At 34.2% G+C, this 57,671-nt stretch carries 45 protein-coding genes, 1 other RNA gene and 1 pseudogene (2 of these 47 only partly in view); 32 read left to right on the plus strand and 15 right to left on the minus strand.

What is annotated here, in order from left to right:
• The 4 genes from glyS to Bho11B_RS02770 all read right to left on the minus strand — a co-directional run.
• Nucleotides 1–956 carry the beginning of a glycine--tRNA ligase subunit beta gene (glyS, locus tag Bho11B_RS02755; protein ID WP_078673604.1) on the minus strand. It extends 1,273 nt beyond the left edge of the window, so only the first 956 of its 2,229 coding nucleotides appear in the window; its start codon is at nucleotides 954–956; its stop codon lies beyond the left edge, outside the window.
• On the minus strand, nucleotides 956–1,900 hold the full coding sequence (locus Bho11B_RS02760) for a glycine--tRNA ligase subunit alpha (protein ID WP_078673605.1): 945 nt from the start codon (nucleotides 1,898–1,900) through the stop codon (nucleotides 956–958). Before Bho11B_RS02760 ends, glyS begins: the two co-directional genes overlap by 1 nt.
• Nucleotides 1,901–1,944: 44 nt before the next feature.
• Entirely contained in the window at nucleotides 1,945–3,621 is a 1,677-nt protein-coding gene (locus Bho11B_RS02765) for a tetratricopeptide repeat protein (protein WP_078673606.1), read from the minus strand.
• Between the two features lie 99 nt (nucleotides 3,622–3,720).
• A complete protein-coding gene (locus tag Bho11B_RS02770; protein ID WP_078673607.1) occupies nucleotides 3,721–4,734 on the minus strand; it encodes a polyprenyl synthetase family protein in 1,014 nt (337 codons plus the stop codon).
• Nucleotides 4,735–4,947: 213 nt separating this feature from the next.
• Here Bho11B_RS02770 and Bho11B_RS02775 point away from each other — a divergent pair, with 213 nt between their 5' ends.
• The 8 genes from Bho11B_RS02775 to serS all read left to right on the plus strand — a co-directional run bounded on the left by Bho11B_RS02775 (nucleotide 4,948) and on the right by serS (nucleotide 13,094).
• A complete protein-coding gene (locus Bho11B_RS02775) occupies nucleotides 4,948–5,736 on the plus strand; it encodes a tRNA1(Val) (adenine(37)-N6)-methyltransferase (RefSeq protein WP_078673608.1) in 789 nt (262 codons plus the stop codon).
• A gap of 82 nt (nucleotides 5,737–5,818) precedes the next feature.
• Nucleotides 5,819–6,667 carry a S49 family peptidase gene (locus Bho11B_RS02780; protein WP_078673609.1) on the plus strand — a complete coding sequence of 283 codons (849 nt, stop codon included), beginning with the start codon at nucleotides 5,819–5,821 and terminating at the stop codon, nucleotides 6,665–6,667.
• Nucleotides 6,668–6,918: 251 nt separating this feature from the next.
• A complete protein-coding gene (locus Bho11B_RS02785) occupies nucleotides 6,919–7,827 on the plus strand; it encodes a 4-(cytidine 5'-diphospho)-2-C-methyl-D-erythritol kinase (RefSeq protein WP_035006237.1) in 909 nt (302 codons plus the stop codon).
• A 1,108-nt stretch (nucleotides 7,828–8,935) separates the two neighbouring features.
• The gene (gene nagZ, locus Bho11B_RS02790; protein ID WP_035006704.1) at nucleotides 8,936–9,967 is read left to right on the plus strand and encodes a beta-N-acetylhexosaminidase; all 1,032 of its coding nucleotides are present in this window, start codon (nucleotides 8,936–8,938) and stop codon (nucleotides 9,965–9,967) included.
• A 205-nt stretch (nucleotides 9,968–10,172) separates the two neighbouring features.
• Nucleotides 10,173–10,469: a twin-arginine translocase TatA/TatE family subunit gene (tatA, locus tag Bho11B_RS02795; RefSeq protein ID WP_035006701.1), complete on the plus strand. Its 297-nt coding sequence runs from the start codon at nucleotides 10,173–10,175 to the stop codon at nucleotides 10,467–10,469.
• Nucleotides 10,470–10,540: 71 nt separating this feature from the next.
• Nucleotides 10,541–10,984 (plus strand): Sec-independent protein translocase protein TatB, encoded by a 444-nt coding sequence (gene tatB, locus Bho11B_RS02800; RefSeq protein WP_035006236.1) that lies wholly within the window; start codon nucleotides 10,541–10,543, stop codon nucleotides 10,982–10,984.
• The gene (gene tatC / locus Bho11B_RS02805) at nucleotides 10,981–11,760 is read left to right on the plus strand and encodes a twin-arginine translocase subunit TatC (protein ID WP_035006235.1); all 780 of its coding nucleotides are present in this window, start codon (nucleotides 10,981–10,983) and stop codon (nucleotides 11,758–11,760) included. The genes tatB and tatC overlap by 4 nt, the downstream gene beginning before the upstream one ends.
• Nucleotides 11,761–11,816: 56 nt before the next feature.
• Nucleotides 11,817–13,094 carry a serine--tRNA ligase gene (gene serS / locus Bho11B_RS02810; protein WP_078673610.1) on the plus strand — a complete coding sequence of 426 codons (1,278 nt, stop codon included), beginning with the start codon at nucleotides 11,817–11,819 and terminating at the stop codon, nucleotides 13,092–13,094.
• A 336-nt stretch (nucleotides 13,095–13,430) separates the two neighbouring features.
• On the opposite strand, the gene Bho11B_RS02815 is transcribed toward serS, so the two are convergent.
• Together Bho11B_RS02815 and Bho11B_RS02820 are read right to left on the minus strand one after the other, a co-directional pair.
• Nucleotides 13,431–15,719 carry a BID domain-containing T4SS effector gene (locus Bho11B_RS02815; RefSeq protein ID WP_172802082.1) on the minus strand — a complete coding sequence of 763 codons (2,289 nt, stop codon included), beginning with the start codon at nucleotides 15,717–15,719 and terminating at the stop codon, nucleotides 13,431–13,433.
• Between the two features lie 583 nt (nucleotides 15,720–16,302).
• Nucleotides 16,303–17,979, minus strand: a complete 1,677-nt coding sequence (locus Bho11B_RS02820) for a BID domain-containing T4SS effector (protein ID WP_078673612.1) — start codon at nucleotides 17,977–17,979, stop codon at nucleotides 16,303–16,305.
• A 1,147-nt stretch (nucleotides 17,980–19,126) separates the two neighbouring features.
• On the opposite strand from Bho11B_RS02820, the gene Bho11B_RS02825 reads away from it, so the two are divergent.
• The 8 genes from Bho11B_RS02825 to Bho11B_RS02870 all read left to right on the plus strand — a co-directional run bounded on the left by Bho11B_RS02825 (nucleotide 19,127) and on the right by Bho11B_RS02870 (nucleotide 27,711).
• Complete coding sequence (locus tag Bho11B_RS02825) at nucleotides 19,127–19,786, plus strand: protein-L-isoaspartate(D-aspartate) O-methyltransferase (protein WP_035006227.1); 660 nt, start codon at nucleotides 19,127–19,129, stop codon at nucleotides 19,784–19,786.
• Nucleotides 19,787–19,950: 164 nt separating this feature from the next.
• Nucleotides 19,951–21,153 (plus strand): M23 family metallopeptidase, encoded by a 1,203-nt coding sequence (locus tag Bho11B_RS02830; protein WP_078673613.1) that lies wholly within the window; start codon nucleotides 19,951–19,953, stop codon nucleotides 21,151–21,153.
• Nucleotides 21,154–22,827: 1,674 nt separating this feature from the next.
• Nucleotides 22,828–23,286 (plus strand): preprotein translocase subunit YajC, encoded by a 459-nt coding sequence (yajC, locus tag Bho11B_RS02840; protein WP_078673614.1) that lies wholly within the window; start codon nucleotides 22,828–22,830, stop codon nucleotides 23,284–23,286.
• Nucleotides 23,287–23,596: 310 nt separating this feature from the next.
• On the plus strand, nucleotides 23,597–23,983 hold the full coding sequence (locus Bho11B_RS02845; RefSeq protein ID WP_035006221.1) for an Mth938-like domain-containing protein: 387 nt from the start codon (nucleotides 23,597–23,599) through the stop codon (nucleotides 23,981–23,983).
• A gap of 603 nt (nucleotides 23,984–24,586) precedes the next feature.
• Nucleotides 24,587–24,838, plus strand: a complete 252-nt coding sequence (locus Bho11B_RS02850) for a hypothetical protein (protein WP_078673615.1) — start codon at nucleotides 24,587–24,589, stop codon at nucleotides 24,836–24,838.
• The gene (locus Bho11B_RS02855) at nucleotides 24,804–25,034 is read left to right on the plus strand and encodes a hypothetical protein (protein WP_153300827.1); all 231 of its coding nucleotides are present in this window, start codon (nucleotides 24,804–24,806) and stop codon (nucleotides 25,032–25,034) included. The genes Bho11B_RS02850 and Bho11B_RS02855 overlap by 35 nt, the downstream gene beginning before the upstream one ends.
• Nucleotides 25,035–25,129: 95 nt before the next feature.
• The gene (locus Bho11B_RS02860; protein ID WP_078674141.1) at nucleotides 25,130–26,230 is read left to right on the plus strand and encodes a N4-gp56 family major capsid protein; all 1,101 of its coding nucleotides are present in this window, start codon (nucleotides 25,130–25,132) and stop codon (nucleotides 26,228–26,230) included.
• A 620-nt stretch (nucleotides 26,231–26,850) separates the two neighbouring features.
• Entirely contained in the window at nucleotides 26,851–27,711 is an 861-nt protein-coding gene (locus tag Bho11B_RS02870; protein WP_078673617.1) for a phytoene/squalene synthase family protein, read from the plus strand.
• Between the two features lie 244 nt (nucleotides 27,712–27,955).
• Here the strand turns inward: Bho11B_RS02870 and Bho11B_RS02875 are convergent, their stop codons facing one another.
• Genes Bho11B_RS02875 through Bho11B_RS02885 form a run of 3 tightly spaced genes read right to left on the minus strand, consistent with a single transcriptional unit; the run spans nucleotide 27,956 to nucleotide 30,727 of the window.
• Complete coding sequence (locus tag Bho11B_RS02875; protein ID WP_035006218.1) at nucleotides 27,956–28,927, minus strand: WD40 repeat domain-containing protein; 972 nt, start codon at nucleotides 28,925–28,927, stop codon at nucleotides 27,956–27,958.
• A 10-nt stretch (nucleotides 28,928–28,937) separates the two neighbouring features.
• Nucleotides 28,938–29,972: a GTP-binding protein gene (locus Bho11B_RS02880; RefSeq protein WP_078674083.1), complete on the minus strand. Its 1,035-nt coding sequence runs from the start codon at nucleotides 29,970–29,972 to the stop codon at nucleotides 28,938–28,940.
• Between the two features lie 11 nt (nucleotides 29,973–29,983).
• Nucleotides 29,984–30,727 carry a creatininase family protein gene (locus Bho11B_RS02885; RefSeq protein ID WP_035006216.1) on the minus strand — a complete coding sequence of 248 codons (744 nt, stop codon included), beginning with the start codon at nucleotides 30,725–30,727 and terminating at the stop codon, nucleotides 29,984–29,986.
• 2,038 nt (nucleotides 30,728–32,765) lie between these two features.
• Here Bho11B_RS02885 and Bho11B_RS02890 point away from each other — a divergent pair.
• Nucleotides 32,766–35,699, plus strand: coding sequence for an autotransporter outer membrane beta-barrel domain-containing protein (locus tag Bho11B_RS02890; RefSeq protein WP_078673618.1), 2,934 nt, complete (start codon nucleotides 32,766–32,768; stop codon nucleotides 35,697–35,699).
• 117 nt (nucleotides 35,700–35,816) lie between these two features.
• Here the strand turns inward: Bho11B_RS02890 and Bho11B_RS02895 are convergent.
• A pseudogene (locus Bho11B_RS02895) lies at nucleotides 35,817–35,975 on the minus strand (M24 family metallopeptidase C-terminal domain-containing protein); the annotation flags it as partial.
• Between the two features lie 134 nt (nucleotides 35,976–36,109).
• Here Bho11B_RS02895 and Bho11B_RS02900 point away from each other — a divergent pair.
• The 4 genes from Bho11B_RS02900 (at nucleotide 36,110) to Bho11B_RS02905 (ending at nucleotide 40,652) form a co-directional block, all read left to right on the plus strand.
• Nucleotides 36,110–39,070: an autotransporter outer membrane beta-barrel domain-containing protein gene (locus Bho11B_RS02900; protein ID WP_153300826.1), complete on the plus strand. Its 2,961-nt coding sequence runs from the start codon at nucleotides 36,110–36,112 to the stop codon at nucleotides 39,068–39,070.
• Between the two features lie 97 nt (nucleotides 39,071–39,167).
• Nucleotides 39,168–39,317: a hypothetical protein gene (locus Bho11B_RS06875; protein WP_153300825.1), complete on the plus strand. Its 150-nt coding sequence runs from the start codon at nucleotides 39,168–39,170 to the stop codon at nucleotides 39,315–39,317.
• Between the two features lie 153 nt (nucleotides 39,318–39,470).
• Nucleotides 39,471–39,626: a hypothetical protein gene (locus Bho11B_RS06880; RefSeq protein ID WP_153300824.1), complete on the plus strand. Its 156-nt coding sequence runs from the start codon at nucleotides 39,471–39,473 to the stop codon at nucleotides 39,624–39,626.
• Nucleotides 39,627–40,349: 723 nt separating this feature from the next.
• The gene (locus Bho11B_RS02905; protein ID WP_153300823.1) at nucleotides 40,350–40,652 is read left to right on the plus strand and encodes a PfkB family carbohydrate kinase; all 303 of its coding nucleotides are present in this window, start codon (nucleotides 40,350–40,352) and stop codon (nucleotides 40,650–40,652) included.
• A gap of 625 nt (nucleotides 40,653–41,277) precedes the next feature.
• Here Bho11B_RS02905 and Bho11B_RS02910 read toward each other — a convergent pair.
• A complete protein-coding gene (locus Bho11B_RS02910; RefSeq protein ID WP_078673619.1) occupies nucleotides 41,278–41,817 on the minus strand; it encodes a helix-turn-helix domain-containing protein in 540 nt (179 codons plus the stop codon).
• Between the two features lie 359 nt (nucleotides 41,818–42,176).
• Here Bho11B_RS02910 and Bho11B_RS02915 point away from each other — a divergent pair, with 359 nt between their 5' ends.
• Nucleotides 42,177–43,211, plus strand: a complete 1,035-nt coding sequence (locus Bho11B_RS02915) for a DUF475 domain-containing protein (RefSeq protein WP_078673620.1) — start codon at nucleotides 42,177–42,179, stop codon at nucleotides 43,209–43,211.
• Between the two features lie 67 nt (nucleotides 43,212–43,278).
• On the opposite strand, the gene pncA is transcribed toward Bho11B_RS02915, so the two are convergent.
• Both pncA and Bho11B_RS02925 read right to left on the minus strand, forming a co-directional pair.
• On the minus strand, nucleotides 43,279–43,887 hold the full coding sequence (gene pncA, locus Bho11B_RS02920) for a bifunctional nicotinamidase/pyrazinamidase (protein ID WP_078673621.1): 609 nt from the start codon (nucleotides 43,885–43,887) through the stop codon (nucleotides 43,279–43,281).
• A gap of 50 nt (nucleotides 43,888–43,937) precedes the next feature.
• Nucleotides 43,938–44,474, minus strand: a complete 537-nt coding sequence (locus Bho11B_RS02925; protein WP_078673622.1) for a hypothetical protein — start codon at nucleotides 44,472–44,474, stop codon at nucleotides 43,938–43,940.
• Between the two features lie 142 nt (nucleotides 44,475–44,616).
• Here Bho11B_RS02925 and ettA point away from each other — a divergent pair, with 142 nt between their 5' ends.
• Nucleotides 44,617–46,266 (plus strand): energy-dependent translational throttle protein EttA, encoded by a 1,650-nt coding sequence (gene ettA / locus Bho11B_RS02930; protein ID WP_078673623.1) that lies wholly within the window; start codon nucleotides 44,617–44,619, stop codon nucleotides 46,264–46,266.
• Here the strand turns inward: ettA and Bho11B_RS02935 are convergent.
• Nucleotides 46,256–46,612 carry a DUF2293 domain-containing protein gene (locus tag Bho11B_RS02935; protein ID WP_078673624.1) on the minus strand — a complete coding sequence of 119 codons (357 nt, stop codon included), beginning with the start codon at nucleotides 46,610–46,612 and terminating at the stop codon, nucleotides 46,256–46,258. The two genes, ettA and Bho11B_RS02935, sit on opposite strands and share 11 nt — an antisense overlap.
• A gap of 1,208 nt (nucleotides 46,613–47,820) precedes the next feature.
• Nucleotides 47,821–48,168 carry a hypothetical protein gene (locus Bho11B_RS02945; RefSeq protein WP_051668841.1) on the minus strand — a complete coding sequence of 116 codons (348 nt, stop codon included), beginning with the start codon at nucleotides 48,166–48,168 and terminating at the stop codon, nucleotides 47,821–47,823.
• A 571-nt stretch (nucleotides 48,169–48,739) separates the two neighbouring features.
• On the opposite strand from Bho11B_RS02945, the gene Bho11B_RS02950 reads away from it, so the two are divergent.
• The 9 genes from Bho11B_RS02950 to murD all read left to right on the plus strand — a co-directional run.
• Entirely contained in the window at nucleotides 48,740–49,258 is a 519-nt protein-coding gene (locus tag Bho11B_RS02950) for a lytic transglycosylase domain-containing protein (RefSeq protein WP_078673626.1), read from the plus strand.
• A 96-nt stretch (nucleotides 49,259–49,354) separates the two neighbouring features.
• Nucleotides 49,355–49,743, plus strand: an RNA gene (rnpB, locus tag Bho11B_RS02955) — RNase P RNA component class A.
• Nucleotides 49,744–49,956: 213 nt separating this feature from the next.
• Nucleotides 49,957–50,997, plus strand: coding sequence for a 16S rRNA (cytosine(1402)-N(4))-methyltransferase RsmH (gene rsmH, locus Bho11B_RS02960; RefSeq protein ID WP_078674086.1), 1,041 nt, complete (start codon nucleotides 49,957–49,959; stop codon nucleotides 50,995–50,997).
• Nucleotides 50,994–51,401 carry a hypothetical protein gene (locus Bho11B_RS02965; RefSeq protein ID WP_078673627.1) on the plus strand — a complete coding sequence of 136 codons (408 nt, stop codon included), beginning with the start codon at nucleotides 50,994–50,996 and terminating at the stop codon, nucleotides 51,399–51,401. The genes rsmH and Bho11B_RS02965 overlap by 4 nt, the downstream gene beginning before the upstream one ends.
• On the plus strand, nucleotides 51,401–53,152 hold the full coding sequence (locus Bho11B_RS02970) for a penicillin-binding protein 2 (RefSeq protein WP_078673628.1): 1,752 nt from the start codon (nucleotides 51,401–51,403) through the stop codon (nucleotides 53,150–53,152). Before Bho11B_RS02965 ends, Bho11B_RS02970 begins: the two co-directional genes overlap by 1 nt.
• Before the next feature lie 17 nt (nucleotides 53,153–53,169).
• Nucleotides 53,170–54,624 (plus strand): UDP-N-acetylmuramoyl-L-alanyl-D-glutamate--2,6-diaminopimelate ligase, encoded by a 1,455-nt coding sequence (locus tag Bho11B_RS02975; RefSeq protein WP_078673629.1) that lies wholly within the window; start codon nucleotides 53,170–53,172, stop codon nucleotides 54,622–54,624.
• Nucleotides 54,621–56,039 (plus strand): UDP-N-acetylmuramoyl-tripeptide--D-alanyl-D-alanine ligase, encoded by a 1,419-nt coding sequence (gene murF, locus Bho11B_RS02980; protein ID WP_078673630.1) that lies wholly within the window; start codon nucleotides 54,621–54,623, stop codon nucleotides 56,037–56,039. Before Bho11B_RS02975 ends, murF begins: the two co-directional genes overlap by 4 nt.
• A 23-nt stretch (nucleotides 56,040–56,062) precedes the next feature.
• The gene (mraY, locus tag Bho11B_RS02985) at nucleotides 56,063–57,133 is read left to right on the plus strand and encodes a phospho-N-acetylmuramoyl-pentapeptide-transferase (protein WP_078674087.1); all 1,071 of its coding nucleotides are present in this window, start codon (nucleotides 56,063–56,065) and stop codon (nucleotides 57,131–57,133) included.
• A 4-nt stretch (nucleotides 57,134–57,137) separates the two neighbouring features.
• Nucleotides 57,138–57,671: the start of a UDP-N-acetylmuramoyl-L-alanine--D-glutamate ligase gene (murD, locus tag Bho11B_RS02990; RefSeq protein WP_078673631.1), read on the plus strand. The gene runs 891 nt beyond the window's last position; the window shows 534 of its 1,425 coding nt (coding positions 1–534); the start codon lies at nucleotides 57,138–57,140; the stop codon falls past the right edge of the window.

A 57,671-nucleotide genomic window follows, 5' to 3' on the forward strand; every position in this document is an offset into this window, starting at 1 on the left:
ATTCCTTTGTCACTGGCGAGGATATTAGCAACGAGAATGAAATAGTTAGAGAGTTTGCTCTTTTCACCTCGTTTGCGTGTTACAAAGCATTTTTGATGCGTTTGAATAGTCAAGCGAATAATTTCTGGAGGAATACTGAGAAAAGTTTTGTCAAAAGTGCCCATGAGGACAACAGGCCATTCAACGAGTCCTGAAACTTCTTCTAAAAGAGCCTTATCTTCAACTAGTTCCAAGCCATTTGCAAAGCAAAGATTTTGAATATCTGCTAGAATAATGTCTTTTCGTCTCTCTGCATCTAAAATAACTTTATGGTTTTCAAGTTGTGAGACATAGTCATCAAAACGGCGTACTTGGATAGGTTTTCCATTACTTAAGAAACGATGACCATAGGTTAAATTATTACTTTTGAGGGAACCAACTGTAAATGGAATAATTTTTGTTTCACCTATTGCTGATCCCAAAACACACAGAATGTTTTGTAAAGAGCGTATCCATCTTAAGGAGCCATTTTTTGCTGACTCTTGTCCCCAACGCATCGATTTTGGCCATGGAAAATTATAAATAATATCAGGTAAAATATCTGCAATAATTTCTTCGGCTAAACGACCTTTTTTAGTTGTTTTAGCGATATAAAAGTTACCTTTTTTATCATCATGTGCAATGTGCACTTTGGAAATATCATTTAGACCTGTAGCACGTAAAAAAGCATCAATAACTTGTTGTGGTGATTGTACATTAGGTCCTTTACGTTCTTCATGAACATCTGACGAGCTTTTAGAAAGACCACGTATATTTAATGTTAATCGACGAGGAGTCCAATATTCACAGGCTGCTTTATAAGTTAAGCCTGCATTAATAAGTTTATCTGTGACACATTTTTTAAGATCAGAAGCAGCTTTGTGTTGCATTTGAGCAGGGATTTCTTCACTAAAAAGCTCAAGCAGGAGATCAGGCATTATACATCTCCATTTGTGGTTATATTACCAGCTTCTGTTAATAAAAAGGCTTCACCGCAGCGGCGTGCAAGATCACGAACACGAAGAATATAATTTTGTCGTTCAGTGACGGAAATAACACCACGTGCCTGTAAGAGATTAAAAATATGGCTTGCTTTAATACATTGATCATAAGCTGGAAAGACGCATAAGTGGAAGTTATTTTCTTTATTAGGTTTTCCAGCATCAAGAAGTGCGATACATTCACGTTCTGCGTCAATAAAATGTTGTTGCAAAAGATCAATATTAGCAAATTCAAAATTATAATGTGAATATTCTTGTTCGGCCTGTAAAAAAATATCACCATAACTTATTCGATCTGCACCATCTAAGCCATTAAAGTTAAGATTGTAAACATTACTGACATCTTGAATATACATTGCTAATCGCTCAAGCCCATAAGTGATTTCTCCTGAGACTGGAGCACATTCAATGCCACATACTTGTTGAAAATAAGTGAATTGAGAAACTTCCATTCCATCGCACCAGCATTCCCATCCAAGCCCCCAAGCACCAAGTGTTGGACTTTCCCAATCGTCTTCAACAAAACGTATGTCATGAAGTTTTGTGTCAAGGCCAATAGCTTGTAGAGAGCCAATGTAAAGCTCTTGTAAATTGGGAGGAGAGGGTTTGAGAAGCACTTGAAATTGGTAATAATGTTGCAGACGATTAGGATTTGTACCATATCGGCCATCTGTTGGACGTCGGGTAGGTTGGACATAAGCTGCTTTCCAAGGACGTGGGCCTAATGAACGTAGTGTTGTCGCTGGATGAAATGTTCCAGCTCCTACTTCCATATCGTAAGGTTGCAAAATTGCACATCCATGTTGAGCCCAGTAATTTTGCAGACTTAGAATAAGTCCTTGAAAAGAACGCTTGGGATTTAAGTTTGAGGGTAGATTCACTCTTTGAATACCATTTTAATGTTTAACCGATAATTCAAGATCTTTTATAGACCAAACTTTATTTTTTCTTTAATTTTTTCCGGATTGTTTGTTTCTCCATCAATTGCATGGTTCCATTGAAATATTGCCTCACGTTTACGTCCAACTTGCCAATAAGCATCACCCAAATGGTCATTAAGTATTGGATCACTAGGTTGCAATTTAACGGCGGTTTCTAATGTTGTAACAGCTTGGGGATATTGTTTCAGTTTGTAATAGGCCCATCCTAAAGAATCGAGGATATAACTATTTTGAGATTGTAACATAACAGCTTTTTTAAGCATATTTAATGATTCTTCAAGTTTTTGATCACGATTGATAAGGGAGTAAGCTAAATAATTGAGTACTTGCGGTTGATCAGGAACAAGTGTAAGTGCTTTGCGAAAATCAGTTTCAGCTTTTGACCATTGGTTTAAATAATTAAATGCAATACCACGTTGATAAAAAAGTCTCCAATTATCTTGTTGAAGGTCTGTTATTTGCGCGATAGCGTGATCTATGATTTTGATCGCTTTAGGAAAATTATTTATCTGCATATAAATAGCAGCTAGAGCGATAAAAATATGATGGTCATTAGGAAATTTTTTCTCTAATAACGTTAATAATTTAATAGCTTCATCGTAAGCACCATTTTCAGCAAGAGTCAACGCAAGTTGGAATTGTCCATCTCTATAATAAGGGGAGCTAAGTGGTAAAGAACGATAAATTTTAATGGCTTGATTAAAATCATCTAATTTTGTAGAAATTTTTGCTAATTGAAACAGGGCTGCTTCATTTTTAGGATACAGAGCTAACGAGAATTGCTGAAAAATACGTGCGATTCTTTCTGAGCCTTTTTTGTTAAGAGTTGTTCCAAAATTATATAATACTTCACCAATTCCTTGTTGAGGTGTTATAATAGGATTTTCTATATTAGCTCCTTTTTCAACTTTTTTACGGATATTTTCGAGTGTTTTGTGCCCTGATAATATCTTTTCTCCATGTAGGAGAGTTTTTATAGCATCGCTGCGCATATTCTGACGTAATTGGAATGAGGCATAGGCTATAATAATACGTTCATAGGTATAAGGAGCTGTAATAGCTCCTTGTTGATTGTTGAATGCTTGAATAAAGTATTTTTTTGCGTCTTTTGGATTTTTTGCTAAATCATTCATAAGAGCAAGATGATAAAGAGTATACCAAGAGGGCTTTGAGTGTTTTTCAAGTTTAGCGATTGCTTTAATATGATTACCTGATCCGAATTCAGCCCAAGCATTGGTCAGCTCAAATATTGGATTATTATCAGGAGGAAATTTTTGAGTTTGTAGAAGCAGTTGAGCTTCTTTATAATTTTTTTTGATAAGATTTTCTATTGATAATGTTAAGGAAATGAGTGGCGTAATAATACCTTTTTCTTTCAATTTTTTTGCTTGTTGAACAGCTTCTGTGAATGCTCCTACATTTAGCATTGCCTGAAAAATTTCTTTTTGTGTCTCAAGATTATTAGGTTCATAAGTGAGCGCTTGTTTAAAATAGTGGATAGCAAGATTCATCTTGTTTTCATAATTCGCAATTCGTCCTGCTAGATAGGAACCTGTAAATGAACTTGGATTAAGAGTTTTTTCAACTGCACTGTAAGTGGGCAGTGGTATCAGTATGATTCCTATGAGAGTAAAAAAACGCGATACTATTGCCCTGCGCATAAAGTTAATCCTTCTTAAAGATAATCAATTATTTCTATAGTTTCTAAAGTATTTCTGAGTGTTTTACTAAAAATATTATATTGTGATTCTTACAAAGAATTAGTTTACGCGTTCAATACAAAAATCGATAATATCAATTAATGCATTTTTAGCAGGATTGTCCTTTATTGAGGAAAGAGCATCAATGGCACGTTTTCCGTAAATTCGAGCTTGCTCTATTGTATCGGTTAGACCATCGTATTTTTCTATTAATTGTTGCGCATGCTTTAAGGCTTCATCATCGTTATGGTTATTTTCAAGAGCTTGTTTCCAAAATATTTTTTCTATGTCATTTCCGCGTGCGTATGATAAAATAACAGGCATTGTAATTTTACCTTCACGAAAGTCATCCCCAATATTTTTTCCTAGATATTGAGCACTGCTACTGTAATCAAGAACATCGTCAATCAATTGGAAAGCTAACCCTAATGATAGACCATATTGATGTAATGCAGAGCGTTCTTCAGGCCCATAACCAGCAATAATGGGTCCGACTTCAGCTGCTGCTGAGAAAAGAGCAGCTGTTTTTGCATTTATAATTTTGAGATAATCGGAAACATTAGTTTCTATATTTTTTGCAGCAGAAAGTTGCATAACTTCCCCTTCAGCGATGATCGCAGCAGCATTTGATAAGACAGAGAGTGCGTCCAAAGAACCAACGTCTACCATCATTTTAAAAGCTTGTCCTAATAAAAAATCACCGACAAGAATACTTGCTTGATTGCCCCAAATTATTCGTGCTGTAGACTTTCCCCGTCGTAACGCGCTTTCATCAACAACATCGTCGTGTAATAGGGTTGCTGTATGCATAAACTCAACTGCTGTTGCGAGTTTTATATGTTTATCGCCTTGATAACCAAACATATGGGCGGTTGCTAAGGTAATCATTGGACGTATTCGTTTACCGCCCGATGAAATAAGATAATTAGAAATTTCAGGAATCATCGCAACATTCGATTTAGCCATAGAAATAGTCAATTGATTTACACACTCCATATCTTCTTTGGTAAGACTGAAAAGAGGATGGAGGGAGTCTTGTTTTTTTTTATGCTGCAGTTGTGTGGTGGCTCCCAATTTGTTCACTCCTAAAATATTTCAGATAGATATCCTTATAGCATAAAGAGGGATGAGTTTTGACTCAAGCTTTGGTGCTAGTTGGAAATAAAAATTTTGATAATATTGAAAAAATATTTTTTTTTATACTAATCATATCAGTTTAAATAAGATAGTTTAAATAGCAATTTCAAAAATATGAATGAAATAATCAGGATAATGTTAAGCTTTTAGATGAGTAGAGTAAACAATTATAATGATGAAACAATAGATGGTTTTCATCGTGGTAAGTTTTATTTAGTACAACCACGTTTACGAGGGCATCGGTCTGGTATGGATGCTATGTTGCTTGCTGGTTTGGTTCCTAGTGGTTTTAAAGGAAAAGTTGTTGATTTAGGTGCAGGCGCTGGTGCAGCAGGATTAGCGGTTGCTTCACGTTGTGATGAAGCTCATATTACATTGGTTGAACGGTCTTCTTTTATGATATCTTATGCTCAGAAAACACTTATGCTACAACAGAATGAGAAGTTAGCGAGCAGAGTTTGTTTATTAAAAGTAGATATTACCTTAAGAGGTAAAGAACGCTTGAAGGCAGGACTGATGGATAATGCATTTGATTTTGCAATTATGAATCCTCCTTTTAATAGTTCAGAAGATCGTAAAACACCTGATGAGGAAAAATTAGAAGCACATGTTATGTCTGAAGCAATGTTTGAGAATTGGTTTCGGTGTGCGTCAGCAATTGTTAGACCAGGTGGATATTTAGGATTAATTGCACGTCCGCAATCTCTGAATGATATATTATGTGCTTTAAAAGGGCGCTTTGGTAATGTATGTATAGTTCCTGTTCATTCTCACGCTGAGACAGCAGCGATTCGCATTTTATTTTATGCAAAACGTGGGAGCAGAGCTGGCTTGTCTATATTGCCACCATTGGTTATGCATGAGAGTGGTAGCCATATTTTTTTACCGCGGGTTAATGCGATTAATAATGGATATATCAGCTTGTGGGAAAGTTTTTAATACTTGCGTTTTTAAATTTATTTCTTAAATTTAGATAAGAATTATTTTGCTTTTTCGATTTTTATAGGGAGCTTTTATTTTTATGGGTTGTATAAAGAATTTAATATCACGTTGTTTTCGTTCTAATACGGTTCAAATCCCTGTAGTAAGGCTTCAGGGGGCGATTATATCATCAAATTCGTCGATATCACGTACATTGTCATTGGCGAGGTGTGCAAGCCTTTTGGATAAAGCTTTTTCTTATAAAAAAGCACCAGCAGTTGCTTTAGTTATCAATTCTCCTGGTGGTTCTCCCGTGCAATCACGTCTTATTTTTCAGCGTATTCGCGATTTAGCAAATGAAAAAAACAAACAGGTTCTTACATTTGTTGAAGACGTAGCTGCATCAGGTGGTTATATGATTGCTTGTGCTGGAGATGAAATTTTTTCTGATCCTTCCTCTATTGTTGGTTCTATTGGTGTTGTCTCAGCTTCTTTTGGTTTTCCTGAACTTTTGAAGAAAATTGGTGTGGAGCGTCGTGTTTATACAGCAGGAAAAAACAAGGTTACATTAGATCCATTTCAACCAGAAAAGAAAGCAGATGTTGATCATTTGAAATCTTTGCAACTTGAAGTTCATCAAACTTTTATTGATTTGGTCAAGGAAAGACGTATGTCAAAATTATCAGATGATTCAAATATTTTTACAGGAATGTTTTGGAGCGGAAAAAAAGGCGTTGAACTTGGCTTAATTGATGAATTAGGTGATATTCGTTCTGTTATTAAAAAACGGTTTGGTGATAATGCAAAGTTACGCTTAATTTCTCCTCCAAAAAGTCTTTTGTCTTCTAAAGTACCTTTAGGTATTTCTACTGATACCGCTTATACGGCAGTGGATGGTGTTATGATGGCAGCAGAAGAGCGGGCACTTTGGCAACGTTATGGCTTGTAATGCCAATAGCGTTTCATTAAATGCTTAAAAAGTTGATAGTGACTTTAGAAAGTGCTCACAGGAGCAGAAATGAATAGTGGTGAGTTTTATTTTATTTAGTTTGCCATATACCATAGCTTTTTATAGCTTTATGTATTGAAATATCATTAAAATGGGTATCTCAGTATATTTTCATTCGAGAGTTACACTATGCGCAAATGTAAAAAAGGAGTGCACGTGAAAGATTCTTGTATAGGTGAATATTACGTTCAATGACATCAAATATACATATTTCGCTTAAAAAGTGTTCTTATGTATTTACACCTATTAAGTTGAACTTAGCTTTGCATGTTGTGGGTCAGCGTGCTGATGGCTATCATTTATTAGAAAGCTTGGTTTATTTTAGTCTTAGCGGTGATTGTTTAGGTTACGCGCCTTTTGAAAGTGATCGCTTTGTTGTAACAGGACCTTTTGCAAATAGAATTATTGCAGGCACAGAAAATTTGGTTATCCGCGCTCGTGATTTTATGCGTGAGAAATTTCCTAAAAGTGCTAAACCTAGTTTTTTTAGGCTTGTTAAGACATTGCCCGTTGCATCAGGTATTGGAGGTGGATCAGGTGATGCTGCAAGTGTATTACATATGTTACGTCGGCAATGGAAGCTTGATTGTTCTTGTGAAAAGTTAGCAGAAATGAGTTTAGTTCTTGGAGCTGATGTGCCGATGTGTTTATTTGCATTGGAGTATCAACAGCCACTTTTTGTTAAAGGAATTGGCGAGGATATAGTGCCAATAAAAGGAGCTTGTTCTCTTGCAATGGTATTGGTTAATCATGGTCAACACATTGCTACAGAGACTATTTTTAAAGCTTTAGAAAAGTGTAATCATTCCCGTTTAAAAATTCATTCATCTGCTTTTAAGACGGTTTTTTCGTTGGTTGATTCTTTGAAAAAAACGCGTAATGATCTTTTTATTCCTGCATTAAAAATAGCTCCTCAGTTGGCTGAAGTCTTATATGCGTTGGATAAAAGTGGTTCTCTTTTTTCTCGTATGTCTGGTTCAGGTGCGACATGTTTTGGGATTTTTAAAAATCAGCAGGCAGCGCAAAAAGCAGCTTTTCTTATTAAATCGATGTATCCCGATTGGTTTGTGAAACCTATCATAACTCTAGGTACGCGATAACAGTAATCAGAAAAAGAATTTTGGTCTTTTGTATTGGGTATATAAAGGAATATTTTTAGCTGAGTGCTCATTGAGCTAGATGCTTATGGACTTTAGTTTGATAGATTTAATTTATGGCAGGAGTTTTTTTAAGTCTAACAAAGATAGTGGCTTATTATTTAAGTAGTGAAATATTAGAAAAGAAAAATGATAACGAAATAGAACTATCAATAAAGGAAAAAACTCTTTAGTGAAATGATCATAATTTCTGATAGCGTTACACTTATGTCTCATTATGTGAAATAGTTTTATTTCTTTCACTTATCTTAATACGATTAAATGTAAGATCATCACTTTTGTAAGTGTAGTTTAAAATAGTACCTACTTACTATGGTTTAAATGCAAGTATTTGGATGTATCCAAAATCATTAATCACGTTATCATATCATATAGTTTGTTATTAGCTGAAATTATGATAAAGCTAATCAATTTATATTGTATCTTATAAATCTGTTCTGCATGATGTGTTGATATCTGACATTATAAGCTTTGCTAAAACTAAGGAAGATTATTTCGAGTATATGATGTTAGAAGATTGCGAGTATATTGCTGCAATATATACATTGGAGAATTTTTATTTATGGGATTTGGTTCCAATGATAAAAGTAATTTAAGTGGTTATGTCCAGTTATTTTCTAATATATTGCTTCAGAGTAGTTTAGTATCAACATAAATTGAAAAAGTTTGGTTTTGTTGAACAAATTTTAAAATGGAGTATGTTATCAATTTTAATCGGTTTATCTGAAGCAGTTTTTGTGAGTTTAAGATAAAGTATTGTATTTACCATTATAATAATTCGTTAGTAATTATTTTGTGCAAATTTAGTGAACAGTTATCCATTATCTTTATTTATATTTTTCTCACTTACAATTTGCCAGATGATAAGTTTATAGGAAATGACTTATTATTTAAGGGATAATTTTTATATTAAGCAACAGCTTTTTGTGCATAATATATGATATCTAAGATATAGCTTTTAAAAATTGGTGTGGGATATGAAATTATTTTAGCTAAAATAGAATTTTTATAAAAATCTCAGAGAAGTTAATATTGGGGAGGTACTATTATGATGTCAGGAATAAAAGCTATAATTTCTGGTATTTCTGGTATTTTTTTAGAAGATTATGAAAAAGAATTTATTATTGAACATAAGCCTTGGGCTTTTATTTTATTTGCGCGAAATATAGGAACAGCAGATGAGTTGAAAGGACTTACTACTTCTTTACGAGAGATAAGTAAACGCGATGATGTTTTTATTTTTATTGATCAAGAAGGTGGAAGAGTACAGCGTTTACGTCCGCCTTTGGCACCGGATTATCCAGTAGCTAAAACTTTAGGAGAAATTTATAGAAAAGATCAAGATAAAGGACTTCGTGCTGCGTGGATTATGTCACGGCTTCATGCTTTTGATTTGATGAAATATGGTATTAACGCGAATTGCCTCCCTGTTTTAGATGTGCCGGTGGTAGGAGCTCATGATGTAATTGGAACGCGCGCTTATTCTCAAGATCCACAAGTTGTTGCTGCGTTAGGGGGTGCTGCTGCTCAAGGGCTTTTGGATGGTGGCGTTTTACCAGTGATAAAACATATACCTGGGCATGGGCGAGCATTTTCTGATACGCATTTGGAATTAGCATACGTAGATATGCCACTTGATATTTTGGAGCAGAGTGATTTTATTCCATTTAAAAATTTAGCTGATTTACCAGCTGCAATGACTGCTCATATTGTTTATAAAGCGATTGATGATAAGTTACCAGCGACGTTATCTAAAAAAGTTATTGAAAATGTTATCCGTCAAAAAATAGGTTTTGATGGACTTTTAATGTCGGATGATTTGTCAATGAAAGCTCTTTCAGATAGTTCATTATCAGAAAATCTTTCAGATCTAACAAGTAAAATTTTTGCAGCAGGGTGTGATATCGTTCTTCATTGTCATGGTCAACTACAGGAGATGCATACTGTTGCTGATGCTGCTCCATTTTTGGAAGGAAAAGCATTGGAGCGTGTATGTAGTATTCGCTCTAAGGTTACAACACCAGATCATTCGAATGAAAGTGCTTTAAGAGAGGAATTTTCAAGTCTTTTAGCCCTTGTTTAAATGAAAAAGGTAATTTTAATATTTTTATCTATGATAATATGATGTGCAGAATTGAAAATGTTCTTTTAAAGTGGTCGTTTTATTGCCTTTAATTTATGCAGAGAATATAATATTAATTAGAACATAAGGCTATAATAATATTTATTGATGTACGTCTTTCTTCAAAAAAATGAGTATGAACCAATTTAGGGGTATAGATGAAGCTATGGGTAATATTTTTTCGCCAACACATTTAATTGTAATTTTGTTGATTATCCTTATACTTTTTGGCCGTGGTAAGGTTTCTGAATTAATGGGTGACGTTGCTAAGGGTATAAAAGCTTTTAAAAGTAATATGAAGGAAGAGGAGGGAAGTCCTGAAAGCGAGTTTGAAGTAGCTGATTACTCTAAAACAATAGATGCTGCTCAGTATTCTCAGCCGTTATCAGAAGAGCATGTGGTAGGTTTAAAAAACAGTACCTCTTCAAATAAGGCGAGAAAAGATTCTGCTAAGAAAGAGTAATGTGCAGGGTGATTAAAGACGAAATCATAATTTAGCAATAGTCTTTTAAATGGGGAAGTTGAGTATAAGCGATGTTTGGCATTGATGGATCAGAGTTTCTTGTTATCTTGCTTATTTTCATCATCTTGGTTGGACCAAAGGACTTGCCTAAAATGCTGAGAGTTATAGCAAGAGCGATTGCATATATGCGTTCAACAGCTAATGAATTTCGTCATCATTTTGATGATGCGATAAAACAAGCTGAGTTAGATGATTTGAAAAAGATATTGCCGAATACTAGTGATCTTAATTCTAAAAAAGAATTTAAAAAATCTTGTGACTCAAGATATAATAAAAAAGGAGATATTTCAGGTAATTTTAATGTTGATACTGCACTCCATAAATCAGAAAAAGATATAGAAATCTTTGAATTTGGTACAAATGAAGTCAATGAAGATTTAACTGTGTCTACTTCTCATAGCCATAAAATTATCTATGCAGATTTTAAAGATAAAGATAAGGAAAATATATCGTGACTTCTAAAAAAGATGAAGTTGATGTCAAAGTCACTCTTTTAGAGCATTTGATTGAGCTTCGTCAGAGAATTATTGCAGCTCTGATTGTATTTTTTATAGCTTTTACTTTGTGTTTTCTTATCAAAGATTATATTTTGAATTTTTTGATATGGCCCTATCAGTGGGCGATGAAGATATCAGGTAGTTATCCTGGAAATATTCGTCTTCAATCAACACAAGTGTGGGAGACTTTTTTAACGAAGATGAAACTTGCTGCGTTTGGTGCAGTTATTTTATCATTTCCTTATATGGCTTTTCAGCTTTATAGTTTTATAGCTCCAGGACTTTATAAAAATGAGCGTCGAGCTTTTTTACCATTTCTTATTAGCGCACCAATTTTATTTATTGTAGGAGGAACATTTGTTTATGGTCTCTTAGCTCCGTTAATGCTGTGGTTTAGTCTTTCTCAGCAGGCTTTACCGGATTTGCGTTTAAGGATAGAGTTTATAGCTCGTATCTCAGATTATTTAAATTTTATGATATCTTTTATTTTAATTTTTGGTTTAATTTTTCAATTGCCTCTTATCATAACTCTTTTAACGAGAGTCGGATTATTGACAAGCCACATGTTAACATCAAAACGAAAGTGGGCTATTTTAATTTCTTTTATAGTTGCTGCTATGGTGACACCATCAGATTTTTTTACTATGTTTGCAGTAGCTTTACCGACTGTACTTCTTTATGAGATCTCAATTTTTATTGCACGCTGGATAGAAAAAAACAAGAAATCTTCGTAGTGAAGTTATTTTGTACAGTAAGAAATGAATAAAAATGATGCAAAAAAGGGATTTAAATGCTTGATATTAAATGGATTCGTGATCATCCTGAAGAATTGGATAGAGCGCTTGCAAAGAGAGGTCTTGAACCTCAAGCTGAAAATTTGCAGAAATTTGATCGTGAGCGTCGCTTGCATGTTTCTAAAGTACAACAGGCCAAAGAGTTGCGCAATTCAGCTTCAGAAAAGATAAGGCAAGCTTTAGCTGTTGGTGATAAAGAAACTGCTAATCGTGTTAAGGCTGAGGTTGAAGAAATAAAAGTTTTTCTTTCTTCTGCGGTTTTAGAAGAAAAGCGGTTAACAGATAGATTAGAAGAAGCTCTTTCAGCAATACCTAATATTCCATTAGATGATGTTCCAGAAGGAAAAGACGAAAACGATAACGTTGTAATGCGCTATTTTGGTATACCACAAACGTTTGATTTTCTACCAAAGGAGCATTTTGATCTTGGTCAAAATCTTAAACAAATGGATTTTGAACGAGCTAGTCGATTATCAGGTTCACGTTTTACAGTTCTTTCAGGTTCATTAGCACGTTTAGAACGTGCTTTAGGCCAATTTATGCTGGACATGCATGTGGACGAACACGGTTATCAAGAGATTTCAGTTCCTCTTCTTGTTCGTGATGAGATTGTTTACGGAGCAGCCCAATTGCCTAAATTTTCTGAAGATCTTTTTCGAACAATAGATGGCCGATGGCTTATTTCTACAGCAGAAGTACCCTTAGTCAATTTAGTTAACAGTGAAATTCTTGATATTACAGAGTTACCTTTGCGATTTACATCTCTTACTCCTTGTTTTCGTTCAGAGGCAGGAGCTGCAGGGCGTGATACACGTGGTATGTTACGTCAACATCAGTTTAGAAAAGTAGAATTGGTATCGATTACCACAGAGGAACAATCCTTAGAGGAATTAGAACGTATGACGGAATGTGCAGAAAATGTTTTGAAGCGTCTTGGTTTGCCTTTTCGTACTGTAGTTCTTTCTACTGGTGATATGGGTTTTGCAGCACGTAAGACCTATGATATTGAAGTATGGCTTCCAGGGCAAGAATGTTATCGTGAAATTTCAAGTTGTTCGATTTGCGGTGATTTTCAAGGACGGCGTATGAATGCTAGATATCGTTTAGAAGGTGAAAAAACATTGCGCTTTGTACATAGTTTAAACGGCTCTGGGACAGCTATTGGTCGTTGTCTTATAGCTATTCTTGAAAATTACCAACAAGCCGATGGTTCAATTATTATTCCGGATGTTTTACGACCTTATATGCGAGATATGAATTATATTACAGTTTAATTTTACAAAAAGAAATAAGGTACACATTTGCTATTTATAAATAATACCTAATTTAACTAATAATTCATCATCTTTATCATCCATCAGCACTTTAAATAGGATCATATTCTCTTATTTTAAATTTTTTTATTTTATATCAAGAGAAACTATCTATTTACGTATCAAAAAAGATCATTGAAGTACAAATGAAATCCCTTTATCATGTTTATAATATCTTTACATATTATTCATATCCAAGAGCTTTTTGAATTATAAAAAACTTTCCACTAAGTCTAAAGTAAGATTATATTTTTTATAATGCTCTCTTTCTATAAAGATCAAAAGAAGGGACTACTTTTAAATAGCTACAGCTAACGATTTTTTCTTCTGCGAAGATATTATATCTTTAATTTCTTGTTGACATGTTTTTGCTTCTTTAACAAGATTTATAATTTTCTGTGCTTGAACTTCTGACACCTTAATACTGCTAGCAAGTGTCTGACAATCATTTTTTTGAATTGCCGTACATTCGTATGTTGAAAGACGAGAATTAACTTGATTTAAAAAAACAGAAAGTTTCTTGTTAATTTGAGAAATATTTTTTTCTCTTAAAATATTTTTTCGCATATCACTTGGTAGATTTAAAAGATGCTGTATTTCATTACTAAGCATTACTACAGATTTGTGGATCTGTTCTTGCTCTTTTTCATAGTTTTTAAGAATTTGTTTCTGATGCATTTCTACAATTTTTGCATATTTTTTAGTTGCTTTACAGAGCTCTGGGACATTATTTTCAGCCCTTATACGCTGCAAACTTTTAAAACAAAATATTTTAAAACCTGCAAGTTTGGAGAAGGATTTAGGAGAGTTTTTGAGTTTTTGGCTATATGTTTCTCCTAATTGTGGATTCTTAATGATTTGTGTTAGATAGTTGTTCAATAATTCTCGGTTTCCAAATACGAGTTCTGAAAGATTTTGCACTTTTTCCGCATACTCTTGAACAACAGAATCAATTTTAATTTTATTAATAACTTCATTCTGGGTTAAAGGAGCTAATGCTTTTACCAGAATAAGAAAACGCTTAGAATTCTGTGTTTGAGCTTCACTTGAATTATAATTTTCGTAGATATCTTCTTCTTCGCTTTTTAGGTTCTGTGTTTGAGCATCTGGATTATCATAAATATCAGTAGTGTCATAGATATCCTCATTTTTCGTTGCTCTTTTCTTCAATACCCGCGTGTAAAATCTATTTGGATTATAATTTGCGTAGATACCTTCTTGCTTGCTTCCCAGCTCTTGTGTTTGAGCTTCACTTGAATTATAATTTTCGTAGATATCTTCTTCTTCGCTTTTTAGGTTCTGTGTTTGAGCATCTGGATTATCATAAATATCAGTAGTGTCATAGATATCCTCATTTTTCGTTGCTCTTTTCTTCAATACCCGCGTGTAAAATCTATTTGGATTATAATTTGCGTAGATACCTTCTTGCTTGCTTCCCAGCTCTTGTGTTTGAGCTTCACTTGAATTATAATTTTCGTAGATATCTTCTTCTTCGCTTTTTAGGTTCTGTGTTTGAGCATCTGGATTATCATAAATATCAGTAGTGTCATAGATATCCTCATTTTTCGTTGCTCTTTTCTTCAATACCCGCGTGTAAAATCTATTTGGATTATAATTTGCGTAGATACCTTCTTGCTTGCTTCCCAGCTCTTGTGTTTGAGCTTCACTTGAATTATAATTTTCGTAGATATCTTCTTCTTCGCTTTTTAGGTTCTGTGTTTGAGCATCTGGATTATCATAAATATCAGTAGTGTCATAGATATCCTCATTTTTCGTTGCTCTTTTCTTCAATACCCGCGTGTAAAATCTATTTGGATTATAATTTGCGTAGATACCTTCTTGCTTGCTTCCCAGCTCTTGTGTTTGAGCTTCATTTAGATCATACGTGATTTTTTGGAAAAGGTTAATTTCTTCCAGTACTTTTTTGGCTTTTGTAACAACATCTATCAATTTCAGCGCTTGATCGTCTGATATACCTATACTTTCAGCAAGAGGCTGACTCTGATTTTCTTCAAGCATCTGGAGCTCATTTTCTGAAAGACGCATCTCAACTGAATTTAAAAACAACCCCACCTCTTTACCAAGTTGAAAAGTATCTTGATTTTTGAAAACATTACACAGTTCATCATGTGATAAAGCAATAAGATATTGTACATTATCATTAGGCATTAAAATTTTTCGTGTGCAACGCGCTTGTTCCAAGTTATTACGGTAAATAACTGCATCTTTGACATTTTTTATAGTATTCCCGTACTTGTGAATTGCTAAACTAAGCTGCAAAACATGTCGTTCAGCCTTTATACGTCGCAAACTTTTAAAACCATATATTTTAAAACCTGCAAGTTTAAGGAAGGATTCAGGAGAGTTTCTAAATATATCCGCCAACTCTGATGCAGAATTTGGATTATCATTTATCCGTTGTATTAAGGAAGGTAATGTTGTCCAGTTTTTAGATACAATTAGTGACAAACTTATAATTTCTTTTTGTATGTCTTCAATCAAAGGATCACGTAAAGCCCGTTTAATAATTTCATCATTCGTCAGAGAAGGTACTTCTTTTGATGGGACAAGAACATAATTAGGCATTTTTTTCTTTTCTCCAAAATTCATATAAATTGATGCATTAGCTTCAGATGACTCAATAACAATTGTTTTATTTGATATTATCTAAATAGTTTCAATGAAATAATGTTTTTGTTACATGCTTCTAATTTTTTATTATATTTTTAAATTACTATGGCTGTTACTCTCTAATAATGAGATTTGAAAAACTTGATTAAGTTAATTTCTTTTCAACATACTCGTGTCCTCTAATGATATTTATATCTTGCGTGCTTTAATTTCTGATACCTTAAATATTGCTAACGAATGTCTGATAATCATTCTGCTTAATTATATTACTGAAAAACCTTTAATTTCATTTCTCTTTATGTTGAAAAAAATATTTATATTTTTTTATTCTCTTTGAGTCATTTATGAAATATTTGTAACTACCATCTGATAATTCAGCTTATTTTGCATTTATACACTATTTATACTCAATAAAGCACATAATAACTTACACACAAAAAATCTCATTACTACATTTATCTTAAGGAAATACGCTTTATTTAATTTCTTATTTCTAAATATTCCCCCCCTAGATATTAAAATGAAAAGATTTACGTCCTTAGCTGGCTATAGCTATTGTTTGTTGACGAGGTTCTCTAATTAACATTGCTTGCTTTTGTACAACTTTGATTTGTTTAATGGTATCAGTAATTTGTTTTGCTTTGTCTTCCGGAATACCAATGCTTTCAGCCAAAGATTGATAACTACCACTGTTAACCATTTTACGTTCACTTGCCGAAAGACGAGAATTAACTTGCTTTAAAAAATCGCTAATCTCTTTGCAAATAGCAACATTTCCTTCTATTTTTAAAGCACTTTCACGTTCTTCTTTTGACATACCAAGATAACGCTGTATCTCTTTGCCAGGTAAACTTACCTCTTTTGCAATACGGTATTGTTCTTCTCTATGTTCTCTCAAAACTTCTTCTTTAGTAGTTTTCAAATCACTCCCATATCTCAAAATTGCTTCACTGAGTGCAGAAAGACTTTTTTCAGCTTTATTACGTTTTGGACTGTTTATTCCATATCTTCCAAAACCTGCAAGCTTAGCAATAGATTTAGGGTTGTGTAAGATAGTTTCAGAAAGCATTTTCGCTGAATTTGGATTATCATGAATTCGTTCTAGACGATTGGTTAATTTTTCACGGTTTCCAAATACAACTTTTGCCAAACGTTCAATTTCTTTTCTTTGATGTAGAACATAAGAATTACATACGGTCTTTTCCATAATTTTAAAGTCTGTTAAATCGCGTAATTCTTTTCCTGGGATGAAAACATCACTAAGCTTACTAAGAGCTTTAAAGCTGATTTTATCACCTAGCTTTAATTTTTGGAACTGCTCCCTTGGAATAACACATTTATTGCATACAATCAAAGAATCCCGTGTTTTTATTATAACAGTATCTAATTGACGACTTTCATAGACACCTGTATAGGTTTTTCCTGAGATTGGTGTTGTAATAATTTCTCTTGCAATCTCTTGCGCTTCTTCAGGTTTCATTCTATTTATAGCTGTTTTCAAAACCTTGATGTTTTCTGGATTAGAAGCATCTTCAAACAGATGTTGCATAGGCTGTAAATTGTCATTTGCTGCACTAACAATTGCATCTTCCATACGCTTTTGTGTCACAACTGAAAAATCAAGCTTTTGATTCTCAGCTTGAGAGAGTTTATCCACAAATAACCGTTGTACAATTCCATTGCCCTCTACGAAAGGACGTGCATGACCAAGTAGTGCATAAATAGTTGCTATATCTTCACTAAGCGGTTCATTTTTATCTGAAACTTTTTTTTGTGAGGTATTTCCTGCTTCGTTTCTTTGAGCTCTTTGAGCAAGCTTTGCATCAAGTTCATTTAAGCATTTTGAGAGCTTTTCATTAGATGCAAAGGGAGAATTTTTATCATTCACTAACATGGTAGCAATTTTACCATTTGACATTTTAATCGGATTATCACGGGTTTTTCCAGCCCAATCAAATACATTTCCAAATAAGCGTTTGTGAAGTTCTTTTAGGTAAAGCTGATCAACTTTTTGAGGTATCGGTTCTTGATGCACATTAACAAGTTCTTTCGTCACTTGATGCGCACACTTTATCTTAAGTTTCTGGTGATCTTGTATCCCAAATTTATTTATTAACGTATAGGGATCTCCAGATTCAGCATAGGTGTAGTTAATACTGTTTTTCAGTAATGATTTTTCTGCGTTTTTGAAAGTTTGAGAATCTTTTATCGACATGATTTCTCCTCTATGACGTTATGTTAAAAAGTATTAAATCAACTTGCAGTAAATACCCCCCTTTGCGTATCTTTCTAAAATTTCAAAAGAAAATCTCCTTTCTTATTATGTGATTACCAATAGCTTAATAACTCCTTCATTATATTTTCGTAATTGTTGCAATATGATAGAAATCAAATCAACATTTACATTTAACTTCCACATAGTCTTTTTTATCTTGTAATCAGTTTTCAATTCATAAAACAGGAAACATATCACCGTTTATGCTATTATATATCTTTAGAACTAAAGAATTAATAAGGAGCATTTTGTTCTTTTCCTTCATAATAGTAATATTGTCAAGTAGTAGAATCTTTTTTATTCTTTTATCGATTGATCTTACTGTTCAATAATTTTTTACCATCTATGGATGCTATTTTAGGATGATAGGTGGAATATTAAAATTATAAGAATGCCTAGAAATATATTGATATCTGTAAGGAATATCCTATGAATGCTAATTAGCTTTTCAGCATGAGATTTTATAATTGAGCTGGAATTATTTAACAGAAGAAGTAAAAATTCTTAGTGATCAGAATTTTTCACAAGGGTTTTAAAATTGAATTTTATAATATTTTTTGTAAACAATTTGTATTTTTTAGCTTTTTGTTTCATTTTTATCACTGTTTTTTAATTTTTATAAAATTGTGTTTTTCTGCAAATCCTATGATTTGTTGTGATTAATAAACCTACTTCTTAATTAAGGTGAGAGCTTCAAAGATTAAGATTACTTAATTTGTATGAACATGTTCAAACTACTGGAGACTTAGCAATTTCTATAATGTTATGATATAAGAGGACATTATAATGAGAGTTATTTTGTGTTTATGCGCTTAATTCAATATTCATATACATCGTGGTAATTATGTCATTATTTTTTCCTTTTATACTTGGTAGTTTTTTATAAAGAATTGAGGTATGCATTAGAGCATGGGGTCTGAGGGGAAATTAAAAAATCAAAGTAAACAATTAATTGGTTTTATTGTGTTTTTATGTATAGAAAATTATTAATGAATTAATGATATTTATATTCAAGGTTTAATTGTTTATGATCGGAGAACTCGTCTATACAATAAGATAGCCATTGTATTGGAGATCGAATGATATTATGGAGCAAAAAGGCATTTTACGATTTCGTGAAGAGTTAGCAAGCCTTGTGTTGAAAATGCGCAGTAAAGGCATTGATGATATAAGCTTTTTTGCAGCATTAGAGAAAGTTCCTCGTCAGCAATTCGTTTCTGCTTCTTGGCTTAATAGTGCTTATGATAATAAAGTTATACCGATTGAATGTGGAGAATATATTGAGCGTCTAGAGGAGCAGCTTTTGATTCTTTCCGCATTATCGTTGAAAAAAACGCACCGTGTTTTAGAAATTGGTACAGGTTCAGGTTTTTGCACTGCCCTTATGGCTTGTCTTAGTGATCGTGTGACAACAGTTGATCGTTATAAAACACTTATTGATTTAGCACGGCAAAGATTTCAGCATTTGGGAATTGAGAACATCATTATACGGCAGATTGATGGAAGTCGGGGCGTTACAGGTTTGGGATCATTTGATCGTATTCTCATTTGGCCATCATGCCCTAATGAACCAAAAGAATGCCTAGAACTTCTGGCGGGAAATGGGATTCTCATTCAAGCTATTGGGCCAGATGAAGGGGTACAAAAAGTGATGCGTTATACAAAGATTGGTAGCCAGTTTGAACGCTCAGAAATGTTTCAAGTACGTTATCAACCCTTCATTGAAAATATTGCGGAAATTTTGTAATTGTGAATTTAAGATATTGCTAAATATTTTGTCTATTCTACCTAATAAAAAATACATTTTGATTTTATTAAGGGGTATTTATGGATATTTTTTTAATTTTAACTCTTAGGTAAGATTAGGAAGCTTTAATAGAATGATTTAAATATTGGCTAGTGAGCAAAACTATGTATATAAGGGTTTCAAGTAGCATTTTAAAGTGTACTTTTCTAAAAGCTGCTCTTTTGATGGTGATATTAATAGCTACTGGTTGTAGTTCCAGTACGCAGCGTTTTTCTGGTGGTTCTTATAATAATATTACTCCTACCCAGTCAACTACATTCATGACTATGACTGATGATCCGCGAATGTTATCACAAAATGTTGAAATACAAAGCAGTGAATTGCCACCTGTAGAATCAAGTAGTATTTCAGACGCTGATTACAATTCCCCATATAATAATTCTTCAAGGCAAAAGGAAGTTTTTTATCCTGATAAGAACAAGCATTTTTCTGATGGTCAGGTTATGGGGATACCGCCTCAAAATCTTGGAACTCTTCCTCGTTCACAGGTGAATAATGGTTCTGTTTTTAAAAAGAATTCTTATATTGTGCAGAGTGGGGATACATTATTAAGTATTGCGCAACAGTTGGGTGTCAGTGTTGATGCGTTAAGGTTAGCTAATGGTATAAACGCTAATTCTATTTATATTGGTCAGTCATTGATTATTCCAGGTCAAAGTACAAAGATGGCATCAAATATTCAAAATAATATTTCAGATGCATCAAAAAATGTATCTTCATTTCAATCTAAGACTGTATCTCCTGTTAAACAGGGTAAAGCTCCTACATCTGTAGCTCAGACTTCCGTAAAAACTATGCCTGTAGTTAAAAGTGATACGTTAAACATTGAAAAAAATTCTCCTACACAAGCAACAACACATAAGTCTATAAATGATACGTCAGATCAAATTATTGACCCAAATGATATTATAACTCCACAATCGACAGGTATTTCTAAGATGCGGTGGCCTGTGCGAGGACGTTTGTTGAGTCATTTTGGCGAAAAGAAAGGAACTGCAGTTAATCGAGGAATAGATATTATGGTTCCTGAAGGATCATCAGTAAAAGCTGCAGAAAATGGTGTTGTTATTTATGCAAGTAATGGGTTGAAAGAGCTTGGTAACGTTGTCATGATTCGGCATGAAAACAATATTATTACTATTTATGGGCATAATAGTAAGCTTATTGTTAGTAGAGGGCAAAAGGTACGACGTGGTGATGAAATTGCAAAGTCAGGTTTTTCAGGAGACGCTAAAACACCACGCGTTTATTTTGAAGTACGTAAGAATTCTCTCCCTGTTGATCCTGCTGAATACTTAGAAAATTAAATCGGTTGCCGTTTTATCTTTTCACCATAAAACTTCATCCTTTAGATTGGAGATATTAAGGTGTGTATTACTTCATTCGAAAGCCTATGAAGTAATTGCATAAGCGATCAGCAGGAGGAGGAACATGCAGGAAAAGGTTTATATGTTTCAATATAGGTTCTGCTTATAGTAATTCTCATCTTTTAAGATATAGAGGAGATCAATTAAAATAATTCAAGATCATATGAATTCATCTGCTTTGTTTCCAAATATAAGCTTCCTTGTGATGTTATTTAAGTTCTTGTGTGATTAACTTAAATAGTATTTCAATCGTTAAGTGGTATTGGTTGTCGAGGATAATTATTTATTTAATAGGTGAGATAAGAGCGTTATTTCGAGTTGTGTTATTATTGATAGTCATTGAAAGAATAGGCTATTCTAATTCAGTTCTTCTAAATTTTACGGTTAGGAAGAAACTAACAAAGCACGACAAAATACAGATTCTACAAGTGTAGGATCTTGTGAGAATATGGTTGTCAATAGGAGGTACAGTAATTATTATTTTAAGTTATAGGATAGTTCTCATAAAGAGTTAGCAAACGTTTTAAATGAAGGGTGAAAGACATTTGATAATATTTTGTTCAAGCATTAAAATGGACAAAAAATATGGGTTTACTTTAAACGTAATCGTGCAATCTTTCATAAATAGTTTTTAAATTATCAATTTTTATAAAAGTATGAAAAACTATTGCATTAAAAGTTCTACAGCGAACCACAGTAGGAGCAACTGGTTAAATAAATGACTCATAAGTACACCTCCGCAGCTTACTATTCCAACTATAAAAAAAGCTGTAAACCATGATTTTAAAAATATGACAATAAAAGAGATGATAGAAGAGATGATGAATGCGTGAGTAATAAATGTTGGTTTCAAGAGAAAACAATTGAAAATAATTGAAAAAGTGGCCCATATTCCAATACCACACATAATGAAAGCTAAGGGGATACTTATTGTTATTGTTTTTGAAAGTAACACTAATTTCATATAAATGGCATTCCTTTTGTTGATAATCAGTTTCTAAGCCTTTTATAGATGATTCATATAGATTTTATCAATATATAGTATTTTTCTATTGACAATGTTTCAAAAATAGTGTCTAAAAGCACCATATTATTGTCTGTATTGTAAAATTCTGAGTTTATAGTTCTCGAAAGTTCTTGCTTTCGGGTTTTTTTTTGGAATATATTAAGGATCTTGTTATCTAGGGAAGTGCAAATGCTATTCTTTTTAATAGAATGAATAGTATTCTTCTTGGTATTTAGCTAGAGCGTTTAAGGAGAACGTAAATTAAGAGTACGTGTTTCTTGGAGGACTCTATTTTAAAATAACTGAGAAAGTCAGTAAAAATATGCAAAAAATGGAATGATTGCTGTATTTGGAATAACATAATTTTCAAGTATTATGCTGTTTAATTTAGAGAAAAGCTGGTATTTATATGATATCCGGAAAAACGAATGAGATCTATTTTGGAAACTTTTGTTCGTTGCTTTCTTTTTCTTAAAATTTTATTCCTTTTGAAAAAGTTACAACTATCTGATGTAGTTTTACAGTATTTAGATGGGCTTTTTTCTTCCGAAGCAAAAACTTATTTGTAAAGTGAGAGATACTTGAAGTTTAATCTATAGGAGATAAAAATGTTGATTACTAATGCTTATGCTCAGGCTGTAAGTCATACGTCGAATGGAACATCATTTATTACCTTTGTCCCTTTCATTTTAATTTTTGCAATTATGTATTTTTTAATTATTCGTCCACAGCGTGCGCAAATGAAAAAGAGACAGGAAATGCTTAATGCTGTGCGTCGTGGAGATACAGTTATAACGGGTGGAGGTATTCTTGGTAAGGTTACAAAAGTTTATGATGAAAGTGGTGAGCTAGAAGTTGAAATTAGTGAAGGTATACGTATTCGCGTTATTCGTTCAACATTAGCAGATGTTCGGATTAAAGGTGAGCCATTATCGGAAGAAAAATCAAAACCTAGCTCTAAGATAAAAGCACCCAAAACTTCTGAAAGTAAGGTGGAAGTGAAGAAAAGTGTTTCTGCACCTAAAGTAAAAAAAGTAATACAAAAGAAAAATAAACCAAAAACATAGTTATGTTATATAATTATTTTATTATTCAAGGTATTTGTTATGTATAATCAAGTTTTTTGAAGAAAACAGATAGGGATGATTTTATTTGTTTATGTTATGGGTGTTCGTTATATTTTATTGCAAACTTTTTGATATTATTTGCAATTTTGCTTAGGGTACTGTCTTCTTCTTATTTTGGTAATATTGGTGTCAAATATTTTACGCATCTTTGGTGATGTGTTATAATCTACGTTAGTTAGTTTATTATTTCCTCTTACTAATTTAGGAGAGAAAAATGCAATTGGGTTTCCAAAAATAAAGGATGCCTACTATGTCATATGCAATTCAGATTCGTGAAGCACATTTTCCAGGGCGAGCGCCTATTGATGCTTATGGGAATGGAGGATTTCGTTTCGCAGATATGTCTCATAAGGGTTCGATTATTTGTTTACCATCGGGTATTTATGGTATTGACATGGCAGGACCTCTTCCTACACAGGATAATCTTTCTCGTATTTTGGAAGAAGCAGATAAGATTGAGATTTTATTGATAGGTACTGGACTTGAATTATTGAGTTTACCTGAAAAATTGCGGTGTCTTTTATGGGAAAAGCATATTTCGACAGACACAATGAGCACGGGAGCTGCAGTACGTACATTTAATGTTTTGTTGGCTGAAAATCGTTCAGTTGCTGCGTTGTTATTTGCGATAGAATGATATAATTAATAAAATCAGTATGTTAATTAAATATGAGGGATTTTCGTAATTATTGTTCTATTGGATCTTTTTGTTCTTGTCTCTTTTTTTAGAGTGTTTTGATCGCTTCTAAAGCTAACTTTTTATGGCTTGCCCCCTATCGTGTAAAGAGAGGCCATATTATTTTATAAAAGATCTTGTTGAATTGCCCATTTTAAAAGGTTGTTCATTATTCTCTGAAAGCTTTTGGTGTTTTTGTGTCGTTCAACTTCTGCTATAAATGACATTTTATAGAGGATATTTTTTGAAGAGCAATAGACAATAATAAAATGATGAATAACACAATAAAAAGAAAAAATAAAAAGATAAATAAATTAATTTTTTCAGATATTTATAATGTTTTTCTATTGAAAAGTTAGAAGGTTATATGCTATATAAAAAGAGTATTTTTGTGTACACAAATTTCATTTAGTGAGTTCTTTATTTTCCTTCAAAAAGGATACAAACATGCTTAATAAAGTATTTTAATTGGCTATCTACGAGTAGATCCAAAAAGAAAAATGATGTCTTGCTTTATAAAGTATTACCGTTACAGGTTACGGGAGAGGATAGGGGGTGACCCAGATGATAGGGCACGTGAAAATAGCGCCTTTGGTTCAAGACAAATATCCAGATTTAGAACAGATCACAAATTATCTTCATGAGATTGCGGATAATTCATTAAAAGTGCGAACAAGTCTTTATCCACAGTCGGAAGATTCTGCACTGAGAGAACAGCAAATTGGTGCTGAATTGCGTCAAATCTGTCAGCAGGCCAAAAAGCCGGCCTTAACCCATCGATGTGCTTGTGCAAAAAGCAAAAGCTTTTGGCTATAGCGGCCCCCAGAATAACAATGAGGTTGAAGCTCTCCAAGAGCGTAACACAGCAGCGTGGATTTTAGCCGCATGTGGTGGGCAGGTTCCCTTGGTCGGTATTGATATGAGAACACTTTCTTCCATGTCGGAAGATGAAACTGCTGCATGGGTTGAGAATAATAAAGAAAAATTTGAATACATCATGGACAGGGTGTGAAGAGATGCGCAGTGGTGTAGAAGAGATAACCAAGTGGTTGTGGCTGCTTGGTTATGCCGTAAGGCTCATTTGAAGACAAAGAAAGGCATTTTAAAATGGCAACAACAGAAGCAAAAAATATCAATCATCCCTTAGCCGTTAAGATTTGGTCTAAGCTGCTTAGCGCAGAAAGCTCAAAAGCGACATCAATAGCTCCTTTGATGGGAACAGATGAAAATAGTATCATTCAAGTTGTGGATGGTTTGAATAAAACAGCGGGTGATGCAGTCAAAACTAGATTATGTGCTCAGCTTATAGGAGGTGATGTGACTGAAGGGCAAGCACTGGAAGGGAATACAACACTTCTTCTGAATGAAATAGTGCGGCTCAATGAGCTTTCTCATGCTGTGCGTTTTAAAAATATTGATCAACAGCATATTCCCTTTAATTTGCGTGAATATGCCAAGGATGGATTTGTTGATTGGTATGCTGATCGATTGAGTACGATGTTCTTTATCCAAGCTGCTAGGTATACAGCTCCGTGGATGAAGTTTGATGGTTATACAACAACAATAAAACCAGTGCATTATGGTTTTAATGAGCCATTAGAGCCGAGTAAATTGCGCATTTTTCGCTCAGGGAATAAAAAGGCTGATGAAGAGCTCACAAAAGACGATGAGTTTACATTATCTCTTATTGATGATGCTGTGAAACGTGCAAAATTGGCTAATCCTAAGATTAGATCGGTACATGTCAATGGAGAAAGTGTTTATGTGATGTATCTTCACCCAGAACAGGTGATGCAGTTACGTACCAATACAGATGCTGGCCAGTGGCTTGACATTACCGAAGCGGTTTGTAGTGAAAGCCGCGCTAAAACCCCGATTTTTAATGGTTCGTTTGGAATGTATAATGGTATCATTTTACGAGAGTCTGAATATGTTCCTCATGGTGTTCATTCAAAAACGCAGGAGCCTGTTCTTTCTGTTCGTCGTGCTGTTTTGCTTGGTGCGCAAAGTGTCATCTTAGCTTATGGTCGTAAGGATGAGCCGCGTTATCATCTTGTAGAGAAATTATTTGATTATGATAGCGAATTTGGCATTGCTGCCAAAACCATCATTGGTATGAAAAAATCACGTTATACTTTGGCTTATTCTACGCAAGGAGCGCAAGATTTTGGCACGATAGTTATCCCCTCTTTTTCTAAAGAAATATAAAAATATTGAGCACATAAATAGGATTTAAACTATAAAAAAACATCTCAAAAAGAAGTCATTATTTGCAATAATTGAAGAAAGTTTCAAAAATATTTGTTAGAATCAAGAGAATATTTTTTTCTAACAAGACTTTTAAAATGCTTACATCATTTGACAAAATCTTATGCAAACTTCGTATTGATCACTCAGAATGCCTTTTAGATATGGCTAAAAATTAGATTTATCTGTAGCATTTTTTCCATCGAGATTAGAAAAATCTATACCTGTTTTAATAGAACAAACGATCATTAAGCTCTACGCTTTAAATCAAGCAACAGCTTATATTTTAAGAAAAGAAATAGATGCTTGGAGCAAGAGCTTGATAAGCAAATCTTCTGATTCATGTGATCGTGAAATTGTTGGTATATTTATTAGAACATTTGATAATTTTTCATAACAGAACTTAGAAAAATTTAAAAAATTATTAGAGAAAGGTGGCAAAAAATGGTATGTTTTGTAGAGGCATATTAGGAACTCCTATTCCCTTTTCTCTCACATTTATTTGAGAATTCCTAAATTTAAAAAATATAATAAAAAATAATTTGTATGATATAAAAAAGGTATTGATGGTGTGATAGAGAATGGCAAATTTTCTTCCTTATTGTCTTGATATTTTACGTAATACAGATCGTGATCGTTATATATCAGTTTTATTTGCACCCAAACAAAAACGCAGAGCATTAGCCGCTCTTTATGCTTTTAATGCAGAGATTGCTCGTATTCGCGAAAGTGTGCGTGATCCCCTTATGGGAGAAATACGATTACGTTGGTGGCGCGATTCTATTGCTAACGATGAACAACAAAATAGTGAGAGTAATCCGATTTTAAATGATTTATTAAAAACAATTACTTTGTTTAAGTTATCTAAGATAACTTTTTTACACTATTGTGATGCGCGTATTTTTGATCTTTACAATAATCCAATAGCAACTATTCACGATCTTGAAGCTTATTGTAGTAAAACAGCAAGTACAATATTGCAGTTGTCTTGCCAGATATTAGATTTTGATGTGGCACCAAATTTTACAGATGCTTATAAATATGGGGGAATAGCTCAAGCGTTAAGTGGTATATTACGTCTTTTACCATTGATGCAATTACGATATCAATGTTATTTCCCTACCGATATGTTGGAGGCTTTGGGGATAAGTCGGGAAGAGCTAAATTCTAATTGTATCAATGATAAACAAAAACAACAGATTATTGAGGCTATGGTAGCATTATCACGAGATTACTATCTTAAGTTTTATGATTATTCTGTTACTTTGCCTAAAACGCTTAAACCAGCATTTCTCCCGCTAGCAGTTACGCCGGCATCTTTGCAAAAAACAATACAGTTGGGAGCAAAAGTTTTTCAGGAAAATACAACTTCATTATTACTGTATCGCTATTGGTTGATCACAAAAGCAGCGATTAGTGGTCATTTTCCAAAATTATTTTAATAATAATTTTCAGCTAGTTAGCATTTTAAGTATATTTTATAATTAACTTCATGTGAGTATAGATTATTAACAACTATATTCAGTAGTAGAAAAGGGGGCTTTTATACTCAATTATTTGCTCATATGCCCTTGATAGTGATTGAGCATATCGATCAGTGGATTACAGCGGTCTTGTTTAGAGCAAATATTGATAGAGAGTATATGATCAATTTAAAAGCATAAGAGGTAATTTATTGTTATGTTTTTAAGTGGTTATATTTATGATGCCGCATTCACCATTTTCACTGCCAAAGGCAAGGTAATGGCCTGTTTTATCCCAATTGAGTGCTGAAATAGCGCTCTTGCTACAAAGTTTAAGAAATATTTCTTTTCCGTCACTAAAATGTACACATGAAATTATTCCATCATTAAAGCCAATAGCTACAATTTCTTTACTTGGATGGCATGCAACTATACTAACAAGCGCATTTGCTCGTATACCAAGTTCTAACGGTGCTTTGCCTATTGGACCATCTTTCGTATGAAAAGGCCAAACGATTGCAGCTGATGCACCTGATGTTGCTAACCATTTTCCTTTTGTGCTCCAAGACCAGCTTTTAACTTTGCTTGGATAGCCACTCATGCGTAAATGTTGTTTGTCAGCAAGACGCCAACCATGTAAGGCATTCTCTTGCATTGTGGAAATTACATAATGATTATCTGGTGAGAAAATAACATCACAGTGTGCTCCTTTCCATTCTAATGTGGTTGGCACTGTTTGCGTCAACAACCAATGAAGGGTAACACCATTATAGTGAGCAACTGCAAGTCGTAATCCCTTCGGAGCGAAAGCTAAACCTTCTACACTGTATTTATGATAAAACTCTTGTAAACCTTTACCAATATTAGTTACCATCAAACGCGAAGATGCAAAAGCAAATACATTATGTGGGCCGAAAGAAACACTGTTTATCCATTTGCCTTTTTGTATGCCCAATATCTCTATGCGACCATCTGTTGTTGTTTTACATATTTTCCCATCTTCTCCACCTGTTATAATAGCTGTCTTATCAGGAGAAAAATGGCTTGAAATTATGCCTTTATGCACTTCAATAATTTGTGGGTTTGGTTGAAGGAAAACAATCAAACCTTCTACTGAAACAAAAGCTGGCTTATCGTTAATAAAACCACAAGATAAACAATAACTTTTGAGATTGTAAGGAGTAATACTTGGCATTTTGACTCGCTTATATGCAATTTTCAAAATCAGTTTTTAATTTCTCAGCATCGAGAGAACGACCAATAAAAACAAGCCGGCTTTCACGTTTTTCATTTTGACGCCATGGGCGTTGATGTTGTCCTTCAAGAAGCATATGTATACCTTGGATCACATAACGATCGTCATCTCCGTGAAATGCGATAATACCTTTTAGACGTAAAATGTTAGGACCTTGTTCTTGGGTAACTTGTTGAAGCCATGAGAAAAATTTTTCTTTTTGAAGAGCACCTGTTTTTAAACTTATAGAGGTTATCGTAACATCATGCATAAGTGATTTATGGCTGTGCCCATGATGATGTTCATGATCACATTCGGGACTACATACATGATCGGGATTTTCATGATTAAGAAAATGAGGATCGTTTTCTAGAATTCGTTGTAAGTCAAATGAACCACGATTAAGAATTTTATTAAGAGGAATGTTTGCACGTTCTGTTGCATAAATAATGGCATTGGAATTAATGGTATAAATAAGTGATTCAATATGTGCTCGTTCTTCTGCACTGACAAGATCAATTTTATTGAGCAAAATGATATCGGCGAAGGCAATTTGATCTTCTGCTTCGCGGCTTTCTTTCAGCTGAAGTGGCAGGTGTTTTGCATCAATTAACGTAATGACACTGTCAAGGGCTGTTTTATCACGTACAGTATCATCCATAAAAAAAGTTTGTGCAACTGGAGTAGGATTAGCAATTCCTGTGGTTTCTATAATAATAGCATCAAATCGATTAGAGCGTTGCATTAGGCTTTCCAAAACGCGGATAAGATCGCCACGCACTGTACAGCACACACAACCATTGTTCATTTCATAAATTTCTTCTTCTGATTCAACAATCAGATCATTATCAATACCAATTTCACCAAATTCATTGACAATAACTGCGTAACGTTTGTTATGATTTTCATTTAAAATACGATTAAGAAGGGTAGTCTTTCCTGATCCAAGATATCCTGTAAGGACTGTAACAGGAATTTTAGGAGATGTATTGGGTATTGTTTCCATAATTATATCTTTCATTGTAATGCATCTATTTTAAATTTCTTGATATCGTCAAGTAAAGCGCGAAGTCCACAGAGAACATGGGAAAAAATTGCTTTACCTGCTTGTGCTGTTGCTTGGCTTGCATTTCCTGCTACTCCTTGTTCATTAAGATCATGCATCATCCATCCAAAAGCATGAGGTCCATAGGCTCGTAAATATTGATAATTTTGAATCATCTCAGCTTGCTTATTATGAAAATTTTCTGTTTTTTCCATATGGACTTTTTCTGGTGCTAAATAGAGCATTAAGGAGGTTTCAATAAATCCACCATGGATATCAAGATGTATCTGAGATGGGTCCATTAAGCCTTCTGGCAATCCGAAACGACTCCAACTTGTAGCTACTGCAAGCATTGAAAAACGTTTTCTTAATTCTGTAATGACGATATTCATTAAAGGCGCATTGCCTCCATGAGCATTAAGGATAAGAAAACGCCTGATGCCTTTATGATAACAATGTTCACCAATGTTGATCCAGCGTTCTATAGCCCCAGAAAAGGTCAATGTTTGTGTACCAATAACATTCATATGTTCTACAGAATAACCAATTTTTTCAACTGGTAAAAGTGTGATTTGAAATTGCTCTTTTGTTTCTAAGGTAAGTGCTTTTGCAAAAGATTCAGCAATAATCCAGTCTGTTTCAAAGGGAAGGTGATTGCCATGATATTCATGTGCGCCCAGAGGTAAAAGGGCGAGAGGAAGGAGATCAGATACCATAAATTCATTGCCAAAAAGAAGTGAATAGATTCACATGATACAATATGATGGAAATAGTTTTCTTCAACTTTAGTCCATATACAGAAGAAACGCAAATATAGAGTGTTTTTTGCATCGAAATATGTATGAAGTAAAATCAAACTTTATTTGAGCTGATATTATGAATTATTTAGGTTGCCTCATTAATTTTAGAGCAATTAATTCTGAGGAATATTAAATATTCTGGGTAGAATTATGCTGCTAAAGGTAATGTATATTTATATATTTGAAAGATAGAAATTTCTTTTCGATTTATATGAAGAGAAAATATAAAGTTTATACTAGAATTATGATTAAGAAATTTATTAAATATCAATAATAAAATATTCATTTATTTATAAAAAAGTTTAAACTTTCCAAGGAAAACCGATACAGAAAATAATGTAAAAATTGCTAGTGATTTAATAACGTGTTTCACCGAAGGTTTTAGAATCTATAAAGAGGGGCCATTCTAAAAAATATATTAAGAGCGTTCAATATCTTATCTAAAATAATTGAAATAGCTCTAGAACAATGAGCTTTTAATGTTGAGAATTCAAGATTCAACTATAAAATGAGCGATGAGAAAATTTATAATATATAATTATTTTAATAATGACGATGGCTTTATAATCGAGATAGAAAAGCTAAGAAAGTAGAATGAAGCATGAGTGAAATTGATTAGTTTAAAAGATCATTTTCGTAGTTATTAAATAATGTGGTTATTGTTTATATTTTTACTTTATAATTAAGATAAGAAAAACCATATAAATATTTGAAAATAATATTTTATTTTTTCTTTTAAAAGCTAAGATTTGTCTTATGATAGGCTGAGTCTGGTTAATTTACGTTTAAAGTGCTGCTATTTTTAATAGAATTGCAGTAAATTTTCATTTGAAAATAGCTTAATATCGATTTTGGTAGCAAGAAAACATCTGATAAATATACGCTTTATTGTTATAGTTCAAAATTTCTTTAGGGATAGACGGATAGTATACAAAGATTGTTGGGACATAATGAGGAAGGAGAAAATAGATTTAACTAAGAATGTTTGAAATTATCGTGTTCAGAGTGAATATACTTGCTACATATTACGAGCGATTACGAGGCAATGAGAAGACAAGCTTTTTCATATTTAATCACAGTCGAAAAATCGCTATGCTTCAAATCTATTTTATCTTTCAATGTGGGTAATAAAGTTAACTCTATAATAACGGATGTTGTATTCAATACATTAGAGAGTGATGCATAATGATATACCATGTCTTTTGCCAGGCTGGGAACTTTTGATACATTATCTCTTTAATCTTAGGATAGTCAAAAAAAACAAAACATTACCTTTAAAGAGGTGATCGGGAATAATGAATGACACACTGTGGCACATGTTTTATATGAATGAACTTCTGTCGATTAAGAGAAATATGATAGTTTAAAGCGGCAATAAAAAGGAATATTCAAAGGTGAGTTTGTAAGTGCTTCTTTAACGAGAATAAATTTTTATAATAATTTATTGTAGTTGTTTTATTTTTGAAACGCAATTGTTGTAGGTTGTTTATTAGCCTCTTGGTTACCTTTTACAATGATCAAAGAGGTGTGTTGTTATTTTCTGTATAGAAAATTTCCTATGCACATAGTTACGAAATAAAATGGGTTTTGCATTTTAAGATGCGTTCTAGTTGGAAAATATTGCTTCAATAATAGAAATATTGTTAGATATTTGGTCCAATGATTTATCAATATAGTGTTTCATAGTAAGCTGATATATAAGCATAAATTTACTGAAGCAGGGCTTTGTAGGAAGAATGCTTTGGCTAGAGTCTTTATCAATTCTAACTTACCTGTCTGATAAAGCTTTTGTGCGATCTTTTTTATTGTAGATTTATCTTTACATAAAGCACAAAACGTATTAAATTAAACACGAAATGTATTAAATTATGTAGAATTTACTTAGCTTTGTATTTCTCATTTTGAGTGGGAGCTTTTCATATTTAAATGCAGGGGAGAAGGTTCGAAATGAATTATGGTCAAAGTATTTAATAGTTATTTATATTTTTTTGCAGCAACTATTTTTTGTTTTTTTCAGAATAGTGTGAAGTCAACCCCCAACCACTCATCTGAGTGTGATGGAAATGAGGTAGATTCTACGTTAACTTATAAATGTACTAATAGCGGGGAAAAAATAATCAACAATAAGAGTTTTCAGGCAATAATAGCAGAAGGGAAAGGTGTAGATATTAAGGGGACAAATATAACCCTTGGTGGTGTAGATAAAATGCCCAAAAAGGCTGAGAAGACCGAAAGTGATATATATGGTGTTGATGTATTGAAAGAAGGAAAAGTCGTTTTAACGCAGTCGGTCGTGAGCAATACACATGTAGCGCTTAATGTAAGCAATGGAATAATTGGTATGTACAATGGTGTGATTAAAGAGAGCAACGTAGCTGTTCAGGCGTTGGGAAAACCAACGAATGTTATTTTAGTTAATCCACGGATTGAGACCAAAGACGGGAAAGCAAGCCTTGTGAGTATGGGGGGAGCAAATGTTGAGGTTAAAAGTGGTGGATTAATTAATTTTACAAACAGTAATGGGGCTTATACCGCGTTGGGAGGGAAAGTCACTTTCGATAGTACTCGTATTACCGGAACAGGTATGACAAAAGGACAAAAAAATTACGCTGTTTTTTATATAGATCAGGGCGGTTATATTGATTTTAAGAATGGCAATATTAACGTTATTGATGCTTTTGGCCTATTAATCGACAATACGGTTGCTACTTCTAATTCTATTTCATTGGGTGAAAATTTACAAACTGATAAAAGTAATATTAACATGACGAAAGCCAATATCGAAGGAGCAACTATCGAGGTAAAAGGAGATGAATTCTACGGTATATATTTTAGAGGAGAGAATCCAGCAGGCAATACAATAGAGAGAGTAGATAATGCAATAGCAGGAGTCAAAGAAGATGAGAAAAATTTAGATATTGCAGATATTAAATTTCCAGTACGACTTGTTAATTTAAAAGATACAAAACTGAACGTTGTAGGTGGTTCAGCTATTTATAGCACCGGTGCTGCAGGAGGTAATCTTAGTTTGTTTAACAGTTCTATTAGCGCTGATCATTTATTGTTAATGGCTGAAAAGAAATCTTCTGTTCTTGTCTTAGCTGATAATTCTTTATTGACAGGGGGGAGCCATGTTGATGAGAGCTCTACTGCTGAATTTTATTTGAGCGGTAATTCTGTGTGGTTTTTAACACAAACAAAACAGAAAAATTCACAAGATTTAGACAATTTTTATATTTCGGTACTTGGTCTTGATAATAGTTCTATTAATTTTAAGAGATTCAAGTCTCCTGAAGCCTATAATTATAAAACACTTCGCATTGGGAAAGGGGGTGGCGATGTTTATATTGCAAAGAATAATGCGCAGATTCATTTAAACGTGAGTTTAAGTTTTAATGGTTCGTTTGATAGTCAGAAAACTGACAGAGTTTTGATCCATGGTAATGTTTTTGGGGAAACTACAATTGATATACAAGCTATTTCAGAAAATCGAAGGGGAAATGTGAGTATAAGCACGAATAATATTGGAAATACTCAGGGTATTTCGCTTATTCAAGTTTCAGGTAAAGCGCAAGAAGATTCCTTCAAACTGAAGGGTGATTATATTACAGTAGATGCTTCTCCTTATCGATATAAGCTTTTTGCTTATGGTCCGAATTCTAAGTTAGGGCGATCGGATCCGAGACAAAAATTGGTTGGAAAGAATGAGGAAAAGGAAGGTAAACCTAATAATAATTTTTGGGATTATCGGCTGCAAAGTGAATATATTTCTCCATCAGAACCAGAACTAGAACCAGTACCACCAGTGCCATCGCCAGAGCCATTACCACCATCGCCGAAACCAGCACCAGCACCAGCGCCGGAATCACCAGTGCCCTCAGAACCTGAGGATCCGATAAAACCAGATTTACCTGTAAAAAGAGTACCGGCAGTTGTGCCACAACTCCCAAGTTATTTGCTTTTACCTCATGCTTTATTTCATACAGGTTTGGTCGATGTAAGTAATCAACATGAACTGTTGGAAATCATGCAAAGTGCTTTTCATGAGCCTGATAAAAAGAGAAAGACAAACTTTTTCATCCGTGGTTATGGCAGTAACCATAGTTATACTTCCAATTTGTCTGTTTTTGAATATGGTTATGGAGCTGATCTTGACTATAATAATGCGACAGCAGGAATTGTATTCAATACATTAGAGAGTAAAGATAGTGCTTCGTCCTTTGGAGTTATGGGCGGTTATGGTCAGCTCTCTCTTCATCCTCGTGCAGTTAAACACAGTCAAAAGAGTGTTTTTGATAAATGGTCAGGCAAGCTTTATGTGAATTTGGATCATGATACAGGCTTTTATGCGAATGGCTTTCTCTCGTATGATTTTTTTAAGGGCGATGTTGTCACTCTTTCTCGTGGAAAAACAGCAGAATTAAAAGGGAGACTTTTGAATGCTGCTTTATCGGGTGGTCAGGCTATTATCACAGGCTATCATGGTTTTATTCTTGAGCCACAGCTTCAAGTTATTTACCAGTCTCTCCTGTTTGATGAAGCGCGTGATATTGATCGGTTTGATATTGATTTAGGAAAGCATGATCAATTGATAGGGCGGATAGGTGGTCGTTTAATAAAAGCTTTTGCTTCTTCCGAAAAGGGACATGTTGTTTCCTTTTATAGCAAACTTCATGTTGCGCATAGTTATGAAAAGAAGCGGATAGTGCATTTTAAAGATGCATTTCAGTTAGGTGCATTCGGTTCTACAGTTGAAACAGGTGCGGGTGTTTATGCCCAGTTGTCTAATAGGATAGCACTTCATGGTGATTTGTTATACCAACATAAATTAACCAAAGCTGGCTTTTCTGGAATTAGTGTTTCGGGTGGCTTACGTTATCAATTTTAAAAGCAAGGATTGGTTTTATATTTGTCAGTTGTGCTCAAGCCCTAGAAAAATTGGCTGATGAAGCTTTAGCTCTTTTGAAGATTCCTTTAGATATTTAATTTAAAGGTGTCTTTACTCTCAAAGAGGCATTGTAGCTTTTTTCAGCCATTTTTTATCTCTTTTATCAAGGTAGGGTGCATTAACTTGATAAACACAGGCATGATAATTGTTAAGCCACTGTTTCTCTTGTGTTGTTAAAAGTTCTATGTAAAGCTTAACTCTATTTATTGAATAGTTTTCATTTAGTAAATGTTAATAGAGAAATCCAATACGTAAAAATTTACTTTTATGATAATAACTTGAAATGTGTTTATCTATTTAGTATAATCCATAATGTATTCAGTTTATTTTGAAGGGTTATTGGTATTTTAATGTTGCGCGTTTCTTTCTTTCTTTCTTTCTTTCTTTCTTTCTTTCTTTCTATTCCTTTAGCTAGTCCTTCTGATCCTGTTAGTTCGTCTGAATCTGTTAAGCAATGTCAGAAAAATGAAACTGCGAACGGTAGATCTTCTTCAAGTCAGAAGACCACTATGAAATTGGGTAGCCGTACTTTCATTGTGAAAGAGTGTAAAGAAAATGCAGATGTACGGATAAGTGACCAAACATATCAAATGGGAAATAATTCTAGACGGAATAGTAGTGGGAATAGGAATAATAGTAGTAAGAAAAACAGTAAAACTTCTGAAACCAATGGAGTAATTGGTATATATTCGAGCTCGAGTGATGAAGAAGATTCGACTAGTGATGCTGATGTAAATAGAGTGCAAATTCTAGGCCCCATACACAGTGATGATGATATTTATATTGGTATACTGCTCGGAGAATGGGGAACAATTGTCGCTAATGAATTGACCTTAAAAGACCTAACGATAGGTATTTCTGTTGTAGAAAATAGTTCGGTAAACGCAGATAAGACATTGATAAGTAATAATAAGATTGGTGTTAAAGCTAAGGGTTTAAGTTCTACAGTTGAGCTATTGGATACAAATATTTTAGTATTAAAAGGGGATAAAGGCCTTTTCACTACAGAAGGCGGCTTGATTCAAATGGAGGGTATAGATAAATCGGATGCAGGCATTAATTTTACTCGAGGTTTCGCAGTTTATATGAATACAGGAGAGGTTTCTTTAGAGAAAGTTAATATTATTAATGATACTATTAATGATAATACTTCTGGCCAGACGAACAAGAATGTAGATTATAGTCGTAGTGCTGCCGTTTATATGCATCCACAGAGTGCTTTTGAGATGAAGGAAGGGAAAGTTCATCTCAAAAGTGGGAATGGATTTGTATTTGACTTTTCACCATATAAGGGTACAAAAGATTATGAGACAGCAGATGAAGATGGTGATGAAGATGATGAAGATGATGATGATGAGGAGGAGGAGGAGGAGGAGAAGAAAGAGAATGTAAATCTTGAAAATGTAGACGTTAAAATAGAGGGTGATAAATATTATGGCATGTATGGAGTACCTCCTGTTAGTGATAGCCAGGACGGGGAGCCCGAAAGATTCGCAACTATTTCTTTGAAAAAAACAAATTTTATTGTTCCTAATAGTACCGCTGTTTATAATGATGTTAAGGCGGAGCTTATTTTTAATTTATCAGATACAAAACTTTCCGGTGGTCTTTTGCTAGAAGGTACTAGCGGGATTATAAACATTAAAGCTAATAACTCACAGCTCGAAGGGGGTGCTTTAATTTCTGGTTCAGCTGAAGCGCATTTGAAATTAGAGAATAACTCGACGTGGACTTTAACAAAAAGAAAATCACGGGGTGATCGAGGGAATGAGGGAACTGATAATAATAAATCATTTATTTCTACTGTGACACTTAAGAATAGTAAAATTATTTTTGAAAAGCCAAGCGATAATATTTATCAAACACTCTCTATTGGCACAGGGAATAGTCTTGTTTATACAACAGAGGGTAACGCGGAGCTTTATCTTAATAGTTATTTAGATCAAAGTAACTCGGATACAGATCGGCTTTTAATCGATGGTGACGTATCTGGTGTTACTGTAGTTTCTGTTTCTACAACAGTAGGAGATCTAGGAGATAAAACGGGTTCAGGTAATACCCAGGGTGTTTCGCTTATTCAAGTTTCAGGTACAGCGCAAGAAGATTCCTTCAAACTGAAGGATGATTATATTACAGCAGATAATTTACCTTATCAGTATGTTCTTTCTGCGTATGGTCCAAGTTCCCAATTAGGACAAGCGGATCCAGGACAAAAGTTGGTTGGGCAGAATGGAAAAGAAGGTGAGCACTCTAGTAGTAATTTTTGGGATTATCGGCTGCAAAGTAAATATATTACTCCACCAGAATCAGAAGTACCGGAACCACCAGATTTACCTGCAAAAAGAGTACCGGCAGTTGTGCCACAACTCCCAAGTTATTTGCTTTTACCTCATGCTTTATTTCATACAGGTTTGGTCGATGTAAGTAATCAACATGAACTGTTGGAAATCATGCAAAGTGCTTTTCATGAAGCGGCTAAAAAGAGAAAGACAAACTTTTTCATCCGTGGTTATGGCAGTAACCATAGTTATACTTCCAATTTGTCTGTTTTTGAATATGGTTATGGAGCTGATCTTGACTATAATAATGCGACAGCAGGAATTGTATTCAATACATTAGAGAGTAAAGATAGTGCTTCGTCCTTTGGAGTTATGGGCGGTTATGGTCAGCTCTCTCTTCATCCTCGTGCAGTTAAACACAGTCAAAAGAGTGTTTTTGATAAATGGTCAGGCAAGCTTTATGCGAATTTGGATCATGATACAGGCTTTTATGCGAATGGCTTTCTCTCGTATGATTTTTTTAAGGGCGATGTTGTCACTCTTTCTCGTGGAAAAACAGCAGAATTAAAAGGGAGACTTTTGAATGCTGCTTTATCGGGTGGTCAGGCCATTATCACAGGCTATCATGGTTTTATTCTTGAGCCACAGCTTCAAGTTATTTACCAGTCTCTCCTGTTTGATGAAGCGCGTGATATTGATCGGTTTGATATTGATTTAGGAAAGCATGATCAATTGATAGGGCGGATAGGTGGTCGTTTAATAAAAGCTTTTGCTTCTTCCGAAAAGGGACATGTTGTTTCCTTTTATAGCAAACTTCATGTTGCGCATAGTTATGAAAAGAAGCGGATAGTGCATTTTAAAGATGCATTTCAGTTAGGTGCATTCGGTTCTACAGTTGAAACAGGTGCGGGTGTTCATGCTCAATTGTCTAATGCTGTAGCACTTCATGGTGATTTGTTATACCAACATAAATTAACCAAAGCTGGCTTTTCTGGAGTTAGTGTTTCGGGTGGCTTACGTTATCAATTTTAGCCTTTAAGGATTAGTCTTGTTTTTATTTTGAACAATTAAACAGTTATTTGCGAGTTTAGTTAAGTTGTTTAGCCAAATTCACAGATATTTTGATTTTATGCGTAGTTTAATTTCAGTAGTTAATCATTTTGAAATTCTTGTTATTACTTTTGATCATTCTATGAATGGAGCTAAAGTTGAGACGCATATTGCTTTTAATAATGTTGAAGGTGGTAAAATAGCTGCTGAGGTTTTGTTTGAAATTTAGGTGGAAAAGAGAAAGTTGTCGAACTAGGAAAGAATTTCTTGAGCGTTCGTCGCACGTGAACGAGGACAGGGTTTTAATGAAGCAGGAGCTTCTTGAGAATTGAATATAACTGCAAAGTAATCAGCAAATTTTGATCGTATCCAAGGGATTAATATGACTGAAAATTTTTTACAAATGTATAAGGATGTTTATACTATTTTTGCACAGAATGAAGAGATGGCTTTGAGAGAGGAGTGCTTTCTATATAGGCGTGGACGTCACATTATAGTGATTGGTTTTGAGGGTACAGATGAGGAGGTAGCTTCGTAAATTAGTATGCTTTATGCAACGATTTTTTAGAAATTAAGTGAAATTTTGGACATTAGGTGTGGAAAATAGTATATAAACTCATTACAGGTAAAGCAGTGGAAAATTAATTTCTATTTCATTAAAATTAGTGATAAAGAATAAAGAAAAGGACAGTAAATAAAGTTGTATGTTTCTCATAGAGAGCTTTCTAGAAAAATAAGGCAAAAAATTATATATGCCTACACTTTTTATCGCTGTTTTTAGCAATGTTGACATTGATATTATATGCTAGGTTTTTGATTATCTCTTAAAAGACGAGATACTTCGTTTAAAAATTTTTTTTTATGGAAGTAGGAGGGAAGGAAGCCAATTAAAACCGTTGCGGTGAGTAGAAGAGGTCTGTCTATCAGGCTTGCTAGTTAGAGTGGGAATGATGCTTTAAGAATGTTTGCTCGTTAGTACTTTGAAAATCTTCTGTTGATTTGAGCTGCAGATTTTCAAATTGCATGTTAATCCGAAGTGGAGGAAATACAATTATTATTGCAGGGGATATCTAATATGGGTGTTAAGTTAGAAGATATCGAGTAGACAAGAAAAGTAATTTGTTGTTCTAAGATTTTGATGATGCAGCTAGAAAGTTTAATGGATTTAATATTGGCTGCAGCTAAAGTTGAGTATGACACTTAGTAGAGATTCAGTATCTGTAAATGATTTCCTCAAGAATTTCATCATTTGGCTCGTGTTATGACACTTGATGAAACAAAAACCAAGAAATTAACAGATATTTATCCAGCGGATATAAAAACAGCTCATTTAGTGGTAAAAAGTATTTTTAGAGCGTGGATTAGAAATATTTGTTATAAACATGGGGAACGAAGGAGTCTCTTTTTCACAAAGAGTAAAGCCGTTGTTGTTCTTTCTTTTAAGCTAAAGAGAATTGATACTGTTGCAGCTGACGATAGCTTTAATGTTGGTTTAGTTACTGGTTTAATAAAAAACATGCTTTTGCAGAAGGAATTCGTTTGGCAGCTGCATGTGGTTCTTTAGAAACTGCAAAAAAGGAGCATCTGATTCCGCTCTATCGTGGGAAGAAATTAGTGCTCTTCTTCAAAGTCAGAGCGTAGTACAAATTCAATACATAAGATAAAAATTTTTTATTGCTGCGTTCATAAATATTAAGGTCGCAATTCTTTAATAGAAGTATTGCGTGTAACTTTTTTAATTTATTCAATTTCCATTAAGGTGTCTTTTTTGTTGAATAGTTTCGACTAGAAAAAATAAATCTTTCTGGCCTTTTGAGATTGAACGCCAGTACAGTACCATTGATTATGAACATCCTGAAATACCTAAAAACATATTGATTTTTCACAATAGTTACTTGAAAAAACTTTCAATACATCTCCGATCTCAAAAGAGAGACTAATACGATAGAAAATCAATATGTTTTTTAAACTTCTGTGATTTTAAACAAAATTTTTGAAAATGATTTGTAAAATGATTTGTAATATGTAATTTTTTTAAATTATTATCAACAGATGCAGATAACGCTTAATTACTTTTCCATACACAATGGTGAGATGCCATAAAAAAGCTAATTTTACCAGGTAACAAAGACCAGGAGGGTCCTTATTACCTGATAATGAGGCAATCGTGTATATTTAAAATATAAAAGCTATTGATTAGAAAGTGTTTCTTTATGTGCTATACTGCGAATGAGTAAATCGATAAATAAACTAAGAGCGTAAGAGTTGGCTAGCTTTGCTTTCATATTGACAAGGGAAGTTGCTGCTTTAGGGTTGAGACCGTTAGGAGCACCTTGTGATAATAAGTATTGCTGTAATTTCTCATAAGAGCTTTCGATTTTTTCTTGGTTTGGCTCATCACTATTTACACTATTTGTGAGAATATCTTCAAGCCCTTCGATTTTTTTAATGAAATAGTCCCAGTCAAATTCCCCTTTAGTGTATTCAGTATCGAACATTTTACCTTGCCCAGTTAAAAGCCAATTGATATTGACCCCATACAACATACGATATGTTTGTAATACACTGAGATTAGGCTCTCTTTCTCCACGCTCATAAAAAGCAATAGAGTTTTTTGTCATATTAAATTGTTTGGCTAACGTTTCACGCGGTGGATCACCTAAGGCAATACGTATATGACGTAGACGTTTTCCAAATATAGTTTTCGCTTCTGTTTCAGGACGCGCCATGAATTATCTCCCTCAAATAAATCATTACGGTGTGGGCTTTTGTCCATAAAGGCACACAATGTACCATTATACCATTACTTTATAATAACATTTGTAGTCAACATTTATAATTTTAGTTTTCTTATTTTTTTAACTTTTTAGTGAAAATTAAAAAAAACTATAAATTTTTATTAGTATTTTATAATTATTTATCTTTCTTATCTTGAAAAAAATAAATTTGTCAAATTTTCTCTTGTTTTTTCTCAAAGAGATTCCATATAATTCCTTCTGTGTGTATTATGCATTTTATATTGTGTCTTACGATACGGTACTTCGATTATACAAATGTAGGTTGAAGAGATGGACTTTGAGGAACAATCATGGCCCTGTTAGGTTATTTTAGATGGGCTTTTTTCTTCACAATTATCGGTATTTTGGGAGGAGGGCTTATTGGTTGGCTGGAAACAGGGACCATTGTTGGCTGTTTTAAATATTTTTTTATTTGCTGTGTTTTAGGAATTTTAGAAATTTCTTTATCTTTTGATAATTCTATTATCAATGCACGTTTTCTTGGAAAAATGAATCAATTATGGCGTCATCGTTTTTTGACATGGGGCATTTTGATCGCGGTGTTTGGTATGCGAATTATTTTTCCATTGTTGGTGGTTGCTGTTGCTGCTTGGATTAATCCAATTGCTGCAGTTCAATTGGCAATATGGGAGCCTCATCAATATGCTGCAATTTTAACGGATGCTCATGACAGTATTGCAGCTTTTGGTGGAACCTTCCTTATGATGGTTGGCTTAAAATATTTTTTTGATCCAGAAAAAAAAGTACATTGGCTGACTTTTATAGAAAAGCCAGCTCAAAGGCTGAGTTCATTCGTGAGGATTGATATTATAATTATTCTGATTCTCATGTTATTTTTTTCAGGTCAGATTGTAGCAGAAAATAAGTTAACTGTTTTATTAGCAATGCTTTATGGGCTTTTGACATTTTTGATTGTCGAAGCAACTTGTTCACTTTTGGATTCTCAAAAAAATACTTTGATTACAGTTTCTAAAGGAGGAGCAGGTTTGTTTCTGTATTTAGAAGTTTTAGATGCTAGTTTTTCTTTTGATGGTGTTGTAGGTGCTTTTGCCTTTTCTCATAATCTTTTTATCATTGCTATTGGTCTTGGTATTGGTGCATTTTACGTAAGAGCTATAACGATTATGTTGTTTGAAACAGGAACATTATTGCATTATCGTTATCTAGAGCATGGTGCTTTTTATGCAATTTTAGTCTTGGCTGTGATTATGTATATGCAAATTATTATATCTATTCCTGAAGCATTAACAGGGCTCATTGGCATATGTATTATTGGAATGGCATTTTATTCTTCTCTTCGTTTTAAATCTAATAATCTCAGATGAATAAATTACATTGCAATAATAAGAATATGAAGACTTTTTGATTGCTATCATAGTAGTTGGAGGGAGATTAAGAGACCATCAATAATTCTACACCAACTTCATTCATAGCTTTGAGCATCGTATCGAGTGATCCATTTAGATCAATACAAGCACAAGCGTTTAACAAAACCTTGACTTTAAAACCGCATTTTACAGCATGCAGTGCAGAGAATCCAACACAGAAGTCAGTTGCTAAACCGCACATAACTAAAGTTGTAAAATCATGTTCTTTAAGATAACCGTGTAATCCTGTTGGTGTTTTCTGGTCATTTTCAAAGAAGGCGGAATAACTATCAATTTCTTTATTATAGCCTTTCCGAAGGATAAGTTGCGCTTTTTCAACTTTGAGAGATGGATGAAATTCCGCTCCTTGTGTTCCTTGTATACAATGATCAGGCCAAAGTATTTGAGGGCCATAGTCAAGATTAACAGTATCATAAGGAGTTTTCTCTGGATGAAAAGACGCAAAGCTACAGTGGTTTTTGGGGTGCCAATCTTGGGTGAAAATAATATGATCAAAACGAGCTATAAGGTTATTGACAGCAGGGATAATGGCATCGCCTTGTGGTATTGCAAGTGCTCCGCCTGGTAAGAAATCATTTTGAACATCAATAACGATTAAGGTTTGTTTTTTCATGAACTTATTCCAGTTCCAGTGAGCTGGTAGACGCTTTGTGTTTTAAAAGATTATGTTTCATCATGAAGTTTTGAAATGATATGATGAATGTCAGTACTCATTTTATTATCATCAAACCCAAAAAAAGGAATAGATAAATCTTTACGGTAATTGTGATAATTTTTTATCAATTGTAACCATTTGCCAATAGATAGAGAATGGTGGTCAGTAACTGCCATATGTTTGCGCAGAGCTTTGTTAATCATAGGACTTTGGACGTCAGATCCTAGGAGATAGCATTCGTTTTTTAAACGCAGTTCGTACCACATCAAAGGAAAGAATGAATCCCATTTTGGTTTATGACACAAGAGCGAAGAAAAGAGATAGGGATTTTTTATAGCATATTGTATAGCCCATAGGATGAGGAAAGAAGGGGCATAAAGGATAGGCTTATCTTGTAGTTCTGTATGGCATTGATAGATTGGTTTGATACGGTAAGAACATAATTTCAAATCTGGTATAGAAAAAAGAGATGATTTTTTATAACACGTCTCAGGCAGAGCTAAGAGTATTTGCTTTTTTCTTTTCAAAGGAATGTTTTTTTGCATTTAAAGTCGCAGTAGGGCTTGTGAGATCAGAAAAAATATACCAATATAGAACAAGGAGCTATTAGAGCAATAGTTAAATATTATGCGTTACAAAATTTAAGAAAAGCTCCATAACGCAAGTTGCAATAATAAAGAGAAATTTATGGCACGTCAATTTATCTATCATATGGCTGGGCTTAATAAGGCTTATGGCAATAAGAAAATTTTGGAGAATATCCATCTGTCTTTTTATCCAGATGCAAAAATTGGTATTTTAGGTCCAAATGGTGCAGGTAAATCAACCATTTTACGTATTATGGCTGGATTAGATAAAGAATATACAGGAGAAGCATGGCTTGCTGAAGGAGCACGTTGTGGCTATCTTCCGCAAGAACCTGTTCTTAATACACATAAAGATGTGCGTGGAAATGTGATGGAAGGGCTTGCTGATAAGCAAGCAATTGTAGATCGTTACAATGAACTGATGATGAATTATGGTGATGAAACAGCTGATGAAGGTGCTCGACTTCAGGATATTATTGATAGTCAGAATCTTTGGGATTTAGAAAGCCAAGTAGAAATGGCTATGGCTGCTCTTGGTTGTCCATCAGGGAATGAGGATGTGACAAAACTTTCAGGAGGTGAAAAACGGCGTGTTGCCCTTTGTAAATTGCTTTTATCAAAACCTGACTTATTGCTTTTGGATGAACCGACAAATCATTTAGATGCTGAAACAACAGCTTGGCTTGAAAGGCATTTACGTGAATATCCAGGTGCAGTGCTTTTAATTACCCATGATCGTTACTTTCTTGACAATGTAACAGGTTGGATTTTAGAATTAGATCGCGGTAAAGGAATCCCTTATGAGGGTAATTATTCTGCTTATTTGGACGCTAAAGCTAAACGTATAGCACAAGAAAGTCGCGAGGAAGTTGCTCGCCAGCGTGTATTGTCACGCGAGAAAGAGTGGATAGCCTCTAGTCCAAAGGCTCGTCAAGCAAAATCGAAAGCCCGTATTAAGGCTTATGATACATTGGTTCAGGCAGCGCATGAGCGTCATCCTGGGGAGGCGCAGATTATTATTCCTATTGGCGAGAGATTGGGACAGGTTGTTATTGAAGTTGATAATTTGTCAAAAGCATATGGTAATCGTGTATTAATTGATTCTCTTTCTTTCAAGTTGCCTGCAGGCGGTATTGTTGGAGTTATTGGTCCTAATGGTATGGGAAAATCGACCTTATTTAAGATGTTGACTGGGCAAGAGAAATTAGATTCAGGACAGATTCGTATTGGAGAAACAGTTCAAGTGAGTTATGTTGACCAAAGCCGTGATGCATTGGCAGGTGATAAGACTGTTTGGGAAGAAATTTCCGGCGGAAATGAAATCATTAAGTTAGGTAAACATGAAGTGAATAGTCGTGCTTATTGTGGTGCTTTTAACTTTAAAGGTACAGATCAGCAGCAGAAAGTAGCGCAGCTGTCAGGAGGACAGCGCAATCGTGTGCATTTGGCTAAACTTTTGAAAGAAGGAGGAAATGTTCTTCTTCTTGATGAGCCAACAAATGATCTTGATACAGAAACATTGGGTGCGTTAGAAGATGCATTAGAGAGTTTCGCTGGTTGTGCGGTTATTATATCGCATGATCGTATGTTTTTAGATCGATTGGCAACACATATTTTGGCTTTTGAAGGAAATGGCCATGTGGAATGGTTTGAAGGTAATTTTTCTGAATATGAAGCAGATAAGGTTAGCCGTCTTGGGCCAGATTCTATTAATTCTAGGCGTGCCAATTACAAACCTCTTACACGTTAAAACTATTTGTTTTAAGTGGTACTGAGGTGATATTGATATCGTTCGTGCTTTCTTCACGTTTTAAAAGGCGATTTGCGCCCCATTCAATGAGTGTTTTGTTAATTGCATCAAAGACAAAAAAGAGCGCTGAATCTCGATCATAACCTTCACAAAGTAAATTATCATACTCTGTATGTTGATGTCGTATATGAGCAATTGTTGCGAGCCAAACTGCAATGGAAGGAGGAAGATATTTCATAGAGGTTCGTGTAGCAGCAGTATAAATACATTGGCTATCAAGGTATGGAACTTGTGGGATAAGAGTTATTAGTTCTTTAGAAATTTTCTGTTTTCTGCGTATTGTCATAGGAGTTTATTTTCATTTTATTTGATAACACAAAAATGGTACTTTAATTGATCATTTAATGGCTAGTGTGTTGATTAACACATTTTATTTATAGATTTTAGTATCAGTAATTTGGCGCTTAGGAATATAAAGTATATAGTCAAATGTATTTTTATAGAAATAAAGATAATTTTTTTAGCGTGTTTATCGTTAAACTTATGTGATGTTTGCTCTAATAGCTAGGTTATGTGGCAATTTCATATTAGGTATTTGCCATTTTATCATCCTATGGAAGAGAAAAGAAGCATGTGTATTTATCAGTAGTTTATTACAGCTTATTACTGGTTTAGACAGTTGTTCATAACAATTTTAAATTGTAAAAAAAATTTGGTGAAATTTTAATATTTAGTGAAGTTTTTATAAAAGTTAAGATGATTAGAAAGAGTCTGATGACAGATTTTTGAATGGATTTGCTCCAAATTGGATCATTTTTGAATATTTTTTGCCTTAATTTTTCCATTTTTATACTCAAATTGCAATTTTTTTTATGTTTTTTATAAAAAATCATAAGAATTTCTTGTCGTTTAAAATATTTTATATAAAGAAAACTGTGTCATTTACTTTAATGAGTGATGCGAGCAGACAATCAGGGAACCTCTCCCCCCCCCCCGCGTGGATCCCTCAGATTGTCTAACCCGGCTGGAAGAATCTTTCAGTCGGGTTTTTTATTATATGAGTTCTATAACTTTATTCTTGAAAAAAGAAATAGGCTATCTAAGAATTTTGTTGAGTATAACAGGACAACCACGTTAATTAAGTACAACAAGCATAGGTTCGTATCAAAATTTATAAGGTTGGTTTTTAATTTCACGAAAAAATAGAAGAGGTTTAATGATATGAGACTTCGATATTTTATAGTGGATAGATTTTGTTTCTCTTAATATATGGATTATATAGAACATAGTATTCAATCTGTGCAGAAAATCTTGAGCGGTAAACAGAGCAAAAAGGTGATTAATCAACTTCGTTTTTTAGAAAGAAAAAGAGAACGTTATAAAAGATAAGTTTTGAGTACATGTTATATCTTGATTGTACTTTCTTAATATAAGAATTAAAATTTTGAGTTTAGTGTGTCTCTATGGTTTTTAGAATTAGTGGAGAATATGGCAAAATAGACTTAAAATCATTGGTAAACATATATAATTGTCTTAAAATTATGCAGAAAATAATTAATAAGAGTTTACAGTAGAAGGATGTAAAATTTCTTCTGATACAGTTCTGATAACGATTTCAGCAAATTTTTGAGCTTGTTCATTATTTTGTCCGCTTGCAAGAGCAGAAGAAATAGCATCTTTACGCGCTTGATAAACAATTCTTTGTTTTTGTTGATCATTCATTTTGAAAAGGTGCATTGTAACATTCGGGAAAGATATTGCTTCTTCTAACTGCATATTCTTTGTTTTATTCATCTGGTGAGAAACAATTATTCTATTAAATACAAAGCGATAAGCTAGTAAACCAGCTATCAAGATAAATAGCAAAATCAGAATAATGTTACGCCAGCGGAATTTGATCATTTCTAAATCCTAAAATTATAACGTATAAGATTACATCTAAATCACATAATTTTTAAATTATAATTTCATATCTGCTATTTTGGAAATAATATATAAAATAATATATAAAAGACATATATTGTTCTTTTAAGATAAAATTCAATTATATTTTTATATGAATGTGTATTTAAAAATATTGATTACAATAAGTAATTTTTTGAGCACTGGTTTTTAGCCATTATATGCGATGAATGGAAGATTTCAGTTGATCTGATCACAATAGAGTGATGAAATTATTACTAATAAAACCTTGATAAGCTTGTGTTGTAAGTAATCGAATTGTCTCGGTGCTATTTTTCTAATTTAAATTTATTATCATAAGATATCAATGATAAATGTGTTATATTTTTTACTGTATAAAATGAAAAATATAATCAAAATTTTAAAAAATCCTTCTCTAACTATTAGAGATATCTTGAAATTATCTTAATATTTTCATTTTTATGACGTTTTTTGGCTTTTTTATTCAATAAAATACATTTTTAAAATCATTATGGTTCAGGTTACGAATGTATTAGTGAAGAGAGAAAGAATGCAATTTTTAAAAATCTTTTTTAGTACAGCATTTGCTGTATTTTTTGTGTTAAATATTAAAATAGCTTTTGCAGTAATTAGTATTGTAGATTCAAGTAAGAACTTAGAGTTCTCTTCTTCTAATTCTAAGGCTTCTGTTCGTCCTTATGAAGATCTTATCAAAAAAATTGCAATTAAACATAAAGTTCCTATAAATTTGGTGCATGCTGTTATCAGTGTTGAGAGCAACTATAATGCTCATACAAAAGGTTCTTCTGGTGAAATAGGATTGATGCAAATTAAGCCGTCTACTGCACGATGGTTGGGTTTTAACGGTTCTGTAAAAGATCTTTATGAGCCTGCAATTAATCTTGAATATGGTATGCGTTATTTAGCGCGGGCGCATAAACTTAGTAGGGGAGATACGTGTCGTACAGTTCTTAAATATAATGCAGGTCATTCTGCAAAAAAAATGAATTCTATTTCAGCGAGATATTGTTCAAAAGTTAAAACATATTTAGCTTCATTAAAGCAGTAATATGCTTTGTAAGTAGTCTAATTATTTTGATAAGGCTTATAAAATATCCTTTTGTTGCTATTTTCACTTGATGAAAAATATTGTATAAATAAAAAATCAGTCGGCTGGGCAGCCGCGCCTATTAAATATTAAAAAGTAATAGGTGAGGAAAGTCCGGGCTCCATGGAAAAACGATGCCGGGTAACACCCGGCGGGGGTGACCCTAGGGAAAGTGCCACAGAAAGCAAACCGCCTATTTTTATAGGTAAGGGTGAAAGGGTGGGGTAAGAGCCCACCGCACACTCAGTAATGAGTGTGGCAAGGTAAACCCCATCGGGAGCAAGACCGAATAGAAATGATGCGCAAGGCTTGACTTGCAGCCAGTTTCCAGGCGAGTCATTTGGGTAGGTTGCATGAGGCGGATGGTAACATCCGTCCTAGATGAATGGTTGCCATGTAAAGCATAACTTTACTAACAGAACCCGGCTTATAGGCCGACTGATATTTGATATATAATAAAAAATTTACATATATTTTGATAAAAGTGCATATTTTGAGAGTTTTTACGCTCAAAAATAAAGCATTTTTTTAAAAAATTATAACATTTCTTTAAGTATTAATAAGCCAATGTATATAGTGATTCAGCTTTAACTTGACTTGCTCTTTGTAGTAAAAATGAGAGTTAAAGTTTTGGCATATGATAATCTCATATGCCGTCGATGGTTAATGATTTTGTAAAACATAGATCAAGATGGGGTATTTTGAGAAGGCAGGATAGTGGAGTCGAACGCCATATTCCAGTATTGTTGCAGTCAGTATTAGCTGAGCTTGCACCATTAGCTGGATCAAAAGTGATTGATGGCACTTTTGGTGCTGGTGGTTATTCATGCGCCCTATTGAATGCGGGTGCAGAAGTTATCGCTCTTGATCGTGATCCTCATGCAATTCGTGAGGGACAAGCACTTGTTGATCAATTTTTTCCACGTCTCCGTTTAGTTCAAGCAGAGTTTTCACAGTTGGATCATATAGTAGAAGAGAAAGTCGACGCCGTTATTCTTGATATTGGTGTTTCTTCTATGCAACTTGATGAACCTGAACGTGGTTTTTCTTTTCAAAAAGACGGTCCATTAGATATGCGAATGGGGCAGATTGGTTTTACAGCAGCTGATGTTGTTAATTATTTAAAGGCGGATGATTTGGCGCAACTGTTTAAAACATTTGGGGAAGAGCGTTACGCAGTTCGAATTGCTCGGATGATTGAGAAACGTCGTTGTATTCGCCCTTTTTTGCGTACAATTGATCTTGCTCATGCTGTTGAATCTTTAATAGGAAGAAAACCAGGCGATCATATTCATCCTGCAACGCGTGTATTTCAAGCATTACGCATTTATGTTAATAATGAGCTTGCCGAGCTTGCATGTGGTTTATTCGCTGCTGAGCGTGTTTTAAAAGCAGGAGGACGATTGGCAGTCGTTAGCTTTCATTCTCTTGAAGATCGCATGGTAAAAAAATTTTTCTCTGCTCGTTCTGGTCATAAAAAGGGATCACGTTATCTTCCTGAAATAAAATCAGCTCCAGCAACCTTTATTCCTTTGTTTAAAGGTGTGAAAACCCCAACTCAAGAAGAGTTACAGAAAAATCCTCGTGCACGTTCTGCGAGGTTGCGTATGGGGGTACGGACTCAAGAAGTTGCTATTGCAGCAGATATGAAATTATTTGGTTTGGCAGAAATTGTTCGTTTTGAAGGCAGTAAGAAATGATAATTTTTCGCACATTCGATATGATTTTAGTAGTGGTCATGATTTGTATAGCGAGTCTTACTTACAAGGTTAAATATGGGGTCCAAAAACAGATTGGTGAAGTGAAACGTATTGAGCGGGAAATTGCAGAAGAAAAAAATATGGTTAATTTGCTTCATACTGAATGGGCTGTAATGATTGATCCTTCACGCATGAGAAAACTTGCAGAACGTTACAAAAAAGAACTGAGTTTAGAGTTAATACAGCCACGTCAAGTTGTAAAATTAAAAGATATTCCAATGCGTTTGCAAGATAAAATTGAAGAATTGATCAAGCAGAATACCTTTGAAGACGATGATAAAGCTTTTTTAGCTGAGAATCGTAGTGTTCATAGAAATAGTTTTGTTCAAAAAGGTGGGCGGTGATGCAATTGTCGTTCTTATTTTCACAAAAGAACAATTATTCAAATAATCAGTTAAAATCTTTACCTTCTTCTATGTATCAGCCGTATTCTAATCGTCTACGTTTGATTTTTGCTTTATTGTGTTTTCTTTTTCTTTATGGGCTTATAGGGAAATGCCTTATTTTTTATGGGATTAAAGGTGGTCAAATTGAAGAAGGAAAAGGGCCGTTGATAGTGCAATTAGCTTCTCGACCTGATATTGTTGATCGCAATGGGCGTTTATTAGCAAAAGATATTACAACTTATTCGCTTTTTGCTGAACCACGTCGTATTATTGATGTAGATGAGACGATCGAATTAATCTCAACAGTTTTGCCAAAACTGAATTGGCAGGAAGTCCATAAACGTTTAAAAAGAAATTCTGGTTTTTCTTGGATCCAACGTGGATTAACTCCAACGCAAAAGGCGCAAATTATGGAACTTGGCATTCCAGGTATTGGTTTTCGTACTGAAATACGTCGTTTTTATCCAGGAGGATCTATAGCTTCACATATTCTTGGTATGGTCAATGTTGATAATCAAGGCTTGGCTGGCATGGAAAAATATATTGATGATAATGGATTGAGCGTTCTTCGTGCTACCGGTCTTGCTACAGAGGAATCATTGAAGCCAGTGCAACTTTCTATTGATATACGTGTTCAGGCAATTGTACATGATGAATTGATGGAAGCCATGAAACGTTATCGAGCAATTGCTGCGGGTGCTATTATTTTAAACATTTATACAGGTGAAGTTTTAGCATTGGCATCAGTGCCAGATTTTTCTCCTGCAAATCCTGTTGATGCTCTTAAAAGTGACCGCTTTAATCGCATGACCGCTGGAACTTTTGAAATGGGGTCAATTATTAAAAGTTTCACCACAGCAATGGCGCTTGATTCAGGGCTTTTTGATTTAAACAGTATTATTGATGCTTCCCAACCAATTCAAGCAAGTCGTAATCATTTTATTCGTGATTTTCATGGGAAAAATCGCCTTTTAAAATTGTGGGAAGTTTTTATTTATTCTTCTAATATTGGTTCTGCTAGAGAGGCATTGGCAATAGGAGTAGATGGACATCGTAATTTTTTAAAACGACTTGGTTTACTTGAGCGTATATCAACGGAATTGCCTGAAGTGGCCCAACCGATTTATCCCCATTATTGGAAGGATATCAATTCTATGACGATTTCTTTTGGACATGGTATGGCAACAACGCCATTGCAAACAGCAGTGGCTGCTGCTGCTTTAATGAATAGTGGTTTGTTAATTAATCCTACATTTTTAAAACGCTCTAAAAAAGAGGCTTTGAAATATGCTAAGCAGGTTCTTCATCCTCAAACAAGCCAAGATATGCGTTATCTTTATAAGTTAAATAGTGATATTGGTTCGGGGCGTAATGCAAAGGTAGTAGGTTATCGTATTGGTGGTAAGACAGGAACATCTGAAAAAGTTGAAAATGGAAAGTATTCTAAAGTAAAGAACTTTAATAGCTTTTTGGCTGCTTTTCCTATAGATAATCCTTCTTATATTGTCTTAACAATTATTGATGAGCCTAAGCCAGAAGATGGAAAACATTCAGCAACAGCAGCAATGAATGCAGCTCCAATGCTTGCCAACATCATTCGACGTTCAGCTATTTTTCTTGGAATAGAACCGGATTTTAAAAAAGAGTATCAACCAATTGTAAGAACAAAAAGCAATTTGAGATTACCGAAAACAACAATGAAAAACTAATATAAAGGTAAATAGCCGTGTTGCTTGGAGAATTATTTATAGAGTGTATTAAAGATGATTGTCTTGCCTCAATCGAAATTACAGGGATAAGTGCTGATTCTCGTCAAGTATTACCGGGTTATGTTTTTGTGGCCCTTAAGGGAAATCAAAGCGACGGCAAAAAGTATGTAAATGATGCCATACAGCGTGGTGCACGGGTCATTATTACAGATAATAATTTTGTTTTCGAGAACTTATCTATTCCTGTTATTCATGTGTTGGATGTACGTCATAAATTAGCTATAGCAGCTGCCCGTTTTTATAATTCTCAACCTGAAACAGTGGTTGCTGTTACAGGTACAAGCGGTAAGACATCGGTTGTGTCTTTTGTTCGGCAAATTTGGGAATATATTGGTTTTTGTGCTGCTAGTATAGGAACAGTAGGCGTTGTATCACCTAAACGTCATGATATTGGTTCTCTAACCACACCTGATCCAGTAATGTTACAGCGTTTATTATGTGAAATTGCTAATGATGAAGGTGTTACACATGCAGCCTTTGAAGCTTCTTCACATGGGCTTGATCAATGTCGGATTGATGGAGTGCATTTAGCGGCAGCTGCTTTTACCAATTTAGGGCGTGATCATATGGATTATCACAAGTCCATAGAGCATTATTTCCATGCTAAGATGAGACTATTTCATACGCTTTTACCGCAAGATGCACCTGCTCTTATCTTTGCAGATGATGTTTACTCACAAAAGGTTATCGATACTGTTAGACAAGCTCACCGGCAAGTTCTGACAATTGGTCGCACAGGAAAATTCATCACGCTTAATCGTGTTGAACATCAACGATTAAAACAACGTGTTGAATGTCGGATGGGAAATAATATTTATACATTTGATTTGCCACTTGCTGGTGATTTTCAAGTAACTAATGCACTTATGGCTGCAGGTTTAGCGATTGCGACAAATGCACCTCCAGATATGGTTTTTCGTTCTCTTGAAAAATTGCAAGGGGCACCTGGCCGATTAGAATTAGTTGGAAACACAGAAGATGGTGCACCTGTTTACGTCGATTATGCGCACAAGCCAGAAGCTTTAGAGCAGGTGTTACTTTCTGTTCGTCCTTTTACACAGGGACGTTTAATTCTTGTTTTTGGTTGTGGTGGTGATCGTGATCAAGGAAAGAGAGCTTTGATGGGAAAAATTGCAGGAAATAAAGCTGATATTATGATTGTAACCGATGATAATCCTCGCACGGAAGCACCGGAGAAAATTCGAAAAGATATTTTACAAGCAGTGCCGGAAGCAATAGAAATAGCGGATCGTGGTCAAGCAATTGAGTATGCGGTGGGATTGCTGAAAGCTGGAGATACATTAATTGTTGCAGGTAAAGGTCATGAAAATGGACAAATTATAGGCCAAGAGATATATCCTTTTTCAGATCGTTTGAAAGTAATTGCTGCTTTAAAGGAGCGGAATAAGTGATAGCTTTATGGGATAAACAGGCACTCATTTCTGCAATGGATGGTTTTACAGTTGGATGTTTACCAGAAATTTTTTCTGGGGTTTCTATTGATAGTCGGACTCTTGTTGCAGGTGATGTTTTTTTCTGCATTAAAGGGCACCATCTTGATGGTCATGATTTTGCGGCGCACGCCTATGCACAAGGTGCTGGAGTTTTAGTGGTTGCACAAAATCGTTTAGACGAAATGAAAAAAATAACAGCTCCATTGATTGTCGTTCCTGATGTTTTGCAGGCATTAGAAAAGCTCGCGCAAGCAGCACGTAAACGTTCAAAAGCTAGAATTATAGCTATTACAGGCTCTGTGGGAAAAACAACTACAAAAGAAGCTCTTAAACAAGCACTTGAAACTGTTGGAAAGGTTCATGCTAATCTTGCTTCTTTGAATAATTGTTGGGGTGTTCCACTGACTTTGGCACGAATGCCTATAGATAGTGATTATGGTATCTTTGAAATTGGTATGAATCATAAAAATGAAATTCGTCCTTTGGTGAAGTTGGTTTGTCCGCATGTGGTATTAATCACTCGTATTGCAGCTGGGCATATGGAATTTTTCAAAGATCTTGAAGAAGTTGCAGATGCCAAGGCTGAAATTTTTGAAGGATTAGACAAAAATGGTATAGCTCTTTTAAACGCAGATGATCATTTTTTTTCTTATTTGCTTAAAAAAGCAAAACAATGTGGTGTGAAAGAAATTCGAAGTTTTGGCCGTTCTAATTCTGCTGATTATCAAGTGAAGGAGGTTCACCTTTTAGAGAATTGCTCTTGTATGGTTGTACATTTTGATCAGAAAGATATGATGATTAAAATTGGTGCGCCTGGTCAACATATGGTACAAAATGGTTTAAGTGTTCTTGCAGCTTGTGATACGGTTTGTGCTGATTTGGCACATGTTACGCTCGCTTTGGGTCGTTTTTCTCTTCAAAAAGGCCGTGGAGCTCTTTATAAGCTGTCTTTATCAAATGGTGGTATGTTTCATTTAATCGATGAAAGTTACAATGCTAATCCTGTTTCTATGAGGACTGCTCTTGATCTTCTTGCAACAGGACCAATAGGTGTAGGTGGGAGACGAATTGCTATTTTGGGTGATATGCTTGAATTAGGGGACCATAGTGAAAAATTACATCGTGATTTGTTGGAATCCATTCGTGTTTCTGGTGCTGATTTGGTTTTTTTGGTTGGTAAAGAAATGGGCGTTTTAGCCAGTGATCTTTCTGCTTATGTTACTGTTTATCATGCTGAAAATATTGAGGAAATTGTTCCGCTTGTTTTTTCAGAAATTTCAAATGGGGATCTTATTATGATTAAATCATCACACCATATTTATTTATCAAATATTGTGGCTGAAATTCTTAATCGCTATAAAGTCATTTCTTGATAATTTTATTAGGTTTTTTCGCTATGATGCTATTTTTTTCCTTGCTGAATGATTGGATTCCAGGTGTTAATGTTTTTCGGTATATTACTTTTCGAACTGTTGCAGCTATCTTGACATCAGGTTTGATTGTTTTTTTGTTTAGTCCAAGTATTATTGCTTTTCTCAAAAGTCGGCAGGGGAAAGGACAACCAATTCGAACTGATGGACCTCAAACTCACTTTAAAAAAGCTGGAACACCTACTATGGGTGGATTAATGATTTTAATTGGTATTATGATATCGGCATTTTTATGGTGTGATTTATTAAATATTTATTTTTGGGTTTCGTTATTTGTTATGCTTTCTTTTGGGATAATTGGTTTTTATGATGATTATCTTAAAGTGACAAAGCAAACGCATAAAGGTTTTTCTGGAAAAGCGCGATTAAGTTTGGAATTTGTAATCGCAGTCATTGCGTGTTTTATTATTTTAAAAGTTGGCTCACCAGGATTAGCTTTGCCTTTTGTAAAGGATTATTTTATTAATTTGGGTTGGTTTTTTATTCCTTTTACTGCTTGTGTTATCGTAGGTACTGGTAATGCTGTTAATTTAACGGACGGTCTTGATGGGCTTGCTATTGTTCCTGTGATGGTTGTCTCTTTATCTTTTGCATTGATTGCTTATCTGTCTGGGAATATGAATTTTGCTGATTATTTACAAATTCATTATGTGGCAGGCACGGGTGAGTTAGCTGTTTTACTTGGAGCAGTTTTTGGTTCTGGACTGGGCTTTTTATGGTATAATGCACCTCCAGCAGCTATTTTTATGGGAGATACTGGTTCTTTGGCTCTTGGCGGGTTGCTAGGTGTTATTGCTGTTGCCACGAAGCACGAAATTGTTTTAGCTATTATTGGTGGACTTTTTGTTTTAGAAGCGATGTCAGTTATTATTCAAGTAGGTTGGTTCAAACTGACGAAAACGCGTGTGTTTCTTATGGCGCCAATTCACCATCATTTTGAGAAAAAAGGTTGGACAGAAAGTCAGATTGTGATACGTTTTTGGATTATTACGATTGTCTTAGCATTGATTGGTCTTTCAACACTTAAATTGAGGTGAAATCTTGATTTCTGTTGAGTGTTATAAAGGTCAAAAAGTTGCTGTATTTGGGTTAGGGAAATCAGGAATAGCTACAGCAAAAGTTTTAATTGCTTGTGGTACAGAAGTAGTTGCTTGGGATGATAATTGTTCTAGTGTGGAAGCTGCTTGTAAGGAAAATATTCCCACAAAGAATCTGTATTATGAAGATTGGACAGAATTTGTTGCGTTGATTTTAGCTCCTGGAGTGCCTTTAACTTATCCAAGGCCACATTGGGTTGTTGAAAAAGCGCGTCAAGAAAATATCGAAATTATCGGTGATATTGAGCTATTTGTTCGTGCACGTAATCTTTTTTTACAGCAAAATGGTTTTGATGACCAGGATGTTCCATTTATTGCTATTACAGGTACAAATGGTAAATCAACAACCACTGCTTTACTTGCTCATCTTTTAGAAAAAATGGGTTATGATGTGCAAATGGGAGGTAATATTGGAACAGCAATATTAACGCTTAAGCCATTTGTAAAAAAACGTATTTATGTTATTGAATGTTCGTCA

This window comes from Bartonella sp. 11B, assembly GCF_002022625.1.
GTDB lineage: Bacteria > Pseudomonadota > Alphaproteobacteria > Rhizobiales > Rhizobiaceae > Bartonella > Bartonella rochalimae.

Excerpts from the sequence above, each read along its gene's own strand:
- Bho11B_RS02765 (WP_078673606.1), bottom strand. The coding sequence starts at position 3,621 with ATGCGCAGGGCAATAGTATCGCGTTTTTTTACTCTCATAGGAATCATA.
- Bho11B_RS02775 (WP_078673608.1), top strand. The coding sequence starts at position 4,948 with ATGAGTAGAGTAAACAATTATAATGATGAAACAATAGATGGTTTTCAT.
- Bho11B_RS02780 (WP_078673609.1), top strand. The coding sequence starts at position 5,819 with ATGGGTTGTATAAAGAATTTAATATCACGTTGTTTTCGTTCTAATACG.
- Bho11B_RS02785 (WP_035006237.1), top strand. The coding sequence starts at position 6,919 with ATGACATCAAATATACATATTTCGCTTAAAAAGTGTTCTTATGTATTT.
- nagZ (WP_035006704.1), top strand. The coding sequence starts at position 8,936 with ATGTCAGGAATAAAAGCTATAATTTCTGGTATTTCTGGTATTTTTTTA.
- tatA (WP_035006701.1), top strand. The coding sequence starts at position 10,173 with ATGGGTAATATTTTTTCGCCAACACATTTAATTGTAATTTTGTTGATT.
- tatB (WP_035006236.1), top strand. The coding sequence starts at position 10,541 with ATGTTTGGCATTGATGGATCAGAGTTTCTTGTTATCTTGCTTATTTTC.
- serS (WP_078673610.1), top strand. The coding sequence starts at position 11,817 with ATGCTTGATATTAAATGGATTCGTGATCATCCTGAAGAATTGGATAGA.
- Bho11B_RS02815 (WP_172802082.1), bottom strand. The coding sequence starts at position 15,719 with ATGCCTAATTATGTTCTTGTCCCATCAAAAGAAGTACCTTCTCTGACG.
- Bho11B_RS02820 (WP_078673612.1), bottom strand. The coding sequence starts at position 17,979 with ATGTCGATAAAAGATTCTCAAACTTTCAAAAACGCAGAAAAATCATTA.
- Bho11B_RS02825 (WP_035006227.1), top strand. The coding sequence starts at position 19,127 with ATGGAGCAAAAAGGCATTTTACGATTTCGTGAAGAGTTAGCAAGCCTT.
- Bho11B_RS02830 (WP_078673613.1), top strand. The coding sequence starts at position 19,951 with ATGTATATAAGGGTTTCAAGTAGCATTTTAAAGTGTACTTTTCTAAAA.
- yajC (WP_078673614.1), top strand. The coding sequence starts at position 22,828 with ATGTTGATTACTAATGCTTATGCTCAGGCTGTAAGTCATACGTCGAAT.
- Bho11B_RS02845 (WP_035006221.1), top strand. The coding sequence starts at position 23,597 with ATGTCATATGCAATTCAGATTCGTGAAGCACATTTTCCAGGGCGAGCG.
- Bho11B_RS02850 (WP_078673615.1), top strand. The coding sequence starts at position 24,587 with ATGATAGGGCACGTGAAAATAGCGCCTTTGGTTCAAGACAAATATCCA.
- Bho11B_RS02860 (WP_078674141.1), top strand. The coding sequence starts at position 25,130 with ATGGCAACAACAGAAGCAAAAAATATCAATCATCCCTTAGCCGTTAAG.
- Bho11B_RS02870 (WP_078673617.1), top strand. The coding sequence starts at position 26,851 with ATGGCAAATTTTCTTCCTTATTGTCTTGATATTTTACGTAATACAGAT.
- Bho11B_RS02875 (WP_035006218.1), bottom strand. The coding sequence starts at position 28,927 with ATGCCAAGTATTACTCCTTACAATCTCAAAAGTTATTGTTTATCTTGT.
- Bho11B_RS02880 (WP_078674083.1), bottom strand. The coding sequence starts at position 29,972 with ATGGAAACAATACCCAATACATCTCCTAAAATTCCTGTTACAGTCCTT.
- Bho11B_RS02885 (WP_035006216.1), bottom strand. The coding sequence starts at position 30,727 with ATGGTATCTGATCTCCTTCCTCTCGCCCTTTTACCTCTGGGCGCACAT.
- Bho11B_RS02890 (WP_078673618.1), top strand. The coding sequence starts at position 32,766 with ATGGTCAAAGTATTTAATAGTTATTTATATTTTTTTGCAGCAACTATT.
- Bho11B_RS02900 (WP_153300826.1), top strand. The coding sequence starts at position 36,110 with ATGTTGCGCGTTTCTTTCTTTCTTTCTTTCTTTCTTTCTTTCTTTCTT.
- Bho11B_RS06875 (WP_153300825.1), top strand. The coding sequence starts at position 39,168 with ATGCGTAGTTTAATTTCAGTAGTTAATCATTTTGAAATTCTTGTTATT.
- Bho11B_RS06880 (WP_153300824.1), top strand. The coding sequence starts at position 39,471 with ATGACTGAAAATTTTTTACAAATGTATAAGGATGTTTATACTATTTTT.
- Bho11B_RS02905 (WP_153300823.1), top strand. The coding sequence starts at position 40,350 with ATGACACTTGATGAAACAAAAACCAAGAAATTAACAGATATTTATCCA.
- Bho11B_RS02910 (WP_078673619.1), bottom strand. The coding sequence starts at position 41,817 with ATGGCGCGTCCTGAAACAGAAGCGAAAACTATATTTGGAAAACGTCTA.
- Bho11B_RS02915 (WP_078673620.1), top strand. The coding sequence starts at position 42,177 with ATGGCCCTGTTAGGTTATTTTAGATGGGCTTTTTTCTTCACAATTATC.
- pncA (WP_078673621.1), bottom strand. The coding sequence starts at position 43,887 with ATGAAAAAACAAACCTTAATCGTTATTGATGTTCAAAATGATTTCTTA.
- Bho11B_RS02925 (WP_078673622.1), bottom strand. The coding sequence starts at position 44,474 with ATGCAAAAAAACATTCCTTTGAAAAGAAAAAAGCAAATACTCTTAGCT.
- ettA (WP_078673623.1), top strand. The coding sequence starts at position 44,617 with ATGGCACGTCAATTTATCTATCATATGGCTGGGCTTAATAAGGCTTAT.
- Bho11B_RS02935 (WP_078673624.1), bottom strand. The coding sequence starts at position 46,612 with ATGACAATACGCAGAAAACAGAAAATTTCTAAAGAACTAATAACTCTT.
- Bho11B_RS02945 (WP_051668841.1), bottom strand. The coding sequence starts at position 48,168 with ATGATCAAATTCCGCTGGCGTAACATTATTCTGATTTTGCTATTTATC.
- Bho11B_RS02950 (WP_078673626.1), top strand. The coding sequence starts at position 48,740 with ATGCAATTTTTAAAAATCTTTTTTAGTACAGCATTTGCTGTATTTTTT.
- rsmH (WP_078674086.1), top strand. The coding sequence starts at position 49,957 with ATGGTTAATGATTTTGTAAAACATAGATCAAGATGGGGTATTTTGAGA.
- Bho11B_RS02965 (WP_078673627.1), top strand. The coding sequence starts at position 50,994 with ATGATAATTTTTCGCACATTCGATATGATTTTAGTAGTGGTCATGATT.
- Bho11B_RS02970 (WP_078673628.1), top strand. The coding sequence starts at position 51,401 with ATGCAATTGTCGTTCTTATTTTCACAAAAGAACAATTATTCAAATAAT.
- mraY (WP_078674087.1), top strand. The coding sequence starts at position 56,063 with ATGATGCTATTTTTTTCCTTGCTGAATGATTGGATTCCAGGTGTTAAT.